51 protein-coding genes and 1 tRNA gene (1 of these 52 running past the window's edge) are annotated in these 57,035 nt (G+C 67.9%); 29 read left to right on the top strand and 23 right to left on the bottom strand.

The genetic code is table 11. From position 1 onward, the window contains the following. Positions 1-89: 89 nt before the first annotated feature. From OG474_RS40920 to OG474_RS40905, 4 genes are all read right to left on the bottom strand, one after another. A complete protein-coding gene (locus OG474_RS40920; RefSeq protein ID WP_405059042.1) occupies positions 90-1,259 on the bottom strand; it encodes a DUF4062 domain-containing protein in 1,170 nt (389 codons plus the stop codon). A gap of 60 nt (positions 1,260-1,319) precedes the next feature. Then, positions 1,320-2,246 carry a hypothetical protein gene (locus OG474_RS40915; protein WP_405059041.1) on the bottom strand — a complete coding sequence of 309 codons (927 nt, stop codon included), beginning with the start codon at positions 2,244-2,246 and terminating at the stop codon, positions 1,320-1,322. A gap of 48 nt (positions 2,247-2,294) precedes the next feature. Next, the gene (locus OG474_RS40910) at positions 2,295-3,236 is read right to left on the bottom strand and encodes a DUF4326 domain-containing protein (RefSeq protein ID WP_405059040.1); all 942 of its coding nucleotides are present in this window, start codon (positions 3,234-3,236) and stop codon (positions 2,295-2,297) included. 874 nt (positions 3,237-4,110) lie between these two features. Then, positions 4,111-4,196, bottom strand: a tRNA-Leu gene (locus OG474_RS40905). Positions 4,197-4,313: 117 nt separating this feature from the next. On the opposite strand from OG474_RS40905, the gene OG474_RS40900 reads away from it, so the two are divergent. The 3 genes from OG474_RS40900 to OG474_RS40890 are packed head-to-tail and all read left to right on the top strand — an operon-like array spanning position 4,314 to position 6,618. Further along, positions 4,314-4,814 carry a VOC family protein gene (locus OG474_RS40900; protein ID WP_405059039.1) on the top strand — a complete coding sequence of 167 codons (501 nt, stop codon included), beginning with the start codon at positions 4,314-4,316 and terminating at the stop codon, positions 4,812-4,814. A gap of 12 nt (positions 4,815-4,826) precedes the next feature. Further along, positions 4,827-6,140, top strand: coding sequence for a M20/M25/M40 family metallo-hydrolase (locus OG474_RS40895; RefSeq protein WP_405059038.1), 1,314 nt, complete (start codon positions 4,827-4,829; stop codon positions 6,138-6,140). Positions 6,141-6,198: 58 nt separating this feature from the next. Next, positions 6,199-6,618, top strand: coding sequence for a VOC family protein (locus OG474_RS40890; RefSeq protein WP_405059037.1), 420 nt, complete (start codon positions 6,199-6,201; stop codon positions 6,616-6,618). On the opposite strand, the gene OG474_RS40885 is transcribed toward OG474_RS40890, so the two are convergent. Then, positions 6,578-7,213 (bottom strand): lysoplasmalogenase, encoded by a 636-nt coding sequence (locus OG474_RS40885; RefSeq protein WP_405059036.1) that lies wholly within the window; start codon positions 7,211-7,213, stop codon positions 6,578-6,580. The genes OG474_RS40890 and OG474_RS40885 overlap by 41 nt on opposite strands. Positions 7,214-7,255: 42 nt before the next feature. Next, positions 7,256-8,116, bottom strand: a complete 861-nt coding sequence (locus tag OG474_RS40880) for a LysR family transcriptional regulator (protein ID WP_405059035.1) — start codon at positions 8,114-8,116, stop codon at positions 7,256-7,258. A gap of 73 nt (positions 8,117-8,189) precedes the next feature. Here OG474_RS40880 and OG474_RS40875 point away from each other — a divergent pair, with 73 nt between their 5' ends. Further along, entirely contained in the window at positions 8,190-9,389 is a 1,200-nt protein-coding gene (locus tag OG474_RS40875; RefSeq protein ID WP_405059034.1) for an MFS transporter, read from the top strand. On the opposite strand, the gene OG474_RS40870 is transcribed toward OG474_RS40875, so the two are convergent. Further along, positions 9,381-10,433: an enolase C-terminal domain-like protein gene (locus OG474_RS40870; protein WP_405059033.1), complete on the bottom strand. Its 1,053-nt coding sequence runs from the start codon at positions 10,431-10,433 to the stop codon at positions 9,381-9,383. The two genes, OG474_RS40875 and OG474_RS40870, sit on opposite strands and share 9 nt — an antisense overlap. Positions 10,434-10,491: 58 nt before the next feature. Between OG474_RS40870 and OG474_RS40865 the strand changes: the two genes are divergently transcribed. Next, on the top strand, positions 10,492-11,232 hold the full coding sequence (locus tag OG474_RS40865; protein WP_405059032.1) for a GNAT family N-acetyltransferase: 741 nt from the start codon (positions 10,492-10,494) through the stop codon (positions 11,230-11,232). Positions 11,233-11,250: 18 nt separating this feature from the next. Here the strand turns inward: OG474_RS40865 and OG474_RS40860 are convergent, their stop codons facing one another. Together OG474_RS40860 and OG474_RS40855 are read right to left on the bottom strand one after the other, a co-directional pair. Continuing rightward, the gene (locus tag OG474_RS40860) at positions 11,251-11,436 is read right to left on the bottom strand and encodes a DUF5703 family protein (RefSeq protein ID WP_405059031.1); all 186 of its coding nucleotides are present in this window, start codon (positions 11,434-11,436) and stop codon (positions 11,251-11,253) included. 33 nt (positions 11,437-11,469) lie between these two features. After that, positions 11,470-12,411 (bottom strand): aldo/keto reductase, encoded by a 942-nt coding sequence (locus tag OG474_RS40855; protein WP_405059030.1) that lies wholly within the window; start codon positions 12,409-12,411, stop codon positions 11,470-11,472. A gap of 51 nt (positions 12,412-12,462) precedes the next feature. Here OG474_RS40855 and OG474_RS40850 point away from each other — a divergent pair, with 51 nt between their 5' ends. Together OG474_RS40850 and OG474_RS40845 are read left to right on the top strand one after the other, a co-directional pair. Further along, positions 12,463-13,512, top strand: coding sequence for an LLM class F420-dependent oxidoreductase (locus tag OG474_RS40850; RefSeq protein ID WP_405059029.1), 1,050 nt, complete (start codon positions 12,463-12,465; stop codon positions 13,510-13,512). Continuing rightward, positions 13,512-14,339, top strand: a complete 828-nt coding sequence (locus tag OG474_RS40845) for an undecaprenyl-diphosphate phosphatase (RefSeq protein WP_405059028.1) — start codon at positions 13,512-13,514, stop codon at positions 14,337-14,339. Before OG474_RS40850 ends, OG474_RS40845 begins: the two co-directional genes overlap by 1 nt. Here the strand turns inward: OG474_RS40845 and corA are convergent. Then, positions 14,336-15,307 carry a magnesium/cobalt transporter CorA gene (gene corA / locus OG474_RS40840; protein ID WP_405059027.1) on the bottom strand — a complete coding sequence of 324 codons (972 nt, stop codon included), beginning with the start codon at positions 15,305-15,307 and terminating at the stop codon, positions 14,336-14,338. The genes OG474_RS40845 and corA overlap by 4 nt on opposite strands. A gap of 49 nt (positions 15,308-15,356) precedes the next feature. Between corA and OG474_RS40835 the strand changes: the two genes are divergently transcribed. Genes OG474_RS40835 through OG474_RS40825 form a run of 3 tightly spaced genes read left to right on the top strand, consistent with a single transcriptional unit; the run spans position 15,357 to position 17,420 of the window. Then, positions 15,357-16,043: a histidine phosphatase family protein gene (locus OG474_RS40835; protein ID WP_405059026.1), complete on the top strand. Its 687-nt coding sequence runs from the start codon at positions 15,357-15,359 to the stop codon at positions 16,041-16,043. 13 nt (positions 16,044-16,056) lie between these two features. Continuing rightward, positions 16,057-16,632, top strand: coding sequence for a DUF3090 family protein (locus tag OG474_RS40830; protein WP_405059025.1), 576 nt, complete (start codon positions 16,057-16,059; stop codon positions 16,630-16,632). Then, positions 16,629-17,420: an SCO1664 family protein gene (locus tag OG474_RS40825; protein ID WP_405059024.1), complete on the top strand. Its 792-nt coding sequence runs from the start codon at positions 16,629-16,631 to the stop codon at positions 17,418-17,420. Before OG474_RS40830 ends, OG474_RS40825 begins: the two co-directional genes overlap by 4 nt. Here OG474_RS40825 and OG474_RS40820 read toward each other — a convergent pair. Next, complete coding sequence (locus OG474_RS40820; protein ID WP_405059023.1) at positions 17,375-18,280, bottom strand: AraC family transcriptional regulator; 906 nt, start codon at positions 18,278-18,280, stop codon at positions 17,375-17,377. The two genes, OG474_RS40825 and OG474_RS40820, sit on opposite strands and share 46 nt — an antisense overlap. A gap of 85 nt (positions 18,281-18,365) precedes the next feature. Between OG474_RS40820 and OG474_RS40815 the strand changes: the two genes are divergently transcribed. Next, entirely contained in the window at positions 18,366-19,172 is an 807-nt protein-coding gene (locus OG474_RS40815; RefSeq protein ID WP_405059022.1) for an NAD(P)H-binding protein, read from the top strand. Between the two features lie 85 nt (positions 19,173-19,257). After that, a complete protein-coding gene (mshC, locus tag OG474_RS40810; RefSeq protein ID WP_405059021.1) occupies positions 19,258-20,478 on the top strand; it encodes a cysteine--1-D-myo-inosityl 2-amino-2-deoxy-alpha-D-glucopyranoside ligase in 1,221 nt (406 codons plus the stop codon). Between the two features lie 1,390 nt (positions 20,479-21,868). Here the strand turns inward: mshC and OG474_RS40805 are convergent. Continuing rightward, positions 21,869-22,525, bottom strand: coding sequence for a cation diffusion facilitator family transporter (locus OG474_RS40805; protein WP_405064668.1), 657 nt, complete (start codon positions 22,523-22,525; stop codon positions 21,869-21,871). Between the two features lie 56 nt (positions 22,526-22,581). Then, positions 22,582-22,971, bottom strand: coding sequence for an ArsR/SmtB family transcription factor (locus OG474_RS40800; RefSeq protein WP_405064667.1), 390 nt, complete (start codon positions 22,969-22,971; stop codon positions 22,582-22,584). Between the two features lie 64 nt (positions 22,972-23,035). Between OG474_RS40800 and OG474_RS40795 the strand changes: the two genes are divergently transcribed. From OG474_RS40795 to OG474_RS40785, 3 genes are all read left to right on the top strand, one after another. After that, a complete protein-coding gene (locus tag OG474_RS40795) occupies positions 23,036-23,371 on the top strand; it encodes a hypothetical protein (protein ID WP_405059020.1) in 336 nt (111 codons plus the stop codon). A 79-nt stretch (positions 23,372-23,450) separates the two neighbouring features. Then, on the top strand, positions 23,451-24,101 hold the full coding sequence (locus tag OG474_RS40790; RefSeq protein WP_405059019.1) for a DsbA family protein: 651 nt from the start codon (positions 23,451-23,453) through the stop codon (positions 24,099-24,101). Continuing rightward, entirely contained in the window at positions 24,085-24,636 is a 552-nt protein-coding gene (locus OG474_RS40785) for a vitamin K epoxide reductase family protein (protein ID WP_405059018.1), read from the top strand. Before OG474_RS40790 ends, OG474_RS40785 begins: the two co-directional genes overlap by 17 nt. A gap of 2 nt (positions 24,637-24,638) precedes the next feature. Here the strand turns inward: OG474_RS40785 and OG474_RS40780 are convergent, their stop codons facing one another. The 3 genes from OG474_RS40780 to OG474_RS40770 all read right to left on the bottom strand — a co-directional run bounded on the left by OG474_RS40780 (position 24,639) and on the right by OG474_RS40770 (position 27,279). Further along, positions 24,639-25,532: a hypothetical protein gene (locus OG474_RS40780; RefSeq protein ID WP_405059017.1), complete on the bottom strand. Its 894-nt coding sequence runs from the start codon at positions 25,530-25,532 to the stop codon at positions 24,639-24,641. 20 nt (positions 25,533-25,552) lie between these two features. Then, the gene (locus OG474_RS40775) at positions 25,553-26,341 is read right to left on the bottom strand and encodes a L,D-transpeptidase (RefSeq protein WP_405059016.1); all 789 of its coding nucleotides are present in this window, start codon (positions 26,339-26,341) and stop codon (positions 25,553-25,555) included. Between the two features lie 86 nt (positions 26,342-26,427). Then, a complete protein-coding gene (locus OG474_RS40770) occupies positions 26,428-27,279 on the bottom strand; it encodes a PAC2 family protein (protein WP_405059015.1) in 852 nt (283 codons plus the stop codon). 191 nt (positions 27,280-27,470) lie between these two features. On the opposite strand from OG474_RS40770, the gene OG474_RS40765 reads away from it, so the two are divergent. From OG474_RS40765 to OG474_RS40735, 7 genes are all read left to right on the top strand, one after another. Then, positions 27,471-28,118: an HAD family hydrolase gene (locus OG474_RS40765; protein WP_405059014.1), complete on the top strand. Its 648-nt coding sequence runs from the start codon at positions 27,471-27,473 to the stop codon at positions 28,116-28,118. 73 nt (positions 28,119-28,191) lie between these two features. After that, entirely contained in the window at positions 28,192-29,760 is a 1,569-nt protein-coding gene (locus OG474_RS40760) for an ABC transporter substrate-binding protein (protein ID WP_405059013.1), read from the top strand. Between the two features lie 290 nt (positions 29,761-30,050). Continuing rightward, on the top strand, positions 30,051-31,043 hold the full coding sequence (locus OG474_RS40755; RefSeq protein ID WP_405059012.1) for an ABC transporter permease: 993 nt from the start codon (positions 30,051-30,053) through the stop codon (positions 31,041-31,043). A 54-nt stretch (positions 31,044-31,097) separates the two neighbouring features. Continuing rightward, entirely contained in the window at positions 31,098-32,870 is a 1,773-nt protein-coding gene (locus tag OG474_RS40750; RefSeq protein ID WP_405059011.1) for an ABC transporter substrate-binding protein, read from the top strand. A gap of 100 nt (positions 32,871-32,970) precedes the next feature. Then, positions 32,971-33,984, top strand: a complete 1,014-nt coding sequence (locus OG474_RS40745) for an ABC transporter permease (RefSeq protein WP_405059010.1) — start codon at positions 32,971-32,973, stop codon at positions 33,982-33,984. After that, positions 33,981-35,042 carry an ABC transporter ATP-binding protein gene (locus OG474_RS40740; protein ID WP_405059009.1) on the top strand — a complete coding sequence of 354 codons (1,062 nt, stop codon included), beginning with the start codon at positions 33,981-33,983 and terminating at the stop codon, positions 35,040-35,042. The genes OG474_RS40745 and OG474_RS40740 overlap by 4 nt, the downstream gene beginning before the upstream one ends. Before the next feature lie 13 nt (positions 35,043-35,055). After that, positions 35,056-36,135 carry an ABC transporter ATP-binding protein gene (locus OG474_RS40735; RefSeq protein WP_405059008.1) on the top strand — a complete coding sequence of 360 codons (1,080 nt, stop codon included), beginning with the start codon at positions 35,056-35,058 and terminating at the stop codon, positions 36,133-36,135. Positions 36,136-36,182: 47 nt separating this feature from the next. On the opposite strand, the gene OG474_RS40730 is transcribed toward OG474_RS40735, so the two are convergent. Both OG474_RS40730 and OG474_RS40725 read right to left on the bottom strand, forming a co-directional pair. Further along, complete coding sequence (locus OG474_RS40730) at positions 36,183-38,573, bottom strand: tetratricopeptide repeat protein (protein ID WP_405059007.1); 2,391 nt, start codon at positions 38,571-38,573, stop codon at positions 36,183-36,185. Positions 38,574-38,617: 44 nt separating this feature from the next. Further along, the gene (locus OG474_RS40725) at positions 38,618-41,017 is read right to left on the bottom strand and encodes an NB-ARC domain-containing protein (protein ID WP_405059006.1); all 2,400 of its coding nucleotides are present in this window, start codon (positions 41,015-41,017) and stop codon (positions 38,618-38,620) included. A 99-nt stretch (positions 41,018-41,116) separates the two neighbouring features. On the opposite strand from OG474_RS40725, the gene OG474_RS40720 reads away from it, so the two are divergent. The 3 genes from OG474_RS40720 (at position 41,117) to OG474_RS40710 (ending at position 45,055) form a co-directional block, all read left to right on the top strand. Next, positions 41,117-42,235, top strand: a complete 1,119-nt coding sequence (locus tag OG474_RS40720; RefSeq protein ID WP_405059005.1) for a GDSL-type esterase/lipase family protein — start codon at positions 41,117-41,119, stop codon at positions 42,233-42,235. Positions 42,236-43,982: 1,747 nt separating this feature from the next. Further along, on the top strand, positions 43,983-44,606 hold the full coding sequence (locus OG474_RS40715; RefSeq protein ID WP_405059004.1) for a DJ-1/PfpI family protein: 624 nt from the start codon (positions 43,983-43,985) through the stop codon (positions 44,604-44,606). Beyond that, the gene (locus tag OG474_RS40710) at positions 44,606-45,055 is read left to right on the top strand and encodes a MarR family winged helix-turn-helix transcriptional regulator (protein ID WP_405059003.1); all 450 of its coding nucleotides are present in this window, start codon (positions 44,606-44,608) and stop codon (positions 45,053-45,055) included. Before OG474_RS40715 ends, OG474_RS40710 begins: the two co-directional genes overlap by 1 nt. A gap of 25 nt (positions 45,056-45,080) precedes the next feature. On the opposite strand, the gene OG474_RS40705 is transcribed toward OG474_RS40710, so the two are convergent. Together OG474_RS40705 and OG474_RS40700 are read right to left on the bottom strand one after the other, a co-directional pair. After that, entirely contained in the window at positions 45,081-45,389 is a 309-nt protein-coding gene (locus OG474_RS40705; RefSeq protein ID WP_405059002.1) for a DUF664 domain-containing protein, read from the bottom strand. A gap of 137 nt (positions 45,390-45,526) precedes the next feature. Next, the gene (locus OG474_RS40700; RefSeq protein ID WP_405059001.1) at positions 45,527-46,948 is read right to left on the bottom strand and encodes a PKD domain-containing protein; all 1,422 of its coding nucleotides are present in this window, start codon (positions 46,946-46,948) and stop codon (positions 45,527-45,529) included. Positions 46,949-47,146: 198 nt separating this feature from the next. Here OG474_RS40700 and OG474_RS40695 point away from each other — a divergent pair, with 198 nt between their 5' ends. After that, entirely contained in the window at positions 47,147-49,012 is a 1,866-nt protein-coding gene (locus OG474_RS40695) for a S8 family serine peptidase (RefSeq protein WP_405059000.1), read from the top strand. Between the two features lie 15 nt (positions 49,013-49,027). Here the strand turns inward: OG474_RS40695 and OG474_RS40690 are convergent, their stop codons facing one another. From OG474_RS40690 to OG474_RS40680, 3 genes are all read right to left on the bottom strand, one after another. After that, positions 49,028-51,814, bottom strand: a complete 2,787-nt coding sequence (locus OG474_RS40690; RefSeq protein WP_405058999.1) for an ATP-binding protein — start codon at positions 51,812-51,814, stop codon at positions 49,028-49,030. A gap of 82 nt (positions 51,815-51,896) precedes the next feature. Then, complete coding sequence (locus OG474_RS40685) at positions 51,897-52,676, bottom strand: SGNH/GDSL hydrolase family protein (protein ID WP_405058998.1); 780 nt, start codon at positions 52,674-52,676, stop codon at positions 51,897-51,899. After that, a complete protein-coding gene (locus tag OG474_RS40680) occupies positions 52,673-53,959 on the bottom strand; it encodes an alpha/beta hydrolase-fold protein (RefSeq protein WP_405058997.1) in 1,287 nt (428 codons plus the stop codon). Before OG474_RS40680 ends, OG474_RS40685 begins: the two co-directional genes overlap by 4 nt. Before the next feature lie 274 nt (positions 53,960-54,233). Here OG474_RS40680 and OG474_RS40675 point away from each other — a divergent pair, with 274 nt between their 5' ends. The 3 genes from OG474_RS40675 to glpK all read left to right on the top strand — a co-directional run. Then, the gene (locus OG474_RS40675; protein ID WP_405058996.1) at positions 54,234-54,671 is read left to right on the top strand and encodes an adenylyltransferase/cytidyltransferase family protein; all 438 of its coding nucleotides are present in this window, start codon (positions 54,234-54,236) and stop codon (positions 54,669-54,671) included. 236 nt (positions 54,672-54,907) lie between these two features. Further along, complete coding sequence (locus OG474_RS40670) at positions 54,908-55,741, top strand: MIP/aquaporin family protein (RefSeq protein ID WP_405058995.1); 834 nt, start codon at positions 54,908-54,910, stop codon at positions 55,739-55,741. 27 nt (positions 55,742-55,768) lie between these two features. Continuing rightward, positions 55,769-57,035 carry the 5' portion of a glycerol kinase GlpK gene (gene glpK, locus OG474_RS40665; protein WP_405058994.1) on the top strand. 251 nt of this gene lie beyond the right edge of the window, so the window shows 1,267 of its 1,518 coding nt (coding positions 1-1,267); the start codon lies at positions 55,769-55,771; the stop codon falls past the right edge of the window.

The raw sequence follows: 57,035 nt of genomic DNA, 5'->3' as shown, positions 1-57,035 counted from the left end.
GGGGAGGGTTCCGGTCGCCGTCGCATCTGGCGTCGGCCGTACGCTGTTTCGAGGGATTGCCGTTGCTGCAGAGATCGGCGGGCTCGTGGCTACCGATGGTTCTGTGGAGTACCGGAGATGGATCCACGGCGCCATTCGCCGTCGATGCGGCGTCGCTGGGGCTGGACGTTCACGTAGACCTTCGGTTCTTCCCACTCGATGGCAATGTGGCGAACGTCGCCCGATCGCGGTCCGACAGCCAGAGAGATCAACCGTTGGGCATGGCCGGTGCCGACGAGTCCTTCGGTGAGGACCAGGCGGACCACAGCCTCGGCGAACTCGTTCGGCAAGTCGAATGCCTGGCGCAGGTCGCTGGGGTCGATTCCGGTGGTCGCGAGCCCGCGGAGCATGCCCAGATCGCCTGGGATCGGTGTACCGAATAAGAGTTCTTGCAGACCGAGTTCGACGAGATCGTCCGGTCCGTACCCGCCCGTGCTGACTCGCATGGAGTCGCCCAGGCGAGACTCGGCTTTGGTCAGTTCGATGGTGATCTCGTCAGTGCCGCCGGCTCGGGTTGTGTGCTGGGCGCCGCTGAGTTCTGCGACGGCGACTCGGGTCCGCGATACGAAGGTAAGGCGCTCGCGATGGTAGGGCTGGTCACGTACGGACCGCACGAAGTGGGCGATCTCCTCGGAGACACGTGCTCGGATCGTGATGGTGCTGCCGGTGTCGGTGATCTCGTCAGCGCGGAATACGAAGCCGCCGAGTTTGATCCAAGGCGACAGCGCCTCTGCGGCGAGTGCCTCAAGGCGCCTGCCCACCCGCCGTACCAGGTCGTCGTCGTCGGTATAGCTCTCTGTAGTCACGAAGAAGCGGATCCGATCGATGAATCGCGAAAGTACGCCCTCGCGGTTCGGCGCGTTGGCCGCCACGTAAACGTTCACGCGCTTGCCGGTCTCCCGGGCGCGGCGATACTCGATCTCCGTCGCTGAATCGCCATCTGGTGGGTTCGGCCGGCCGTACACCTCGTTGAGAATGCCGACGTACACCGTCGAGGAGTCCAACTCGCTGAGGTAGGCCTCCTCGGCGTCCGCATCTCGGCCGAACTCCTCGAACCAGACGGCCTGAGCGCCTAAATTCTCGATCTGCTGCGCAACACCAGCTCTCGCCGCGATCGTGTCGGCCATCGCACTCGAGATGAAGATCCGCTGATTGGCGAGCCACTCCGTGACAAGCCCGCTGTCTGCGCGACGTGCAGCTGCTGTTGTGTCAACGATCACCTCAGTACCGTACGCGACTCCCGCCCGACTACTTACCTTCTTGCCTGCGCAGGAAGGCCTTTACGACGGTGCGCGGCAGGAGGTGCAGACCGTCGCGTACTCGCTGCCATCGCCTTTGGCAGCCTGGCTCGTCACGGCCTGAACGTCCAGGCGATCGGCATCGGATCCGCAGCGCGAGCATTGCCAGTTGTCGCGCTCGTAGATTCGTCTGCGTGCTTCCGCGCCAAGTTCGACCGGGTCGGGCAGGAGTGAGTCGAAGAGCGTCTCGGGTTCTCGGATGTTGTTAAGTACTGAGATGACAAGCCATGTGTTTCGCTGGTTGTTCATGTTGCCGACAAGCAAAGATGATGACGGCCCGAGGTGGAGCGCTTCACTGAGATTGTTGCGGAAGTAGGGCTCGTCGGTTTTTCGCTGAAGCTCGAAGCTTCCCCAGTCTCGGAGCATCAGATTGTGATTTCCGCACTCGTCGCGGAATCTGATTCGGGGCATCCAGCGGAAGCTCCGGGCTCCCGAGGCAGATTCGTTTTCGCCAGCATCGAAGAGGGTCATCTGGGGTGCTGATGCTGCAGAGCGGACGTTCTCCTCGAAGTCGAGCACCATCGAGTCCGGTTGCAGGATGGCCAGGCTCAATCGCTTTTTGTTGGCTTCCTGGATACTGCCGATCGTGTGCCGGGCCAACAGACTCGCTCGCGCGGATGCACCGACGTCTTTGGCGGCCTTCTCGAACCGATAGTTGATCCACTGATGGTGGTTCTGATCGCGATTCCCTGCGATGCGGAAGGACTCCTTGCGGCTGTCGGCCGGATTGCGTTCGAGCTGTACCCGGCTGACACCCCATCGGTGCGGAGCGTTCCGGCGGGCGAGCGGATAGATGCGGATCAAGCTACCAAGCTCCGCGCTGACTCCCGCGGAGCAAACGAAGACTCGTTGGTCACTGTTCGGCTCAGGGACCGTCGTGCCAAGCATGACGAAGTCTTCGAGGATCATGACGCTACCGGCTGCTCATCCGGTCGGCGTGCGGAGACCGCTCCAGCCTCATTGCTGCGCCGCCAATCGCCTCAATTCGTCGGCATGACACGCCTCGGGTGCACACCAGCAGCCGAGTGCCTTGCCGCGAAGCTCACCGATCCTGCTCAGAAGTGAAGGCTTGTTCGGCAGGTAGTGATCCGCATAGTTGCGGATAACCGTGCTCCGATCGCCGTCGTATGGAAGCTCGAACGGGTTTCCCCACTCCGTGCTGCGGTCCACAGCGAGGAAGGATCCGTTGGCCTTCGCCCAGTTGACGAGGTTGGCGTGGATTTCTCGCATGCTGACCACAACCGTCCCGCCGGCTTTCAGTTCGCCATACAGTTGTTGCTCTTCGAGTGTCCACGTCGACACGTCCAGGTGCCGTTTTACCTCCTCAGCACGCTCGACGATGCGCACGCGCATCCGGGCTCCTGACACGTTGCCGGTTTCGTCGATCTCCTCGAGAGCAGCACGCGCGGCTTGCCGCACCCGCTCGGGTTGTGTCGCGTCTTCGGCGATGAGCTTGACCTCACCCACCTTCTCGAGCGTCTTGTAGCGGCCTGCGCTTCCGCTGACGATCTCTGCAATGGCGCCGCGATCCTTGCTGGATACGGCAGAGCCACGACCTGGCGTCCTGACGTCGGCTACCGTCAACGACAGCAGGGCTTCATAGAGGGTGTGTTCCTCAGTCAGGGTGAACGCCTTGCGACAAGTGTTCTCGTCTCGCTCGGCTCGCAGCAGATCGGCCGCACCCACGAGGTCTTCGACGACATTCGCTTCGATTTGTGACCAGCCGAGTGATCTAGCAGCGGCTAGCCGTCGGCCACCTGCGATGAGTCGCAGTTCTCCGGTCAGGACGATTGGCTGGAGCTGCCCGATCTCGCTCATTGAGCTCGCAAGTGAGTCAACGTCACCGAGGTTGGTGCGATGGCGGTCGACAACCTTGATATCAGTAAGTGCAACCTTCATCGAAGCGCGATTCCTCTTCCGTATACGTTGGACCTACCCCGTGTCATCAAGTCATGGTGCAGCGAGATGGCTTGCCCCGCAACTCGGCAAATGGCCTACTAGCGCATATCAAGCGATTGTTTCCTGCCAACCAATCAGCCCGACTAAGCATCAGTTTTCGCGATGCTCGCTTGTGGTGCGGGACGGGTGTGCGCACCGTAGTTACGAGGGGTTCGCGCATCGGGTGATCGTGTGCGCTACACAACCTGATTGGTAATGGTCACGGCGAGCCAGGCTTGCCAATTCGGCGATTCCCGTCGTGAGGCGCCGTACGGATCGAACACACATGCAGACTCGCTTGCCAGTGTGTGGTGCTCGGCGACGTTCGGCTGCGCTACGTGTGAGCAGATACGGCGTATGACAGTCCAATGGCGCGGTTCAATGCGGCGACTGGTTGGGACTGACCCGTTTTGACGGACATCCGAGATCAGGAGCTTGTGCTCCGGAGGAGGCTCGCCGTCACGTCGGGTGTGATGATCAACACTCCATGTGTTGCGGTGATTGCCACCTGGAGGTCGGGTGTCCAGGCGAGAGCGCGCATGATTTTGCTGTCGGCGAGGCGGCCGCGGTTGTCGATGCTCGAGAGACCGTAGACGGCTGTCGAGGTGCGTCGGATCGCCAGTGCAGGCAGGGGAAGCGCGGTCCGGGTCGGGGCGCCGGCGGACTGCTTTGTTGCCGAATTGAGATCGCGGCGGGGCGGCACCAAGGGTGCCACGTGGGCGCTCATGAGAGGCGCCTCGGTGCCGGAACGTGAGAAAGCTCCGTGCTGCGCTGAAGCGCTTCACGGAGCCGACTTACTTGGTACTTCTGGTGTTGCGGGTATGCACCGCTGGTGTGTCCGAGGGGGGACTTGAACCCCCACGCCCCGTAAAGGGCACTAGCACCTCAAGCTAGCGCGTCTGCCTATTCCGCCACCCGGACAGGTGGTCTGCGCCTTAGTGGCGCCGACCGGAGAACAGTAGCAAACAACCTGGGTGGAATTCACATCGGGGCGGTGGGGGTGTCTGATGGGGGTAGTTCGAAGTTCAAGGAGAGGGTGTGGGTGCTGTGGCGACTGTTGATGTGGCAGGGATTGAGGCGGAGCGGGAGCGGTTGCGGGGGGAGTATCTGCAGAGCGATCGGGCTGCCAGTACGGCGCGGGGGCTGCATCATGTGGCGGTGTTGTGTGCGGATGTGGAGACGACCATCCGGTTCTATCAGGGGGTGCTGGGGTTTCCGTTGACGGAGATCGTGGGGAACCGGGACTACGAGGGGTCGAGTCACTTCTTCTTCGATATCGGGAACGGGAACCTGCTGGCGTTCTTCGACTTTCCGGGGCTGGAGCTGGGGGCGTACGCGGAGGTGCTGGGTGGGTTGCACCACATGGCGATCTCGATGGAGGCGGAGCGGTGGAGCGAGGTCAAGGCGAGGCTTGATGAGGCGGGCATCGAGTACCTGGAGGAGAGCGGTACGTCGATCTACTTCCGGGATCCGGACGGGACCCGGGTGGAGCTGATTTCGGATCCGCTGGGGGAGATGTATGGGTTGAGCGTGCTCTGAGAGGATGGCCGCATGACTAGTCCGTCGTACAGCGCTGATGCCGAAGTGGTCGAGCTGTGTAGTGAACTGATCCGGTTTGACACCACGAACTACGGCAACGGGAAGAGCAAGGGGGAGCGCGGGGCGGCGGAGTATGTCGCGGCGAAGCTCGACGAGGTCGGGATCGAGTCGACGATCTACGAGTCGGAGCCGGGGCGGGCGACGCTGGTCGCGCACTGGGAGGGCCAGGACCAGAGCGCCGATCCGTTGCTCGTGCACGGACACCTGGACGTCGTACCGGCTGATCCGAAGGACTGGAAGGTCGATCCGTTCGCGGGGGAGATCTTCGACGGGTGCGTGTGGGGGCGCGGCGCGGTCGACATGAAGGACTTCGACGCGATGGTGCTGTCGGTGGTGAGGGCGCGTCAGCGGGCAGGTGTGAAGCCGCGGCGGCCGGTGCGGCTGGTGTTCACGGCGGACGAAGAGGCCGGCGGCGTGTACGGCGCCCAGTGGCTGATCAACAACCATCCGGAGGCGGTCGCGGACTGCACCGAGGGGATCGGTGAGGTCGGCGGGTTCTCGGTGACGGTCAAGGACGATCTGCGGCTGTACCTGATCGAGACGGCCGAGAAGGGCATGGACTGGATGCGCCTGAAGGCCCGCGGTACGGCGGGTCACGGGTCGATGATCAACACCGACAACTCGGTCACGAACCTGGTCGAGGCGGTCACCCGGATCGGCGGGCACCAGTGGCCGTTGCGGATCACGCCGACGGTGCGGGAGTTCCTGAACACGCTGGAGGAGGTGCTCGGGGTCGAGCTCGATCCCGAGGACATGACCGAGACGCTCGCGAAGCTGGGCAGCTTCAGCCGGATGTTCGGTGCGACGATCCGGAACACGGCCAACCCGACGATGCTGAACGCCGGCTACAAGGTGAACGTGATTCCGGGTGAGGCCGAGGCGCACATCGACGGGCGGTTCCTGCCGGGGTTCGAGGACGAGTTCCACGCGACGATCGACGAGCTGCTCGGCGACAAGGTCACCCGCGAGACCGTGGTCACCGACATCGCGCTGGAGACCGAGTTCAGCGGTGATCTGGTCGAGGCGATGAAGGCGTGCCTCGCCGCCGAAGACCCGCAGAGCCGTACGGCGCCGCTGCTGATGTCGGGCGGTACGGACGCCAAGTCGTGGAGCCGGCTCGGCGTTCGCTGCTTCGGTTTCGTGCCGCTGCAACTGCCGCCGGACCTCGACTTCATGGGCATGTTCCACGGGATCGACGAGCGCGTCCCGACGACCTCGCTGGAGTTCGGTTCCCGGGTGCTCGACCAGTTCTTCGCCAAAGCCTGACCACACAGAGCCCGACAAGACACGGCCTGACAAAGAACAGACACAGGAAGGTACGCCGATGCCCGAGGTGCCGCGGTTCCACCTGGCCATGCCCGTCGACGATCTGGACGCGGCGCGCGAGTTCTACGGGAAGGTCCTCGGGCTCGAGCAGGGCCGGAGCTCCGACACCTGGATCGACTGGAACCTGCACGGCCACCAGTTCGTGACCCATGTCGCGCCGGAGCGGACCAAGCAGATTCACAATCCGGTCGACGGGCACGACGTACCGGTGCCGCATTTCGGGCTGGTGCTGGCCGTGGAGACGTTCCAGGAGCTGGCGGCGCGGCTGCGCGAGGCCGGTGTCGAGTTCGTGATCGAGCCTTATGTGCGGTTCGAGGGGCAGCCGGGCGAGCAGTGGACGATGTTCTTCCTGGACCCGGCGGGGAACGCGCTGGAGTTCAAGGCGTTCGCGGATGACGCTCAGGTGTTCGCGAAGTAGTTCCTGAGGTCAGGAAATACTGACCGGCCGCGTACGTCGACATCGTCAGGGCGCCGCGGCCGGGGAAGTCCCGGCCGGACATCCGGAGCGCGATCAGGCCGTCCGAGATCAGGAAGAGCAGACCGCCGAGGCCTGAACGCGGGTTGTGCCAACGGGAGACGACGGCCGTTGCGGTGAGCAACAAAGCGTACGCCGCGACGGGGATCTTCTGGTTGCCGAGACCGGGGGAGAGGGCCGCGATCAGCGCTCCCCACAGGGCGCCGTACACGGCGAGAACACGCCAGTCCCGCGTGCCGGAACGGCCCGTGAAGAACGCCAGGTAGCAGGCGTGGGCGGCGGCGAAGGCGGCCATGCCGGCGAGCTCGAAGCGGGTCTCCAGGAGTAGGTCGCCGGCGGCCGAGGCGAGGATTGCGGCCTGCAGCAAGGGATGTGCCTGTTGGCTGCGGGTCCAGGACAGCAGCAGCGGCATCAGCGCGACCTTGCTGCTCTGTCGCAGGACCTTGATGTCGGCGGCCACGGCGACGGTCTGAATGACCGCCGCGCTCCAGAACGCCGTCAGCCGTCGCCGGTCAGTGGCCAGCCGCCCCAGGTTCATGGGGCCGAGTCTGCCGCACAAATCGGCCGGGCGGGCCGTTGTTCACGACAAGTTCAACGTTGTCCGGAGCTGGGGCAGGTAGCGCATGAGCACCTTTGGTGGCGTTGGCGAGGTGACTACGGACAGGACTAGGCGATAGCGGAAGGGGGCTGGGACCAGCTGCTCGCCGGGTCGTAGTTCGGTGGCTAGGGCGCTGCGGGGGACGAGGGCCAGGTGGGAACGGCGGCGTGCCATCGCGACGGTGGTTCCGAGGGTGACGCCGCGGCGGGCGGCGGCGCCGAGGGCGACCAGGCGGGACTGGACCTCCTCACTGCCTCGGTCGTACGTCGAGAACGCTACGAGGCGGTCCTTGAGTGGTTGCTTGCCGTGGCCGGGGAGGTCGACGCCGGAAGGGACGAAAAGGACGAGGTCGTCGCGGCCGACCCGGCGGGCGATCGTGCCGCGGGGCAGGGTCATCTGCTCGGCGATGGCGATGAAGGCGGCGTCCATGGTGCCTTCGGCGACGCGTTCGACGAGGAAGTGGCCGTGGTCGACCTGCTGCTCGATGTCGGTGTCCGGGAGGTCGGCGTCGAGGACCGGGAAGAGGATCGGCGCCAGGCTGACGAAGGTACCGATCACGAGGCGGCGGCCGGAGGCGGCTGCGCGGGTGGCGTCGTACACGTCCTCGAGGTGGCCGAGGATGTGGTCGGCTCGGCGGGCGAGCTCGGCACCGGCCGGGGTCGGGCGGGCGCCGCGGGTGTCACGCTCGAAGAGTTTGGTGCCGCAGAGGCGCTCGATCCGGGCCAGGCGCTGGGAGGCGGAGGGCTGGGAGATGCGGAGCTCGCGGGCTGCAGTGCCGACCGCGCCCGTGCGCACGATCGCCTGGACCAACCGGAGATCCTCGACTGCGGGTAATGAGCTCATAGGGACAGGCTATGGCAAGGGTTCAGGTTGCACTGCCTACCTGGGGGAGCTGAAACGCCAAAGAATCAAGGACATGAGAGCTCGGAGCGAGGCGGCAGTGCTGTTGGCGAGTGGTGGGGTTTCCGACCTGGCGATGCGGTTCACGCAGGTTGCGCTGCCGTTGGTAATCCTGCAGCAGACCGGGTCGGTGGCCGCGACAGGCCTGGTGGGCGGCGCGGCCGGCGTACCGGTGTTGCTGTCTCCTTGGTGGGGTCGGCGGGCGCGGCAATGGGTGGATTCGGGGGCGCGGTTGGCGGTGGTCGCGGTGGTGACCGCCGTCGCGTTGGCGATGGTGCCGGCTGCGGCTGGTCTTGGGTTGCTCACGCCCGGGCTGCTCGTTGCCGGCGGGCTGCTGTTGGGGTGCGGTGATGCCTTGGGTACGCCGGGTAGGACGGCTCTGCTCGCGGATGTCGGGGATCGGTGGGCGCCGGGAAAGGCTGTCGTGCTGCTGACCTGGCAGGACGGTGTACGGCGGGTGGGCATGGTGGTGGGTCCGGTGCTGGGGGCCGTGGCGGTCGCTGCGGGGATCACGAACGCGCTGTTGTGGGTGGAGGCGGTTGCGGTCCTTATCGGTGGGCTGGTGTGTATCGGGATCCGCCGCGAGGGCGGTCGAGTTGGGGGAGTGGCGCCGTCGATCCGCGGGAGTTTGGTGGGGCGGCGTGCGGTGGCGCTCGGATGGGTGATTCGGGGGACGGGGTGCGTGACGTGGTTCGCGTTCACGCTGGGGTTGTCGGTGATCGGGGCCGAGCGGGGGCGGCCGGGTGTCTATCTCGCGGCTGGGACGAGCGGGTACGGCGTTGGCGCGTTGGCCGGAACGCTCGTCGCGGTGCACGTGATCAGGCGGGTGCCCGCCGTACCGCTCGCGGCTGTGGCGTGGGCGGTGGTGGGGTTGTGCTGGATCGGGATGGGGCTGTGGGTGAGCCCGGAGGGAGTCGCGATCCTCGGGTGCCTGTCGGGGATGGTGGTTGTCTGGGGCATCGCGGCCATCTCGGCGATGATCACGCGGTCCTCGGACGGAGCCGACCGGCGGGCGCTGCTGTCTGGACAGTCGGTGGTGGTGAACGCGAGCAGTTCGGCCGGCTTGCTCGTCGGCGGATCGATCATCGCGGCCGTCGGTGCGGAGAGCACGCTGATCGGCGCCGGCCTCCTGACGACCCTGGTCGCCGTCGCGGTGGGCTGGTCCGCAACCACCCGACAGCGCCACGCCGAGCGAGCGGCTGGGGTGTCAGGCTAGGTCGATGCCGAAGCCGGGGCGATCGGCCAGGGTCAACAAGCCGTCCGCCAGGGTGTAGCCGTTGTCGGTGGTGCCGAGGGTGTTGGCGGGGACGCCTTCGATGATGTCGACGTTGCCCAGGCCGGCTGCCAGATGGGCGGCGTACAGGGTCTTCAGGGGCAGACCCCAGGCGTGCGGAGAGGCCTTGACCGCGAGGTTGGGCATGGTGTGGCGCCAGGCGGTGAAGCCGTGGGAGACGACGTCCATCAACGCGACGTCGATGAGGCCGTTGCGGGCCAGGCCGAGGATGTGGTCGACGTTGGGTGAGTACTCGCCGTCGGCCACGAGCGGCCGGGTCGGCAAGCCGGCGAGGTGCTCGCGGAGGAAGGCGAGGTCCTCGGGGCGCTCGGCGAACATCTCCTCGAGCCAGTACAGGTCGCAGTCGCCGACCGCGGCGAGGAAGTCGATCAGGGTGTTGACCGAATAGCCGTCGTTGGCGTCGACCATGATCGCGGCGTCCGGGTAGAGCTCGCGGGTCAGCCGGGTGACGGCGATATCGCGGTCGAGCCCTTCCGCGGCGGGCATCCAGCGGTAGCCGCGGCCGACCTTCAGCTTGAAGTCGCGGAAGCCGAAAGCCTCGTCCTGCTTGAGATTCCGAGCGATCACGTCGAACCCGGAGTCCAGATCGTCGAAGTAGATCCCGCCGCTGTAGCACCGGACCTGCGGCGAGCCGGCCGCCCCGAGCATCACATACACCGGTACGTCGAGGATCCGCGCGGCCAGGTCATGCAGCGCGTAATCGAGGAACAACGCGTCGGGCGCGATCACACCAGCAGCCGGGTCGATCAGCTCGGCTACCGAGCGGCCGATCAGTGCGCCCGGGTCGCCGGGGCCGAGCGGCAGCCCCCAACCACGAGCGCCACGCGAGGTCTCCACCAGGTACGCCGTCTCGAGCGCGCCACTGCCCTTGTGGTCGCGCAGGGAGTTCCGCCCGACGTTGCGCAGGAAGCGGGCGCCGACCTGGACCAGGCTGATCGCGCTGATCACGTGCTGGGAGAGCGTCATCGAGGACCTCCAGAAATGGGGATGTCGAGCTCCGGACGGTGATGTCACACTGCGGAGCATGTCCGAGATCGTGATCACCACACTTGCCGAGCGCCCCGAAATCACCAGCGTGCTGGGAAACTTCTGGAAGGTCTGGCCGCGCTTCATGCTCGAGGACCTGATCGGCGACGCGCTGATCGGTCACGTGAGCCGCGAGTTCGCAGACCAGTGCCTGGTCGCGACCGAGGACGGCGAGCTGGTCGCGCACGCGCGCAGCCTCCCGTTCGCTTTCGGCATCGAAGGCCGCACCGAGCTGCCGTCGCGAGGCTGGGACCAGGTCCTGCAGTGGGGGATCGAGGACCACCGGCTCGGCCGTGAGACGAACGTGTCGAGCGCGCTCGAGGTGATGATCAAGCCGTCGCACCACGGGCGCGGCCTGTCGCACCGGATGGTCGCGGGCATGCGCGACGCCGTGAAGGCGAAGGGCCACACCGCCCTCTACGCGCCGGTCCGCCCGAACGGCAAGACCGACGCCCACCTCCCAATGACCCAGTACGCCGCTCAAACCCGCGACGACGGTCTCCCCGTCGACCCGTGGCTGCGGGTCCACGTCCGCGCCGGCGGCAAGATCATCAAGGTGGCGACCGCGTCGATGGTCGTCGCCGCCTCGCTCGCCGAGTGGCGCGAGTGGACCGGCCTGCCGTTCGACAGCACCGGCCCCGTCGTCGTACCGGGTGCTCTGGTGCCGGTCGAGGCCAGCCTGGAGCACGACCGCGCCGTCTACATCGAGCCGAACGTCTGGGTCCGGCACGACGTCTAGCGCGTCGACCGTCGGCCCTCAGAAGGTGCGCAGCACCTTGATGACGCGGCGGCGCAGCCAGACCCGGCGGGTGCCGTCGGGATACCGGCGGAGGCGGGCCAGCTCCCAGCCGCCGTACTCGGCGTACTCGGTGAGCAGGCGGCGCACCGCGCCACGCGACTCCGTCCGGGAGACTTCGAACTGCTGTAGCTCGTATTCGGCCATCCGCACCCTCCAGCTACTTCAACCGGTAGAACCTCACGAAACATCCTCCAGCGCCGCCACGATGGCCGGCGGCAGAGTCAGCTCCTCCACACCCAGCACCGACTTCAGCTGCATCGCCGTCCGGGCGCCGACGATCGCCGCCGACACGCCGGGCCGGTCCCGCACCCAGGTGAGCGCGACCTCGAGCGGAGTCCAGCCGAGCCCGTCCGCGGCGCGTGCCACCGCTTCAACGATGCCTGAACCACGGCCGTCGAGGTAGGGGTCGACGAATCTGGACAGATGCTGAGACGCCGCCCGGGAGTCCGCCGGGATGCCGGTGCGGTACTTGCCGGTCAACACACCGCGGCCAAGCGGGGACCACGCGAGCACGCCGATCCCCAGCCCGCCGGCCGCGCGGATCGCGTCCGCCTCGGCGTCGCGGGCGAGGAGTGAGTACTCCACCTGGTTCGACACCGGTACGGCGCGGCCGGGCCACGCCTGCTGCCAGGTCACCGCGCGAGCCGCCTTCCACCCGGCGTAGTTCGAGACGCCGACATACCGGACCTTGCCGGAGTTGACGGCGTAGTCGAGCGCGGACAGCGTCTCCTCGAGCGGCACGTCGTCGGACCAGGTGTGCAGCTGCCACAGGTCGATGTAGTCGACGCCCAGCCGCTTCAGCGAGGCGTCCAGGTCGCGCAGCAGCGAGCCCCGCGAGGTGTCGGTGATCCGCTCGCCACGCCGGACGCTGAACCCGGCCTTGGTGGCGATCACCACATCGTCACGCTCGACCACGTCGCCGAGCAGGGTGCCGATCAGTCGCTCGCTGTCACCGTCGCCGTACGCCGCGGCGGTGTCGATCAGGGTGCCACCGGCGGCCACGAAGGCGGCGAGTTGCTCGCGCGCCTCGTGCTCGTCGGTGTCGCGGCCCCAGGACATGGTGCCCAGGCCGAGCCGACTCACCGCCAGACCACTGTGACCGAGATAGCGCTGCTGCATGGGTCGAGCCTATTGCGGGCCACCGACAACGGCTGGATAGGCTCGCCAGTCATGCGACTCGGACTGAACATCGGCTTCGTCTTCGGTGACGAGCACCTGGACCATCTCAAGCTCGTCAAAGAGGCCGAGTCCCTCGGTTTCTCGGTCACCTGGGCAGCGGAGGCGTACGGCTCGGACGCCGCCACGCTGCTGACCTGGATCGCCGCCCAGACGACCACGATCGACGTCGGCGCGGCGGTCTTCCAGATCCCGGCCCGTACGCCGGCCATGACCGCCATGACCGCGGCCACGCTGGACCGGTTGTCCGGTGGCCGGTTCCGGCTCGGCCTCGGCGTGTCCGGGCCGCAGGTGTCCGAGGGATGGCACGGCGTCCGGTTCGACAAGCCGCTGGCCCGCACCCGCGAGTACGTTGCCATCGTCAACGCCGCCCTGCGGCGCGAGACGGTGGAGTTCCACGGTGAGCACTTCGAGTTGCCGCTGCCCGGTGGGCCGGGCAAGGCGCTGAAGCTGTCGAGCCGCCCGCTCCGCGACCACGTGCCGGTCTACCTGGCCGCGGTCGGCCCCAAGAACCTCGAGCTGGCCGGCGAGATCGCCGATGGCTGGCTCGGGATCCTCAACGACCCCGCTTATCTTGGAGAGCAGTTGAATCACATCAAGACGGGACGCGAGTCTCGTCAGCTGGGGCTGGACGGCTTCGACGTCGTCGCCTCGGTTCCCCTGATGACCGGTGACGACCTGGAGGCCGCCGCCGACCCGATCCGTGGGTACGCCGCGTTGTACATCGGTGGCATGGGCAGCCGGGAGAAGAACTTCTACAACGCCCTCGCGGTCCGGATGGGCTACGCCGACGAGGCCAAGGAGATCCAGGACCTGTACCTGGCCAAGCAGCACCGCGACGCGATGGCCGCCGTACCGCACGGGTTCATCGACGGGATCTCGCTGCTGGGCGGCAAGGAGCGGCTGGCCGAGAAGCTGACCGCCTACGCCGAGGCCGGTACGACGACTGTGGCGGTCACGCCGTTCGCGTCGACCGTGGAGCAGCGGCTGGCCGACATCCGCGTGCTCGCCGAGGCCCTCGAGCTCTCCGGAGTGGGTAGCTAGTGACGATCTGGGACTCGATCATCCTCGGCATCGTCGAGGGGCTCACCGAATTCCTGCCGGTCTCCAGCACCGGCCACCTGACCATCGCGTCGAAGGCCCTCGGCCTGCCGATCGACGACCCGAGCGTGACCGCGTTCACCGCGGTGATCCAGTTCGGCGCCATCGCGGCGGTCGTGGTCTACCTGTGGAAGGACATCGCCCGGTACGCCGTGGCGTGGTTCCGCGGACTCACTAAGCCCGAGTACCGCGGCGAGTTCGACCACCGGATGGGCTGGTACGTGATCATCGGCTCGCTGCCGATCTGCATCGTCGGATTCCTCGCCCGGGACCTGATCTCCGGACCGCTGCGCAGCATGTGGTGGGTGGCGGGATCACTGATCGGCTGGTCGTTCTTCATGGTCGCGGCCGAGCGCCTCGGGTCGAAGAAGCGCCCGCTGGAGAAGATCACCCTCACCGACGCCATCGTGATGGGTCTGCTGCAGTGCCTGGCGCTCATCCCGGGTGTCTCGCGGTCCGGTGCGACCATCACGGCCGGTCTGTTCCGCGGCCTGGACCGGGTCGCCTCGACCCGCGTCGCCTTCCTGCTCGGTATTCCGGCCCTGGTCGGGGCCGCGGTGTTCGAGTTGCCGGACGCACTCGGCGGCCACGTGGGCGCCGTACCGCTGCTGGTCGGGACGGTGGTCAGCTTCATCGTCGGTTATGCGTCGGTGGCGTGGCTGGTCCGGTTCGTGGCCAAGCACACGACGGAAGTCTTCGCCTTCTACCGGGTGCTGGTCGGCATCGTCATCCTGATCCTGCTCGCCACCAGCACGATCACGGCAACCTAGAGCCAACCGACCTTGCGGAAGAAGCCGTACATCGTTCCGCAGACGCTGCCCATCAGCAGCAGCACCGCGTAGTACCCGAAGTGCCAGCGCAGTTCGGGCATGTGATCGAAGTTCATGCCGTAGATGCCGGCCAGCATGGTCGGCACTGCGGCGATCATGACCCAGGCCGAGATCTTGCGCATGTCGTCGTTCTGCTGGACCGAGACGCGGGCCAGGTGCGCGTTCAGCGCTGAGGTGAGCAGGGTGTCGAGAGCGTCGGTCTGCTCCGACACGCGGGTGACGTGGTCGGTCACATCTCGGAAGAAGGCCGCAGCGTGCCGGTTGATCCCGGGGGCGCCGTGCGAGAACGCCTCCATCGGCTCGCGGAGCGGGAAGATCGCCCGGCGCATCTCGAGGACCTCGCGCTTGAGCTTGTAGATCCGCTCGGCGTCGCTGGTGCGCTCCGGCGAGAAGACCGAGGACTCGACCTCGTCGACGTCGATCTCGACCTGGTCGGCGACCTCTTCGTAGCCGTCCACCACCGAGTCGCAGACCGCCCACAGGACGGCGCCCGGGCCGTGGCCGAGCATCGAGGCCCGGTCCTCGAGCGCCTGCCGGGTGGTGGACAGTTCGGCACCGTCGCCGTGCCGCACGGTCACGACGTACTGGGGGCCGACGAAGACGCTGACCTGTCCGGTCTCCACCTGGTCGCCCTCGTCGACGTACCAGAGGGTGCGCAGTACGACGACCAGCGCGTCGCCGTACCGCTCGACCTTGGGACGTTCGTGGGCGCGGAGGGCGTCCTCGACGGCGAGTTCGTGCAGGCCGAACAGGGCCTGGACGCGGCGCATCTCGGCGTCGGAGGGGTCGTGCAGGCCGACCCAGCCGAAGGTGAGGTTGTCGGCGCCGATGGCTTGTGCGACGGTCTCGGGTTCCTTCGGCAGATCGAGCCGCTCGCCCTCGGCGTACACGCCGCAATCCACGATCACCGGACCATCATGGCACCGCGACTTGCCGGGACCGGATACCGTGCACGCTATGCCCACGGTGATTCTGGTTCGGCACGGCCGCAGTACCTCGAACACATCCGGCACTCTGGCCGGGCGGACGCCCGGTGTGAAGCTGGACGAGACCGGGGCCCAGCAGGCCGCAGCCGTCGCCGAGCGGCTCGCGGGACTGCCGCTGGCCGCGATCGTCACGTCCCCGCTGGAGCGCTGCCGGCAGACCGCGGCCGCCATCGCCAAGCAGCACCCTGGGCTGCGGCCCGCGACCGACCGGCGGCTGACCGAGTGCGGGTACGGCGATTGGACCGGGCAGAAGATCTCGACCCTGGCGAAGGACCCGCTGTGGGCGGTCGTCCAGGCGCACCCGTCGGCGGTGACCTTCCCGAACGGCGAATCGATGCGCTCCATGCAGCAGCGTGGGGTCGACGCGATCCGCGCGCAGAACGCGCTCCTGCCGGACGACGCGATCTGGGTGGCGGTCTCGCACGGCGACGTGATCAAGGCGATCGTGGCCGATGCCCTTGGCCAGCATCTGGACACCTTCCAGCGGATCGTCGTCGACACCGCTTCGACCACGATCATCACCTACACCAAGACCCGCCCCTTCCTGGTCAGGCTGAACGACACCGGCAGCGAGCTGGCGTCCCTGATCCCGAAGCCGCCGGCCAAGGGAAAAACGACCAAAAAGCAGTCCTCGGACGCCGTTGTAGGCGGACGGTAATAGGGTTCTGGGTATGGCACGCGTTGTTCATTCCTACGACGATCCTGAGCGGTTCGTCGCCGGCACCGTGGGGGAACCCGGTGCGAGAACGTTCTTCCTGCAGGCCCGGGCCGGTGTCCGGCTGACCTCGGTGGCCTGTGAGAAGGAACAGGTGATGGCGCTCGCGGAGCGGCTGGACGTGATGCTGGACGAGGTCGCGCGCCGCTTCGAGCGGGAGCCGCTGACGCCGCTGGGGCCGGATGACACCGACCCGCTGGAGCAGCCGATCGAGGAGGAGTTCCGGGCCGGCACCATGACGCTGGCCTGGGAGGCCGACGCGGAGCGGGTGGTGATCGAGGTGTTCTCGGTCGTCGCCACCGAGCAGGTCGAGCTCGAGGACGAGGATCCGGTCGCGGCCGTGCTCGAGTCCGAGGACGGCGAGGCGTTCGTGGTCCGGCTGACCGAGCAGCAGGCCCGGGCATTCGCCCGGCGCGCGGTGGCGCTGGTCGCGTCCGGCCGGCCGAACTGCCCGTTCTGCGGGCGCCCGATCGACCCCGAAGGCCACATCTGCCCCCGCGCCAACGGCTACCGCAGGCACCTCCCCGAATGACCGATCCAAATTTGCTTGCCCGTGGGGAGCTTTCCCTGCATGGCCGGCTGATGGCTGCGTCGAACGGGACCTATCAGGGTTCGGTCAGCTTGCGCGGGGAGACGGCGACTGTCGTCTACAAGCCGGTGCAGGGTGAGCGGCCGCTGTGGGACTTCCCGGACGGGACGCTGGCCGAGCGCGAATACGCGGCGTACGTCGTCTCGGAGGCGCTCGGCTGGTCGATCGTGCCGCCGACGCTGCTGCGGGACGGGCCGCTCGGCGAGGGCATGGTGCAGCTGTGGATCGACGAGGTCGAGCTCACCGCGGGCGAGACCGAGCTGGTCGACATCGTTCCGCAAGGCCGCGTGCCTTCCGGCTGGGTCGGCGTACTGGATGCGCTGGACGGACGGCACAACCCGGTGACGCTGGTGCATGCCGATACGCAGTCGCTGCAGCGGATGGCCGTGTTCGATGCCTTGGTCAACAATGCCGATCGCAAGGGCGGCCACGTCCTGAACCCGGGCGACGGCCGCGTGTTCGGCGTCGACCACGGACTGACCTTCAACGCCGACGACAAGCTGCGGACCGTGTTGTGGGGCTGGGCCGGTGACCCGATCGCGCCGGATCTCCTCGAGGATGTACGGCGGTTGGCGGACGGGCTGGCTGGTGGTCTCGGGCAGGAACTCGGCCGGCTGATCACCACGCTTGAGCTGACCGCGACCCGCGAGCGGTGCTCGACGCTGCTGAAGAGCGGTTCGTATCCCTACCCGAGCGAGGACTGGCCGGCGATTCCCTGGCCGGCCTTCTGAGCGGTGCTCGGGCTGATCCCTCGTTCACGCTTGAAGGCCGAGCTGAAGCTGAACGCGTCGGCGTACCCGACCTGTCTGGCGACCGCCGCGACGGTGGCGCCGGGCTCGGTCAGCCGGTCGACGGCCAGTGTCATCCGGAGCTCGGTCAGATAGGTCAGCGGCGCCTGCCCGGTGAGCTGGGTGAATCGCCGTACGAGCGTTGTCCGGGAGACGGCGGCGAGTTCGGCGAGGCTGGCCAGCGTCCAGGCAGTGGCGGGGGAGGAGTGCATCGCTTGCAGGACCGGACCGGCCACTTCGTCGCCCATCGCGGCGTACCAGGGTGGCGGGTTCGCTTCGAACCAGTCGCGCAGGCAGCAGACCATCAACCAGTCCAGCAGCCGGTCGAGCCCGACATGGCGGCCGAGCGCACCGGCGGCGATCCGCTCCTGCAGGTACTCGCGCAGCGGCGTGCAGTCGTGGTCCTCGGCGACGACGACCAGCGGCGGTAGCTCGTCGACCAGCCTGCGGGGGAGTTCCTGGCGGACGTGGTAAGCGCCGGCCATCAGGACTGTGCCGTGGTCGATCGGCCCGGGGGAGTCGACGCGACCGTCGCAGCGGACGTCGACGGTCGGGCCGGCGCGGCTCGGGTCGTCGGTGAACAGGAAGTGCTTCGGGCCGCGGACGATCGCGGTCTGACCTGGGAAGACCTGCTGTGGTTCGACGCCCTCGGCAACAATCCAGCCGGTGCCGAGGAGCGGGGCGCAGAACGTCATGGCCGCGCCGTCGACGAAACGCAGCGCGTACGGCGGGGCGAGTACCGGCGTACCGAGGACAGCGCCTTCGGCCCGCAGACCGCGCAGAAGGTCGTCGAGGGGATCCACCGCACCAGCCTAGGTGGGCCGCAGGCGCATGCGGGCGGTCCGATTGCCCATGTGGTCGGTGGCAATTGCCCGATTGACTCTGGGTATGACGATTCTGGTGTTGGGTGCGACAGGGAAGACGGGCCGTCGAGTGGTCGCACGGCTGCGTTCCGAGGGGATTGCGGTGCGGGCGGCGTCGCGGTCGGGGGAGACCCGGTTCGACTGGACGGATCGCGGTACGTGGGCGAACGCCGTACAGGATGTGGAAGCGGTGTATCTGGTGGCGCCGGATGATCCAGAGCCGATCGAGGCGTTTGTTCAGCAGGCCGTGGCAGCTGGTGTACGGCGGTTTGTCGCGCTCTCGGGGCGTGGGATGGACGCGGCCGTTGGGCGGTTCGGCGCGGGGATGGCCGAGGGGGAGCGGGTGGTTCGGGCTTCCGGGGCCGAGTGGACGATCCTGGGCGCGAACAATTTCGCGCAGAACTTCGACGAGGACCTCTGGCATGAGCCGGTGCTCGCGGGGCGGCTGGCGCTGCCGGCCGGTGAGCTGCGGGAGCCGTTCGTCGACATCGAGGATGTGGCGGAGGTCGCGGTGAAGGTGCTGACCTCGCCGGGGCATCACGGCCGGACCTACGAGCTGTCGGGGCCGGAGGCGCTCACGTTCGCGGAGGCGGTGGCGGTGATCGGCAAGGTCTCCGGACGATCGATCGAGTACGTCGCGCAGACGCCGGCCGAGTATCGCGCCGACCTGCTCGCTCTGGGCTGGCCGGCGGAGGTCGCGGACGAGTTGAACGCGTTGTTCGAGATCATGCTCGAGGGCCATCTGGCGACGCCGGCCGACGACATCGAACGGTTGCTCGGGCGGCCGGCGGGGAGTTTCACCGCGTACGCCGAGCGGGTCTGGGCAGGGTAACGGACCTGGGTGCGGCACGCGGACCTGACCGGGGAATGGAACCGTGTCGTGCCGGTCAATTCACGGCTGACATAAGCTCCAGACCATGCAGGCGTGGACTACTCCAGACATCCCGGTCGTGCCGGGCCCCGCCCGGCGGCTGCGCCTCCACGACACCGCCTCCGGCGGACCGGTCGAGGTGCAGCCGGTCGACGGCAGCACCGCGCGGATGTACGTGTGCGGCATCACGCCGTACGACGCGACCCATATGGGCCACGCGGCGACGTACGTCACGTTCGACCTGGTGAACCGGTTGTGGCGCGACGCCGGCTACGAGGTGCTGTACACGCAGAACATCACCGACGTCGACGACCCGCTGCTCGAGCGTGCCGCAGCGACCGGCGTCGAGTGGACCGAGCTGGCCCACAAGGAGATCCAGCTCTTCCGCGACGACATGACCGCGCTCCGGGTGATCCCGCCGCAGCACTACATCGGCGTCGTCGAGTCCATCGACCTGGTCGCGTCCGCCGTACAGGAGCTTCAGGAGGCCGGTGCGGTCTACTCGGTCGACGGCGACCTGTACTTCGCGGTGAAGGCCGACCCGGCGTTCGGGGGAGTGTCGAACTACGACCGCGAGACCATGACCGCCCTCTTCGCCGAGCGCGGCGGCGACCCGGACCGCGCCGGCAAGCGCGACCCCCTGGACAGCCTGCTGTGGCGCCACGAGCGCCCGGACGAGCCGTCGTGGGATTCGCCGGTCGGCCGAGGTCGTCCTGGCTGGCATGTTGAGTGTTCGGCGATCGCGCTGAAGCATCTCGGTATGTCGTTCGACGTGCAGGGCGGTGGATCGGACCTGATCTTCCCGCACCACGAGATGTCCGCCAGCGGCGCTCAGGTGGCCACCGGCCAGCACCCGTTTGCCCGTGCCTACGTCCACCAGGCGATGGTCGGCCTGGACGGCGAGAAGATGTCCAAATCCAAGGGCAACCTCGTCCTGGTCTCCAAGGAACGCCTCTCCGGCACCGACCCAATGGCGATTCGCCTGGCCCTCCTGGCACACCACTACCGCACCGACTGGTTCTGGACGGCCGAAGGCCTGACCGAGGCCCAGTCCCGCCTAGACCTCTGGCGAGGCGCCCTGGGCCGCGGTTCTGCCCCCGACGGCGCAGCCACAGTCGACGCCATCCGCGCAGCCCTCACCAACGACCTGGACACCGTCGCGGCCCTGTCCGCCGTAGACACCTGGTCCGAGTCCAACGGCGACGACCCCGCCGCGCCCGCCGTAGTAGCCCAGGCTCTCGACGCCCTCCTCGGCATCAAGCTCTAGCCCCTGCTGCTGATCGCGCCTTTGCGTGGATCTACTGCCGCTGAGAGGCAGCAGATCACCGCAAAGGCGAGTTGGCATGGTCGGCCGGTGCGGGCGTCGTGCGGTGGCTGAGCACTGGGGTTGGTCAGTAGCCCCTCCTTCCCGAATGTGCTCGTCCCGTCCCGCCGCTCGGATTCGGCCGGACGCGGTCGGCGGTGGCTGGTCGCCGCTGCGGCCGGATTCACTGAGACGGGTGGCTGAGCAGGTGCGTGGCTGAGGGGGATGGCGAGGCCGGTGACCACGGTTGCGGTTGTTTGAGCTTCTGGGCTATGGCTGCGGCCTCGAAGCGCACTAGTCGGGAACGTTTCGTCACCGGGCGCCGCTTTATTACCGATTAGCGGGGGTAGGTGCGGGTTCACGGATGATTGCTGCCGGTATTTGGCAGTAGGTCTCCGTGGATCTGTGGCTGGGCGGGGTGAGCGCGTGTTTGCGGAGACCTACTGCCGCTGGGTGGCAGCAGCTCCCCGTGGATCTGTGGCTGGTGGCGGTTAGTGCCTGTTTGCGGGGATCTACTGCCGTTGGGTGGCAGGAGGTCCCCGCAAAGATAGTCGGTGCCTCCGATTCGCGCCGCACCGGACAGGCCGGGCACGTGCGCGGTGGCTGTCGCCGCTGCGGCCGATTTCCTGAGACGGGTGGCGGGGCAGGTGCGTGGTTGAGGGGATGGCGAGGCGGGCGGGCGCGGCTTGCGGTTGTTTGAGCTTCCGGGCTTCGGTTGCGGTGCAGAAACGAGGGGATCTCCCCGCAAGTTGCTGGTTCTCCCCTCAATATTTGGGCAGAGAAGGGGCAATCTGGACGGATATCCATCGAAATTCCGCAGGCCGGCAGACGACCCGAACCGCCATGGTCAACCGCGGCGGCGGGTCAGCTGACAGGCCTCCTCGTCGTCGGCGGAAACCACAGCCCGGAAGCTCAAGCAACCGCAACCGTGGTCACGGACCGAACCATCCGGCCCAGCCACAGACCACCCCAGCCACCCGCCTCAGTCAAACCGGCCGCAGCGGCGACCAGCCACCGCCGACCGCGTCCGGCCGAATCCGAGCGGCCGGATGGGACGAGCACATTCGGGAAGGCGGGGTTCCTGCCCAGACGAAGTGCCCAGCCACCGCCTACGCCCCCCGAATCCGAGCGGTTGGACAACCGGCGAACCGCCACAACCCGTGGGCGTGAACAAGAACCGGTGGGCTTGAACAAGGAATTACCTGTTCACACCCCCCACCGGGTAGGCGGACCCCCGGGTTGTGGCGGGAGCGGAGAGGCATCGCGTGCCGGCGGCAGGCAGATGTTGCGGTGAATCTTGTACAAGAGGTCTTGAGTAATCGCTAGGGCAGCGCGACCGTCCGAGGGAAAGCGGTTAGGAGCAGCAGTTGTCGGTGCAGTGGGCTGAGGCGGCGGGGGAGCAGCAGCCTTTGCCTTGCCAGGCTTCTAGGCCTTCGCGGATGGCTACGGCGGCGATGACGAGGCCGGCGACGGGGTCGGCCCAGCCCCAGCCGAGGGTTGCGTTCAGGATCAGGCCGACGAGCAGGACCGCGGACAGGTAGGTGCAGAGCAGCGTCTGCGTGGAGTCCGCGACCACGGCATTCGAGCCCAGGGCCTTGCCGGTACGGCGTTGCGCCCAGGACAGGAAGGGCATCACGATCAGCGAGGCGACCGCGAGTCCGATCCCGACCGGGGACGTCTCGGGGTTCGCACCGGTGATCAACGTCCGGATGGACTCGAACGCGACGTACGCAGCCAGAGCGAAGAAGGAAAACGCGAGCAGCCGCAGCGCCTGCTTCTCGCGGGTCTCGGGGAGCCGGTGGCGGAACTGCCAGAGGATGATCAGCCCGCTGGAGACCTCGACGACCGAATCCAGCCCGAAGCCGACCAGCGCGACCGAACCCGCCACAACACCGGCGGTGATAGCGACGATCGCCTCGACGATGTTGTAGGTGACCGAAGCCCCAGCCAGCAACTGGGCGCGGCGGCCCAGTTTGCGGCGAAGCTCAGGGTCGGCAGTCCAGGTGGTCATCGGCTCAATGGACAGCGGCTCGGCGGACAGCGGCACGATGGACTGGGACTCGGAGCTCATGCGGTCGCCTCCGTCTGCTGGGCTGCGTGACCGTAGTTCGGGCAGAGCGCGACCGCGTCGCCGGTCAACCCGAGCAGGCGCTCAGCTGCGGACAGTAGGTCGAGTGTCGCCTCGGGATGCGTGAGGCTGAAGAGCGAAGCCCGGCCGACCGGCCGTGAGTCGACCAGGCCGCAGTCGCGCAGGCATGCCAGGTGCTTCGACACGGTGGACTGCGCCAGCCCGAGATGCTCCGTGAGGTCGACCACGCGATGCTCGCCCAGCGCAAGGTGCCGCACGATGGCGAGGCGCGACCCGTCACTGAAGCCGTTGAACAGACAAGCCGCCACCGACAAGGCCGCAGTCTCGTCCGGCCCCGATTGCAACTCAACGTCTACCGGTGTTGTCATCGCCATATGGCGATGTTAGCGGCAGCTGACGTGCTTTGGAAAGCTCGCTACTCTTGGGGCCGATATGAACGGATCCTTGCACCGGCTTCTCGCCCGCGGCCTGATGGTGGTCGCGGCGCTGCTTGCCGTGTGCGCGTTCCACAGCCCGTCGTCGGCGGTCGAGGGCTTGGTGACAGCGGACTCCGCGGTCATGGTCGACTCATCGAGTTGCCCAGTAGGCGACGACGACACGCACCTGTCCGTGCCGGGAGTCATGGGCGTTGCGTCAGTCGTTGGCGCGTTGGTGGCGTCTCCGTGCCGGACCGCCTCGGTGAATCCGTTGCACGCAAGCGAGTTGCCGTCCGCACTACCCCGGCAGACGACTCCGTCATTGATTCAGCTGCGCATCTCGCGCAGGTAGGCAAGCACCGCAACGACTCCACAGCACCGGTGCACTGCCGGTGTGTCTCTGCTTGCCCGCCTGAATCGAGGAGTACGTCATGAGTACCAACGCACGGATATCCATCGGCATCGCTGCCGTTTTCGCCCTGATCGCCGGCCTCGTGCTGGCCGTCTATGCCAACAAGAATTCCGCCGACACCGCCACATCGACCGCGCAATCCGAACAGCTGGTCCGTTCCGACAGCCACAAGCTCGGCTCTGCCGCAGATGGCAAGGCGACGTTCGTCGAGTTCCTGGACTTCGAGTGTGAGTCGTGCCGGGCGGCGTACCCGGTGGTCGAGCAGTTGCGGAAGGACTACGCCGGCAAGGTGACCTTCGTCGTGCGCTACTTCCCGCTGCCCGGTCACTTCAACGGCGAACGCGCGGCGCGTGCCGTCGAGGCCGCCGCCCGGCAGAACAAGTTCGAGCCGATGTACCAGAAGATGTACGAGACTCAGGCCGAGTGGGGCGAGCAGCGGGTGCCTGCCGACGACCGGTTCCGTGGTTTCGCGAAGGAGCTCGGCCTCGACGTGGCGGCCTGGGAGAAGGCCTACAACGATCCCGCCACCCTCGAGCGGATCAAGCGCGACATCGCTGATGGTGAAGCGCTCGGTGTGACCGGTACGCCGACGTTCTTCCTGAACGGCGCGAAGCTGGAGCCGAAGTCGGTCCAGGATCTGACGGCGAGTATCGATGCCGCGCTCCAGTAGGTTCCTGCCCTGGCTCCTGCTGGTGGGCGGGGCGATCGGCCTGACGGCGGCCGTCGTACTGACCGTCGAGAAGATCGCCATGCTGCGCGACGCGACCTACGTCCCGTCGTGCAGCATCAACCCGGTCCTGTCCTGCGGTTCGGTGATGACCAAGCCGCAGGCCGAGGCCTTCGGCTTCCCCAACCCGCTGCTCGGCATCGCGGGATTCGCGATCGTCATGACGGTCGGCGCGGCGCTGCTGGCCGGCGCGACCTTCCGGCGCTGGTTCTGGCTCGGGCTGCAGGCAGGTGTCACGTTCGGCGCCGTGTTCGTGCACTGGCTGATCTTCCAGAGCCTGTACCGAATCCAGGCGCTCTGCCCGTACTGCATGGCGGTCTGGGCCGTCACGATCCCGATCTTCTGGTACGTGACGCTGCACAACCTCAACCGCCCAAAGCTCAACCGCATTCACAGCGTGCCACTGACGATCTGGGCGGTCCTGCTGCTCACCCTGATCGGTGAGCAGTTCTGGCCGTACTGGCGAACCCTGCTGTGAGGTCAGCCGGTGACGGGGACGTGGGTCTTGATCGGGGTGGGCTTGGGCGCGGCGGGCGGGCCTTCGACCGGGGGAGTGGGCTTCGGGGTGGTCGGCTTCGGAGTCGGCTTGGCGGCCGCCGGCTTCGCGCAGGTGGCCGAGGCGAGGCGGATCACCTGCGCGCCGCCGCCCAGATCGATCTTCAGACCCGTGATGGTGAAGGAGCCGTCGGCGTTCTTGGTCTGCTCGTTGACGGTGAGCGCGATCAACGGGTTGGCCGGCGTACTGAAGGTCTGGGTGGTGCTCGGGATCTTGATCGTCTGGCCCAGCAGGGTCAGGGCGCCGATGTCGATGCCGCCCTTGGCGCCGGAGCACCAGACGGTGACGGCGTCGATGCCGAGCAGCGAGCTCGGCGGGGTGAGCAGGAGCTTGCAGAGGTCGCGCAGGTTCTTGACCGGCAGGTCCTTGGTGCTCAACGAAGGCAGCGGAAGTGGCAGGCCGAGATCCGGCAGCTTGATGTCCGGGAGCGGTAGGTCGTCGGCGCCGGTCGGCGGCAGCGCGTCGCACTGCTTCTTCAGGTCCGGCGGGATCGGGATCTGGCCGAGGATGTCGGCGCCGACCGAGACGTCGATCAGCTCGACCGAGGCCGAGTTGTTGCCGGCGTTGACGGTGCCGGCCCGGACCGCGAGCAGCGGGTTGTCGGGCAGTTCGAGCGCCGAGGACTTCTTCGGCTTGCCGTCGAGCGATTCGACGTACGGCGTCTTGCCGACCGGCACCTGGCCTTCGGCGCTGACGGCGTACGCCGACGAGGGCCGGGCGGCGGCGTTACCCACCGGGGCGCTGGCGACCAGGCTGAACGCCACGACCCCGGCCACGGCGGCCGCCGTGATGACAGTCGGTACGAGCTGTCGGCGCATCCTCGGACTCCTCACGTACGTCACTTGTTGTCGATCTGAACGAGCGTCCCGAGCGGGACCTGCTGAAGTTTGGCCAGGGCGGTCTTCGGTACCCGAACACACCCGGCGCTGATCGCGGCTCCGAACACGTCGGCACGCGGCCACCCGTGGATCGCGACCGTACCAGGTCCGCCACCGAACGTGTCGAGAGTGGGACTGTGCGCACCCAACGGCAGCACGACCGGCGACGCGGAGCGCTTGTGGTCGACGATCGAGCCGAGCAGGAAGGTGCGTCCGGCCGGCGTCGGGGTCTTCCGCGCGCCGACCCCGGCCTTCCAGCTGCCGAGGCTGCGGCCGTTCTCGAACAGCTCGATCGTCCGGGAAGCGGTGTGCACGCGGATCAGGTACGGCGAAGATGCGCGGTCGAGGTCGTCGTCGCGCATCCAGCCGGTCGAGCGGTTCGGCTTCGACGGCAGCAGCACGCGGACCCAGCCGTCGGTCTGTTCGACCACGGGCAGCCAGGTCGGCCCGAACTGCTTCGGCCCGATCTTGGCGAAGGCGTCACCGTCGGGGGAGGTGTACAGCGCGGACTCGGCCCGCGGGTGGACGACGATCCCCTTGGTCGCCGCATACGGCTCGGGGTCGAGCGGTGCGGTGGCGATCGTGGTCGCCGTACTGGAGGCTGCCAGCACAGTCAGGTCGACCGGCGGCGGCTCGTCGTCGCCCTTGCGGTTGCCGAGGAAGCCGACGACGGCGACGATCCCGAGCAGCAGGAGGACAGCGAGGGCAGGCATCGACGAACTGCCGTGCTCGCCCCGCGACCTGCGCATCTGTCCCGCTCCCCGTGACCGGCCTACTGTCCGGGCACGACAATAGGCTGATCGAGGGCCGTATGTAACCCGCCGGTAGCAAAAATCTACGGCGTGTCCGGATGGTTCTTGTTCCGGCGGCGGAGGTAGCGCTCGAACTCGGCGGCGATCGCGTCGCCCGAGGCCTCCGGCAGGTCGGCGGTGTCGCGCTGCTCTTCCAGCGACTGCACGTACTCCGCGACCTCGGGGTCCTCTTCGCTGAGCTCGTCCGCGCCGCGCTGCCAGGCGCGGGCCATCTCGGGCAGCTCGCCCTCGGGGATCTGCAGGTCGAGCAGGGCCTCGATCTTGCTGAGCAGCGCGAGTGACGCCTTCGGGCAGGGCGAGCCCGCGATGTAGTGCGGGATCGCTCCCCAGATCGACACTGCTGGCACGCCCAGCGCGCCGCAGAGGTCACCGAAGACGCCGGTGATCCCGGTCGGGCCCTCGTACGTCGACGGCTCGAGGCTCCAGGAGGCACTCAGCGCCTCGTCCGACGAGGTCGCCGAGACGGGGATCGGCCGGGTGTGCGGGGAGTCGGCGAGCAGTGCGCCGAGCACGACGACGATCTGGGCGTTGGACTCGTCGACGGCCTCGAGCAGCTCCTGGGCGAAGGCGCGCCAGCGCATGTTCGGCTCGATCCCGCGGATCAGCAGCACGTCGCGGTCGGTGTCCTCGGGCTGGGCGACGTAGACGCGGGTGGTCGGCCAGGTCAGCTGCCGATCGCCGTTCTCGTCGAACCCGACCTCGGGCCGGTTCACCTGGAAGTCGTAGTACTCCTCGGGGTCGATCTCGGTGACGAGCTCGGCGCCCCACTCCTCGATCAGGTGGTCGACCGCTCCGGTGGCCGCTTCGGCGGCGTCGTTCCAGCCCGCGAACGCCGCGATCACGACCGGGTCCCTCAGGTTCGCGAGATCAACCACTCGCAGGCCCCCTGTCGTCTGTAGCCGTCCGGCGAGGTTGCCGGAATCCGGACTGCCAGCCTACGTGCTCCGCTCACGCCGTGCCCCACCGTTCACGCGGAGCGGAAAGTGTCGCTGCACCCCCGGCGGAACGTGTCGGTGGGGCGCACGGGAAAATGGTTCCGGAACACCGACAACGTGGAGGGGGAGCCGTGCTGCAGGCCGTGCTCTGGGACATGGACGGAACACTGGTCGACTCGGAGAAGGTCTGGGCCGAGGTCCAGCACCGGGTGCTTCCCGAGCTGGGCGGGACCTGGACGGAGGAGGACAGCGTCGGACTCATCGGCAGCGATCTGCGCGACGCGGTCCAGGTCTGGCTGGCCGCGCTGCCGGCCGGTGTGATCACCGGCGAGGAGCTGGCCGAGCGGATCTTCGACGAGGTGGTCACGGAGCTGCGCCGCGAGGTCGAGTTCCAGCCGGGTGCGCTCGAGCTGCTGCAGGCGCTGCGCAAGGCCGACGTGCCGTGCGCGCTGGTGTCCGCGTCGTACCGGGTGATGATCGACGCGGTGCTGAGCCATCTGCCGGACGATCCGTTCGACGTGATCATCGCCGGCGACGAGGTGACCAACGGCAAGCCGCACCCGGAGCCCTACCTGACCGCCGCGGCCAAGCTCGGGGTCGATCCGGCGCAGTGCGCGGTGATCGAGGACTCCATGACCGGGACCGAGTCCGGTACGGCGGCCGGCGCGTACGTCGTCGCGGTACCGCACTGGGTGCCGATTCCGGAGGCGCCGCGCCGCCTCGTCGTCGGCTCATTGGAAGTCGTGACTCCGGAGTCGCTGCGGGAGTTGCTCCGCTGAGGCGCTACCGTCACCAGGTGCCCTCGGGGGCAGTTACTGGGGTAGTAGTTGGGCTGGGGAAGGTGACGTCAGAGTGAGCGAGTTGTGGCGGCGGGTCGCGGTGACCGCTGCAGTCGGTGGGCTTTGTGTCGGGCTGGCCGCGTGTGGCGAGCCGGACGACCATGCTCCGCACACGGGTGCGCCGACGCCGAAGGCGGTACTTCTGCGGGTGGCGACCACCGACATGATCGGCTCACTCGATCCGGCCGGCCCGTACGACGTCGCCTCGCGGACCGTGCTGGCGAATCTGTTCCAGACGTTGCTGACGATTCTGCCGGGCAAGCCCACGCCGGTGCCGGACGCGGCCGACTGTCAGTTCGACTCACCGACGACGTACACGTGCAGTTTGAAGGAAGGGCTGACCTTCCCGAACGGCCACCAGCTGACCTCGTCGGACGTGCGGTTCAGCTTCGAGCGGATGCTGAAGCTGAAGACGCCCGGTGGGCCGGCTCCGCTGTTCTCGTCGGTTTCGTCCGTGAGTACGCCGGACGAGCTGACCGCGGTGATCAATCTGAAGGGCCCGGATGCGCGGTTGCCGTATCTGCTGACCACGACCGGCGCGTCGATCGTGGACGAGGAGTCGTATCCGAGCAGCAAGCTCTTGGACACGACCGCGGTCGGCAGTGGGCCGTACCAGTTGACGGCGTACCGGCCGGGGGAGTCCGTCACGCTCGCGCGCTTCGCGGCGTACAAGGGTTCGCGCGCTGCGCAGAACGACGGCGTACAGATGAGTCTGGTCAAGGACCCGGTCGCGCTGAACAAGGCGATCATCAGCGGCAAGACCGATGTGGCGTACCGCGGGTTCACGATCGGGCAGCTCGACAAGCTCCGGGCCTCGAGCCAGGTGCAGGTGGTCGAGTCCGAGGACGCGGTGATCCAGTTCGTCGCGTTCCAGCTGAAGTCGGTGACGTCCCGGAAGCTCCCGGTACGGCGGGCGATCGCGCAGCTGATCGACCGCCCGGCGCTGGTGAAGCGGGCGTACGCCGAGCACGTCACGCCGCTGTACTCGATGGTGCCGCCGAGCTTCGGGGGCGCGACGGATGCGTACCGGTCGGAGTACAAGCAGCCGAACAAGGCCGCGGCGGCAGCGATCCTGAAGGCAGGCGGAGTGAAGGGCGTGGTCCCGCTGACGCTCGGCTGGACGCCGACGCAGTTCGGGCCCGGCTCGAAGGGTGAGGCGCTCGAGCTGAAGCGGCAGCTGGACGCGTCCGGGCTGTTCAAGGTGACCCTGCGGAGCGCGGAGTGGCCGGCGTACCAGCAGTTGGTCCGGTCCGGCGCCTTCGACATGTACCTCGCTGGGTGGGTCCCGGAGTACCCGGACGCGGACAACTACCTGGCGCCGTTCCTCGGGGTCAGCGACCCGTTCCCGAACGGGTACCGGCCGGCCGGCGCGCTGAAGCTGCTGCAGCAGGAAAGGTCCGAGCAGAACGGCATCAAGCGCGCGGCGCTGCTCGGTCAGCTACAGGACGTGTTCGCCCGCGAGGTGCCGGTGCTGCCGACCTGGCAGGGGCGACTCAGCGTGGCCGCCGGGACCGACGTACAGAACGTGTCCGGAGCGCTGGATCCGCTGGCTTTCATGCATCTTTCGGGCCTGCGTAAATAACACTGCGGCAGCAACACAAAACTCGCTCCGCGCGGTGTCATGTTCTGCTTCGCAGAAGTGACACAAAGATGCCATGACAGTAACGGTTTGCAAGGTGACCGCGACCCTCGGTAGGAGGGCGTGCTTTACTGCGGAAACGTCCACGATACGGGACGATTTCCTCGCGATCACGATCGGGCAACGCACCGCATTCGGCGTTTGACTCCAGACCGTAATGGCGGCAGGTTAAGGCCGCAGCCATACCGGATTTCGCTCCGGTTCAACCGAATGACGCAGGGGAGCCGCATCGCGTGAGCACGCCACTCGAGGTCGAACCGGGGTCCTCGTCGGCCCAGCCGGAGGCCGTCCTCGACGGAGTCAAGAAGATCGAGGGCCGCTCACTGTGGCAGATCTCCTGGATGCGGCTGAAGCGCGACAAGATCGCGATCGCCGGTGGAGTCGTCGTCTTCCTGCTCATCCTGGTCGCGGTCTTCGCGCCGCTGATCTGCAAGATCATCGGGGTCACCCCGAACGACTTCCACCAGGACCTGGTCGACGCCTCGTTGCAGACCCCGATCGGGAAGCTCGGCGGCATCAGCTCCGACCACCCGCTGGGGATCGAGCCGGTCAACGGCCGCGACATCTTCGCCCGGATCGTGTACGGCGCCCGGATCTCGCTGCTGATCGCCTTCCTGGCGACCCTGCTCTCGGTGGTCATCGGTGTCGTGATGGGTGTCGTGGCCGGCTACTTCGGTGGCTGGGTCGACACGCTGATCAGCCGCTTGATGGACATCTTCCTGGCCTTCCCGCTGGTCCTGTTCGCGCTGGCCCTGGTCGGCGCGGTCCCGGACTCGATCGCCGGGCTGTCCGGCGACTCGCTCCGGGTCGCCCTGATCGTCTTCATCATCGGCTTCTTCAGCTGGCCCTACATCGGCCGGATCATCCGCGGCCAGACGCTGTCGCTGCGCGAGCGTGAGTTCGTGGACGCGGCCCGCAGCCTGGGCGCCCGCCGCCCGTACATCCTGTTCACCGAGCTGCTGCCGAACCTGATCGCCCCGATCCTCGTCTACTCGACGCTGCTGATCCCGACGAACGTCCTGTTCGAGGCCGGCCTGTCGTACCTCGGCGTCGGCGTCCGGCCGCCGACGGCGAGCTGGGGCGACATGTTGTCGACGGCAACCACCTGGTACCAGGTGGACCCGATGTTCATGGTGCCGCCGGGCCTCGCGATCTTCCTGACCGTGCTCGCCTTCAACCTGTTCGGCGACGGCTTGCGCGACGCGCTCGACCCGCGGTCGCGGTAGAACTTCTCTCCAACCAGGGAGCCTGGGCTCTCACCGAAAAAAGGGGTGCACGAAGTGAAGAGATGGAATCGCAAGGCGACGGTCACCGCCGTCGCTGCGGCCGTCGCGCTGGGCCTGGTCGCCTGTGGGGGGCCCAAGGCAACGCCGGGAGGGTCCAGCAGCGGCACCGCCGCCGCACCGGACGCGGCGTTGAACAAGGTGTTCAACCCGAGCGACAAGAAGGGTGGCACGCTGCGGATGGCGGTCACCAGCAAGTGGGACTCCACCGACCCGGGTGACACCTACTACGGCATGTCCTGGAACATCATCCGGAACTACGTCCGTCCGCTGATGACCTTCAAGGCGGCTCCGGGCGCCGAGGGCGCCAAGCCCGTGCCCGACCTCGCCGAGGCCCCGGGTGTGTCGAGCGACGGCGCCAAGACGTGGACCTACAAGATCCGCAAGGGCGTCAAGTTCGAGGACGGCACCGAGGTCACGTCGAAGGACGTCAAGTACGCCGTCGCGCGTTCGCTGGACAAGGCGACGCTGCGCAGCGGCCCGACGTACTTCAACGACTTCCTGCTGGACGTGCCGAAGGGTTTCAGCGTCTACAAGGACAAGACGCTGGCCGGTGTCGCCAAGGCCATCGAGACCCCGGACGACAGCACCATCGTCTTCCACCTGAACAAGCCGTTCGCGAGCTTCGACTACTTCGCGCAGCTGCCCTCGACCGCTCCGGTCCCGCAGGCCAAGGACGACGGTACGAAGTACCAGGAGCACCCGGTCTCGACCGGCCCGTACAAGTTCGAGAGCTACAACGCGGACAAGGGCCTGACGCTGATCCGCAACGATCAGTACGACGCGAAGACGGACCCGGAGTCGGGCCGCAAGGCGCTGCCGGACAAGATCACCGTCGCGTTCAACGTCGACGGCGCCGACATCGACAACCGGCTGCTGGCCGGTGACCTCGACGTCGACGTCGCGGGGACCGGCGTGCTGCCGGCGACCCAGGCCAAGGTGCTGGCCGACCCGAAGCTCAAGGCGCACACCGACACCGTGCCGGCGCCGCGGCTGAACTTCACCGTGCTGAACAGCCAGGTCCCGCCGCTGGACAACATCCACTGCCGTAAGGCGGTGCTGTACGCGTCCGACCACGAGGGCTACCAGCGTGCGTACGGCGGCCCGACCGGCGGCGACATCGCCACCAACCTGATGCCGCCGATCATCCCGGGTGCGAAGAAGTTCGACGACTACGGCTTCGAGACCGACAAGAACGGCAACATCGAGAAGGCCAAGGACGAGCTGAAGCAGTGCGGCAAGCCGGACGGCTTCGCGACCAACGTCTCCTTCCGCGCCGACCGTGGCAAGGAGAAGGCCGTCGCCGAGATGCTGCAGCAGTCGCTGAAGCGGGTCGGCATCACCGTGAGCACGAAGCCCTACCCGACCGGTGACTACACCACGCTGTTCGCCGGCAAGCCGGACTTCGCCAAGTCCCACGGCCTCGGTCTGATCATCTACAGCTGGGGCGCGGACTGGTCCGATCCCTTCGGCTTCCTGTACCAGATCGTCGACAGCCGGTCCATCCGCGAGACCGGTGGTAACACCAACCTCGGCATCCGGATCCCCGAGGTCGACGCGCTGGTCGACAAGGCGCTGGCGACGACCGACGAGACCGCTCGTAACCAGATCTGGGTCGACGTCGACAAGAAGGTCATGGAGCAGGCCGGGGCGCTGCCGGGGGTCTGGGGCAAGGGCCTGCTGTACCGGCCGGACACGATCTCGAACGTGTTCACCAACGAGGGTCAGAACATGTACGACTACGCCGCGATCGGCGTAGCCCAGAAGTAGGTCGTGGTTCTGACCAACCAACCAATTCGCCAGCAGAGGTAGGTGAAGGCTGCCGGTGGCCGGTGATCAGCGATGATCGCCGGCCACCCTGCCGAGCACGGTGTTCGCATATCTGGTCCGCCGGGTGATCGGAGCAGTAATCCTGCTCTTCATCGTCACGGCCGTGACGTTCTCGATCTTCTTCCTGGTCCCCAGGCTCGGTGGCGCGTCCGCCGACGACATGGCCTCGCGCTACGTCGGCAAAAGCGCGGGCGCCGCGCAGATCCATGAGACCGCCGTGAAACTCGGCTTCACCGATCCGTTGTACGTGCAGTACGGGCGCTTCGTGAAGGGCCTGGCTGTCGGGGCGGACTACGACTACGGCGCCGGGATCGAGCACTGCCCCGCGCCGTGTTTCGGCTACTCGTTCCTGACGTCGCAACCGGTGTGGCCGGACCTGGTCTCGCGAATACCGGTCACCGCCTCGCTGGCGGGTGGTGCGGCGTTCATCTGGCTGGTGACCGGCGTCGGTACCGGGGTGGTGTCCGCGCTGAAACGCGGGTCCGTCCTGGACCGGTCCTTGATGTCGGTGGCGCTGGCGGGTGTCTCGCTGCCGATCTTCTTCACCGGTCTGCTGTCGCTGTCGATCTTCAGTTACGGTCTCGGCTGGACAGCGCAGGGCGGGACGAACCCGCTCGACGAGACCAACCCGATCTGGTGGGCCTACGACCTGATCCTTCCGTGGGTGACGCTGGCCTTCCTGTACGCCGCGTCGTACGCCCGGCTCACGCGGGCCGGCATGCTCGAGACGATGAACGAGGACTACGTCCGGACGGCCCGGGCCAAGGGCCTGACCGAGCGGACGGTCGTGATGAAGCACGGGCTGCGCTCGGCGCTGACCCCGATCCTGACCATCTTCGGTCTGGACCTCGGTCTGCTGATGGGCGGCGCGATCCTCACCGAGACGACGTTCTCGCTGCCGGGGATCGGCCAGTACGCCGTCATCGCGCTGCGCGCCAACGACCTGCCGAAGGTGCTCGGCGTGACCCTGATCGCGGCGTTCTTCATCGTGCTGGCGAACCTGATCGTTGACCTTCTCTACGCCGTCGTCGACCCGAGGGTGCGCATCTCGTGACCGAAATCCAAGACTCCGTCGTCCAGCGGGTCGAGCGCGGCGAGGCCTTCCTCGACGTGCGTGATCTGAGAGTGCACTTCCCGACCGACGACGGTGTCGTCAAGTCGGTCGACGGCATATCGTTCCAGCTCGAGCGGGGCAAGACCCTCGGCATCGTGGGCGAGTCCGGCTCGGGCAAGAGCGTGACCAGCCTGTCGATCATGGGCCTGCACGCCCGTGGCGGCGCCCGGATCAGCGGGCAGATCTTCCTCGACGGCCAGGACCTGGTCGCGTCGACGCCCGAAGAGGTCCGGCTGCTGCGCGGCAAGCGGATGGCGATGATCTTCCAGGACCCGCTGTCGGCGATGCACCCCTTCTACACGGTCGGCGCGCAGATCATCGAGGCGTACCGGGTGCACAACCAGGTGACCAAGAAGGTCGCGCGCAAGCACGCGATCGACATGCTCGACCGGGTCGGCATCCCGCAGCCCGACAAGCGCGTGGACGCCTACCCGCACCAGTTCTCCGGCGGCATGCGGCAGCGCGCGATGATCGCGATGGCGCTGTCCTGCGACCCGGACCTGCTGATCGCCGACGAGCCGACCACCGCGCTCGACGTGACCGTGCAGGCGCAGATCCTGGATCTGATCCGGGACCTGCAGCGTGAGTTCAACTCGGCCGTCATCATCATCACCCACGACCTGGGCGTGGTCGCCGAGCTCGCCGACGACATCCAGGTGATGTACGGCGGCCGCGCGATCGAGTACGGCACCGCGGAGGACATCTTCGACAACCCGCAGCACCCGTACACGTGGGGTCTGCTGGGGTCGATGCCGCGGATCGACCGGGAGCGCACCGAGCGGCTGATCCCGATCAAGGGCACGCCGCCGAGCCTGATCAACGTGCCGTCGGGCTGCGCCTTCAACCCGCGCTGCAACTACGCGCACCTGAACAACGGCGCCAGCGAGACCGAACGGCCCGAACTGCTCGACATCGGCGCCGGCCACAAGGTCGCCTGCCATCTCTCCCCGAAGGAGCGCCAGCACGCGTGGGAGACCGACATCAAGCCGAAGCTGTGAACGGGACGACATTGTGAGTATTGAAGAGATCGATTCCACCGCCGTCCCGGGCGTGGTCGAGCCGGCGCTGGGCGAAGAGCTGCTGTCGGTCGACGGCCTGGTCAAGCACTTCCCGATCCGGAAGGGCCTGCTGCAGCGCCAGACCGGCGCCGTACAGGCTGTCGACGGGCTGACGTTCAACGTGACGCGCGGCGAGACGCTGTCGCTCGTGGGGGAGTCCGGTTGTGGCAAGACCACGACCGGCCGGTTGCTGACCCGGCTGCTGGAGCCGACCGCGGGCAAGATCGTCTTCGAGGGGCGCGACATCAGCCACCTCAGCGAAGGCAAGATGCGTCCGCTGCGGCGCGACGTACAGATGATCTTCCAGGACCCGTACGGTTCGCTGAACCCGCGGCACACCGTCGGCAAGATCGTTGGGGCGCCGTACCGGCTGCAGAAGGTGCAGACCGAGCACGGCGTGAAGCGCGCGGTGCAGGAGCTGCTCGAGCTCGTGGGTCTGAGCCCGGAGCACTACAACCGCTATCCGCACGAGTTCTCCGGCGGTCAGCGGCAGCGCATCGGCATCGCCCGGACGCTCGCGCTCCGGCCGAAGCTGATCGTCGCGGACGAGCCGGTCTCGGCCCTGGACGTGTCGATCCAGGCGCAGGTCGTGAACCTGCTCGAGGACCTGCAGAAAGAGTTCGACCTGACCTACGTGATGATCGCTCACGACCTGTCGGTCGTGCGTCACGTGTCGGACCGGGTCGCGGTGATGTACCTGGGCAAGATCGTCGAGATCGCCGACCGCGTCAGCCTCTACGAGAAGCCGATGCACCCCTACACGGTCGCGCTGCTGTCGGCGGTTCCGGTGCCGGACACCAAGCGCAAGGGCAACGTGAAGCGCATCCGCCTCGAAGGCGATGTGCCGAGCCCGATCAACCCGCCGCCGGCCTGCCGCTTCCACACCCGCTGCTGGAAGGCTCAGGACATCTGCAAGACGCAGGAGCCGCCGCTGCTCCAGCTGGCACCCGGCCACCAGGCCGCGTGCCACTTCCCGGAGAACCAGCCGGGCGGGGAGTCGACCATCCCGGTCTCCACAGCGCAAGCCAAGTAGTAGTTCGTAGACCAGCGCCTGACAGAGCTGCCTGATAGAGGCTTCTGTCAGGCGCTGGGTGCGTTCTGGACCTTCTCCAGGAGGGCTTCGGCGTCCGCGGCCTTGCCCGGGTGGTGCTGGCGGTAGAAGCCGGCGGCGAACTCGAGGTTGGCGACCGCGTCGTCGCGGTCGCCGATCGCGCTGAGCAGCTCACCGAGGAGGACCCGGATCTGGGCCTCACGCCGGGGGTCGTTCACGTCGAGGGCGATCTCCAGGGCGGACTCGGCCTGTTCGATGCCTTGCTCGAACTCGTCCATCCGCAGGTAGGTCATGCCGAGAATCCAGTGCGCGTCGCAGACGTTCTTGTGCAGCCCGAGCTCCTGCAGCTCCGCCAGCGACTGCTTGAGGTCGGCGATGGCCGCCTCGGGCCGACCCGATCGAGCACGCGCCCAGGCTCCGTCGATTCTCATGTTCGCGGCGAACCCGCCGCCCCCGGCAGCGATTGACTGCTCGACTGCCGCCGCCGCGGCCTCCTCGGCCGCGTCCCAGTTGGCGAGCTCGGTGTGGATCTCGATCAGAGTTCCGTACGCCGCGCCCATCGCTCGGGCGTTGCCGAGCTGCTGGTTGATGGCGAGCGCCTGCTCGGCCATCGGGAGCGCCTCGGCGTACCGGCCCATCCGGACGAGGAGCCGGGCCGTGTTGTTGGCGGTCAGCGAGACGCCGCGGAGGTTGCCGATGCTCTCGAACGCTTCCCGGGCGATACCGAACCGGGTCGCGGATTCGTCGTACCGGGCGAGCTCGGCCAGCGCGATGGCTGCGTCCGCGTGCAGTTGGGCGAAGGTCCAGCGGTCGATCCGGCCGTCGACGACCTTGTCGATCGTCGGCAGCCAGTCCGTGAGGCTGCCGCGCTTGGTGAAGTAGCTGTAGAGGCCGACGACCACGCCGGCCACGGCCTCGTCCCGCGCACCTGACGAGGCTGTCTGCTCGATGAGTGCCAGGTAGTTGGCCAGCTCGGTGTCGAGCCAGCTGAGTGCTTGCTCGGCGGCCTCGAAGACGGGGAAGGCTGCCTTCGGCGGCAGGCTGGGCCAAGCGGTGCGGGCAGCCTTCGGGTCGGCGAGGTCGGCCGAGCGCCAGGCCGCCGCCAGGTAGAACGTCAGCAGGCGATCGAGCGCTGCTTCGCGGTCGGCCGCGGGCAGTTCCTGGGCGAGCTCTTGCGCGAACGTACGGACCAGGTCGTGGAAGTGATAGCGGCCCGGTGTCGCGGACTCGAGCAGGTGCAGGTCGGTCAGGTGCTCGAGCAGGTCCCCGGCTTTGCCCGGGGTGGTCGGTAGGAGAGCGGCGACAGACTCGGAAGTGAAGTCTGCGACGGCGCTCAGGCCGAGCAGGGTGAAGGCCTGAACCGCCTGGTGGTCGCGGCGGCGCGGGCTGGTCGTGAGGTGATCGATCGACAGCGAAAGGCTCGCCCGTACGTCGAGATCGTCGACCCCGAGCAGATCGAGCCTGCGGGTCTCGTCCTCCAACCGGCGGGCGAACTCGGCGGCCGAGGTCACGGGGTGGCGGAGGAGCCACGCTCCGGCGACTGACAGCGCGAGGGGGAGCCGCCCGCACAAGTCGGCGATGCGTTCCTCGGATCCGTCGAGCCGGATGCGGCCGGCAGCGTTCGCGAGGAGCTGCACGGCGTCGCTGACCGGCATCGGTTCGAGCTGGATGTGGAGCCGGGCGGGCAGGGTGGTCAACGTGTTGCGGCTGGTGATGACGACGGCCGAGCCGCTCGAGCTCGGGATGAGGTCGGTGACCTGGCTGACGTCTCGCGCGTTGTCGAGCAGCAGGAGCACGCGCCGGTTGGCCAGGCGGGTCCGCAGGGCCGCAGTCGCTTCGGTCTGGTCGGTCGGCACGGAGTCAGCCGGTACGCCGGTTGATCGGAGGAGGTGGCTGATCACCTGGACCGGGGTGAGCGGCGTACCGGAGCCGAACCCGCGGAGGTTCACCGACAGCACGCCGTCCGGGAAGCGGGCTCGGCAGGCTTCGGCGGCCTCGACCGCGAGGGCGGTCTTGCCCACGCCGGCCATGCCACGAACCGTCACGACCACGGCCGACCCGACCTGCGGGGCACCGACGCTGAGCGCCTCGCGGAGGCCGTCGAGATGCAGTCTCCGCCCGGTGAACAACGCCCGGCTGGTCGGCAGCTGATCGGCCACTATCCACAGCGCGCCGGGATCCGCCACGACGGCCGCCGCACCGCGCGTCGCGAGTCGTTTGAACAGCTCCCGCTCCGCGGAGCTGAGGGCAAGCGCACGACCCAGCTTGTCGACGGTCATCAGATGCGGGAACCGGCGCACGCCTCGCTCGAGCAGCCCGATCGCCTTCGTGCTGAGGTCAGCCTGCTCCGCCAACGCCTCCTGGCTCAGCCCACGAGACTGCCGGGCGCGCCGGAGTACCAGGGCGAACGTCTCCTCCACAACCCGATTGTGCCAGCAGACCCGCTCCGAGTAGACCGGAACCGTCAGACGGTGGCTCGGCTGCGGATCTTTTGCAGCAGTGCCTCGGCCGTCGCAGCCGCCGCAGGGAGGTGCTCCTGGTAGAAGGCAAGCGCGAACTCGACATTGGCGGCGCCCTCGTCGTACTCGCCGAGCTCGGCCAGCGCTTCGCCGAGACAGAGCCGGAGCTGCGCCTCGCGCCGTAGATCATCGGTGTCGAGGGCGATGTCGAGAGCCAGTTCCGCCTGCTCGACGGCCGGCTCGAATTGGTCCAGCAGGCGATAGCTGTCCGCCAGCACCCAGCGCGCGTCACACACGTAGCTGCGGGAACCGAGCTGCTCGAGGTCGGCGATCGATTGCAGCATGTCGTCGATCGCGCCGTCGGGGTGGCCGGAGCAGATCCTGGCCCACGCACTTTCGACGCGCAGGTTGGCGACACCGTGCAGATCGCCCGCGGCGGCATAGAGCTCCGTGCCGGCGGCGGCAGCGACCTGGACCGCGTCCCAATTGCCCAACTCGCTCTGTACGTCGGCCAGGGTGCCGTAGACGGCGGACAGTGCGCGCGGGTCGTCGAGCTGCTTGTGCACGACGAGGCCCTCTTCGATGAGCACGAGAGCCTCGGTGTACCGCTGCATCCGGACCAGGAGGCGAGCCTTGTTGTTCGTCGTGATCGCGACGGCGCGCAGATCGCCGATGGCTTCGAAGGCATCCCGGGCCAGGCCGAACCGGGCCACCGACTCCTCGTAGTGGGCGAGCTCGGCCTGCGCGATGGCCGCGTCCGCCTGGAGCTTCGCGAAGGTCCAGCCCTCGATTTGTCCGGAGGCCACCAGGTCGATGGCGGACAGCCAGTCGTTCAGGTGACCGCGCATGACGAAGTAGCTGTAGAGGCCGATCACCAGACCGGCGGTGGTCTCGTCACGTCCGCCGAGCCGGACTGCCTGGTTGATGATCGCCAGGTAGTTGGGTGACTCCGCGTCGATCCAGCGCAGGCCCTCCTCGGCTGTGGTGAAGGTGGGGAACGCCGGAGCGGCCGGGGTACCGGACCAGTCCGTCCGTGACGCCTGCGGTTCCGCCTTCTCGGCGGAGTGCCAGGCGACGGCCAGGTAGAAGCCGAGCAGCCGGTCGAATGCGGCCTCGCGGTCCAGCCGGGGGAGCTCCTGAGCGAGCTCGTGGGCGAAGGTCCGGACCAGGTCGTGGAAGTGATACCGGCCGGGCACCGGTGATTCGAGCAGGTGCAGGTCGGTGAGATGTTCGAGCAGGTCACCGGCTCTGGCCGGGGTCGTCTCCAGCAGGGCGGCGACGGACTCGGACGCGAAGTCGACGGATGTCGGCAGGCCGAGCAGTACGAAGGCTCGGGCCGCTTCTCGATCGCGGGTCGCCGGGCTGTTCGTGAGCTGGTCGACCGACAACGACAGGCTGACGCGGACGTCGAGATCGTCGACACCGAGCAGGTCCAGCCGGCGGCTTTCGTCGTCAAGTCGCCGGACGAGTTCGGCCGCTGACGTGCCGGGGTGACGCAGCAGCCAGGCTCCAGCGACCGAGAGGGCGAGCGGGAGGCTCCCACAGAGCTCTGCGATGCGTTCGGCGGACTCCCCGAGCCGGTCGGCACCTGCGGCGTTCGTGAGGAGCTGTACGGCGTCACCGGCGGGCATCGGTTCGAGCTGAACGTGGAGCCGGGCGGAGATCGTGGTGAGGGTGTTGCGACTGGTGATGACGACGGCTGAGCCGCTCGAGCTCGGAATGAGGTCGGTGACCTGGCTGACGTCCTGTGCGTTGTCGAGCAGCAGGAGCACCCGCCGGTTTGCCAGTCTGGTCCGCAGGGCCGCGGTCGCTTCGGTCTCGTCGGCCGGCAGGGACTCGGCCGGTACGCCGGTTGCTCGGAGCAGCTGGCTGATCACCTGGAGCGGGGTGAGCGGCGTACCGGATCCGAACCCGCGGAGGTTCACCGACAGGACACCGTCCGGGAAGTGTGCGCGGCAGGCCACGGCGGCCTCGATGGCGAGGGCGGTCTTGCCGACACCGGCCATGCCGCGGACGGTGATCACCACAGCCGAGCCTGCCGGCGCCGTGCCGTCCGTGAGCGCGTGCCGGAGGTCGTCGAGGTGTTGCGTGCGCCCCGTGAACGATGCCCGGCTAGCCGGCAGCTGATCTGCGATGACCCATACCGGGCCGGCGTCCGACGTGCTCGGCACCACGCTCGCTGCACCGCGGGCGGCGAGCCGCCGGAAGCGCCCACGCTCTTCGGTGCTGAAGCCGAGGGCGCGGTCCAGCTTGTCCACTGTCATCAGGTGTGGGAAGCGCCGGGCACCGCGTTCCAGCATGCCGACGGCCTTGGTGCTGAGGTCGGCCAGTTCGGCGAGGGCCTCCTGGCTCAGCCCGCGGGACTGGCGAGCTTGACGGAGTGCTGCGGCGAATGTCTCATCCACGGGCCGATTGTGCCAGCAGGGTTCGGTTGGGGTGCAAAGGATTGTGGGCTCGGGCGGGGTGGATGACGATCGGCGGACCCGCCCCGAGGAGGAATCGTCATGCGTGGAGTGCTGCGCGCCGTACCGGTCGCGCTGGTCAGTTCGGTGTTGGCGTTCGGATTGAGTTCGGCTGGTGATCCTGTCGCCGGGCCTGTTGCTGCGTCGGCGGCGGTGCCGTTGGTGCGGGCGGCCCCGACGAAGGTGATGGCGATCGGGGACTCGATCACGGCCGGCGCCGATGCCGCGCAGGGTGGGTACCGCACCGACCTGTGGCAGTTGCTGCGGGCCGACGGGCGGCCGGTGGACTTCGTCGGATCGATGAGCTCCGGGTCCGCGGCCTTGGCCGACAAGGACAACGAGGGGCACGGCGGCTGGACGATCGCGATGATCCAGGAGAACGTCGTCGGCTGGTTGACGACGTACCAGCCTGATGTCGTGACGTTGATGATCGGGACCAACGACATGCATGAGGACGCGACCTCGGGTGCGGCGCCGGGGCGGTTGTCGGCGTTGCTCGACACGATCGCGCAGACGTCGCCGAACACGCAGACGTTCGTGAGCAGCATTCCGCCGATCAACGACGAGCTCAAGGACGCCCACGTGAACGCGTTCAACGCGACGATCCCCGCCATGGTCGCGACGAAGTCCGCCACGGGGAAGAAGGTCACGTTCGTGGACACGAACCCGGCCTTCTCGAACCCGTTCGACATGGCGGATGCCCTGCATCCCAACTACGGCTCGCTGTCGAAGGCCGCGGGGATCTGGTACGGCGCTCTGACCGGGCAGCCGCTGCTGAGGCTGGAAGCCGAGCAGACGGCGAACGCGACCCTCACCCACGTGCAGACCGGGCGGATCACCTCGGCTTCGGGCGGCGGGAAGGCGCGGTACATCGACTTCGCCGACAGCGTGGTCGCCTTCACCTTCCAGGTGCCCGTCGGCGGGATGTACCGGATCCGGGCTCGTGGTGCGAACGGTATCGGGACGAACTGCAGCCACTTGGTCTCCGCCAACGGGGGAGCGCAGTCGCCGGTCGTGTATCCGTCGTACAGCTGGGACCTGCTCGCGGTGGCCGCGGTCGACGTTCCGCTGGTCGCCGGCCAGAACACCGTCCGGTTCAGCAAGGGCGACTGCTACACCGAACTCGACGCCATCGACGTAGGCCCGGTCCCAACCGCCTGACGAGTGACCGCAAGCCCGGTGAATTGAGGCGGTCCGGGCTGCTGTCAAACGGCTGACGTCCGAAGGATCGCAGTACGGTGTTGGCGGTTTTTTCGGACGTTGTGCTGCGGGGTTGGTCGGTACGGCGGGGGTGCGCTGGGATGCGGCCGGTGGGGTCGGTTCGTGGTTGTTCGCCGCTGCGGCCGGCTGGCAGGGGTGGGTGGTTGGGTCGCGGGGTCGTCGTCGGTGTTCGGTCGTGGTGGGTTGGGGGCTTTGTCTGGGCAGGAACCCCTCCTCCCCGAATGTGCTCGTCCCGTCCGTTCGCTCGGATTCGGCCGGGGGCGTCGGCGGTGGCTGGTCGCCGCTGCGGCCGGTTTTATTGAGACGGGTGGCTGAGGTGGTCTTTGGTTGAGGGGGATGGTGCGGTCGGTTGTGACGTGCACGTTGTCTGGGGCTGGCGGGCTACGGTTGCGGCCGGTTGCGAGGAGGCCTGGTAGGTGACCCGCCGCGGTGGTTCTTCACTGGACCGATGTCTGCTGGGCGGTCGCTGACCGGCGGCGATGTCGCCGTCGGAGGTGGGCGAATCGGGCCTTTGTGGAACCAAATGGGCGCCCAGCGACCGCCACGTTCCACAAAGGTGGCGATGGCCTCCGCGGATGCGGGTTTGCGGGGATCTACTGCCTCTCAGCGGCAGTAGATCCGCGCGAAGGTGCGCTGCGCCGGTCGGCGGGAGATCTACGGAATCCTGCTGTCATCCAGCGGCAGTAGGACTCCACAAAGAGGCGATGGCGGGCACCGGAACGGGGTTGGTGCGCGTTGGCGGGGTGGGTGTGCCCCGGTTCGCGCCGCACCGGACAGGCCGGGCACGTAGACGGTGGCTGGTCGCCGCGGCGGCCGATTTGCTGAAGTGCTAGGTGGGCGTGGTCTGTGGTTGAGGGGGATGGCGAGGCCGGCGACCACAGTTTCGGCCGCTTGAGCTTCCGGGCTTCGGTTGCGGTCCCGGAAAATGAGGGGATCTCCCCGCAAGTTGCTGGTTCTCCCCTCAAATTTTGGGCAGAGAAGGGTCAACTTGAACGGATATCCAGCCAAATTTCCGCAGGCCAGGCAGACAACTCGAACCGCAGTGGGCAACCGCGGCGGCGGTCAGCTGACAGGCCTCCTGATCGTTGGGAGCAACCACCGCGACGGGCCAGCTACCAAGCCTCCTGATCGTTGGGAGCAACCACCGCGACGGGCCAGCTAGCAAGCCTCCTGATCGTCGGGAGCAACCACAGCCCGTCAGCCACAGGCGACGGGGAACCTCGGTCACCGGCCTCGCCATCCGGCCCAGCCACAGACCACCCCAGCCACCCGTCTCAGTCAATCCGGCCGCAGCGGCGACCAGCCACCGCCTACCCAGCCCGGCCGAATCCGAGCGGTCGGATGGGACGAGCACATTCGGGACGGCGGGGTTCTTGCCCAGGCGAAGTCCTCAACCCTCGCGACCGATCACCCGTCGCGATCCCGCTCCCCCAAACCGGATCGGGGAAGAGCAGCCCCCAAATCGCAACAGGCTCCCCGCGGCAGGAGAACTCCGTGAACCGGGGAAATCCGCAGGCATCGCGGGTGATCGGATCAGCACGAGCTGTCTGCAATGAATCTTGCACAAGAGGTCTTGAGTAATTCTGCGGAGTCTTGGATCTGGTACGGAAGGCGTGCATAAGCAGCAGTCGCGGCGGCCGTGCTCCGGGCAATTGACAACAAGTTGTCAAAGTGACAAGATGTTGTCATGTCGATCACTGAGAACCGCACCGTTCATCTCGCCGTTTACGACTCCCTGGCTGATTGGGAGGTTGGGTTTGTTACTGCTCACATCAATAACGGGGCTTGGCATCAGGAGCCGGGGCGGTTCCGGATGCGGACTGTCAGTGCGGGGAGCGAGCCGGTGACGACGATGGGTGGACTGCGGGTGCTTCCGGACTCGGTGTTGGCTGAGCTGCGACCGGCGGACAGTGCCATGTTGATCCTGCCTGGCAACGAGCTGTGGCCGACTGAGGCTTATGCGCCGTACGTCGAGAAGGCGCGCGAGTTCCTCAACGCCGGCGTGCCGGTGGCGGCGATCTGTGGTGCGACGGGGGCGCTGGCGCTGGCCGGGGTGTTGGACGATCGCGAGCACACGAGTAATGCGGCGGAGTTCTTGGACGGCCTTGGCTACCAGGGCGGGCATCTGTACAAGGAGGAGCCGGCGGTGACGGATCGGGGTCTGATCACGGCCGGGGCGCAGGCGCCGGTTGAGTTCGCCCGGGCGATCTTTGCGGAGCTGGAGCTCTACAAGGCGCCGGTGCTCGACTCCTGGTACAAGCTGTACGGGGATCAGGACCCGGCGGGCTTCTACGAACTAATGTCTGTCTGATGAACGAACGCGATCAGGAACTGCTCAGCGCCGCCGCGTTGACGGCGTTCAAGCTGAACGGCCAGTTCCTGGAGCTGGCCGAGCATCTGGCTCGACCGGCTGGTGTGACCGCGACGTGGTGGCAGGTGCTCGGCGCGGTTCTCGGCTCGCCGCAGTCGGTTTCGGCGATTGCCCGGGAGATGGGCATCACTCGCCAAGCGGTTCAGCGTACGGCGGACGTTCTGGCCGGGCGCGGTCTCGCGGAGTACCAGGACAATCCGGCCCACCGCCGCGCCAAGCTGGTGGCTGTCACTCCAGAGGGGCGGGAGGCGATCCGCTCCATCAGCCCACACCACGCCGAGCACGCGACCGAACTCGCCGCCATCATGGGCGCAGATCAGCTAGCCGAAGCCGTCAGCGCGCTCGGAAAGCTCTCCGAAGCGCTGGACGCTCTCGACCTATCGGACTGACCCCCGCCCTTTGGGGGAGCTGGAGTCAGGCTTTCGGGGGTGTGTTGGTTGAGGTGGGGCGGTTCGCGAGGATTGTTTCGCGGATGATGTCGGCGTGCCCGCAGTGTCGTGCGTACTCCTCGATCAGGTGTTGCACCACTGATCGAACGTTGCGGCTGGTGAAGCGAGGCAGCAGGCAGAAGTCGTCGAGGTCGGCTGCGGCGACGAGCTGGACGGAGATGGCTACCTCGGCGCGGTGGCGATCGAGCCAGTGGTCGATGGTGTCGTCGGCTGCGAGGGTGAAGTCGGCGACTGTCCAGGCGTCGTCGCTGTCCGGCCAGTCTCCAGGAGTCACCCACGCCGCTTGGCCAGGTAGCCGTCCAGGGACTCGCGCTCGGTTGACGTCGGGATCTGTCGAGGCCGCATGTTCGCAGATCGTAGCTCTCCAGAAGGCCCCCGGAGGCAAGCCATCCGGGGACCCCCGGGACTACCTCACTGGGAGAAGCAGAAGCCTTGGGCTCCTACGCTCCAGCATTGGATTTGTTTGGTGGTGGTGTTGGTGAGGCCTGCTCGGTCGGTGACTTTCAGTTCGGCGGTGTAGGTCTTCTGGGTGTTGGGGTAGGTGTTGGAGGTGGTGGCGCCGTTGCCGGTTTTGCCGTCGCCGAAGGTCCAGGTGTACGACGCGATGTCGTTGTCGGGGTCGGTTGAGCCGGTGCCGTTGAAGCTGCAGGCGGCCCACTGGCATTGGACGGTGAAGGAAGCGCGCGGGGGTTGGCCGGTGGGCGGGGCGCCGGCTTGGATCTGCTTGGTGGTCGAGCCGGTTTTGCCGGCGTTGTCGGTGACGGTGAGCTTGACGGTGTAGGTGCCGGCGGTGGCGTAGGTGTGCGAGGGGGTGGCGCCGGTGCCGGTCTGGCTGTCGCCGAAGTCCCAGGCGTACGACGCGATCGAGCCGTCGGGGTCGGTCGAGGCGGAGCCGTCGAAGGAGCAGGACAGGGAGGTGGCCGAGCAGTTGGCGGTGAAGGAGGCGGTGGGGTCGCCGGGTTCGCCCGGGTCGCTGTACTTCTTGATGGTTTCGTTGGCCCAGTCGCCCATCACGCCGGTGAGTTTGCCCCAGGCGCCGTAGCTGCCGCAGCCGGTCTTGACCCAGGAGGCGACGCCGACGACGACGCCGTCGACGAGCATCGGGCCGCCGCTGTCGCCTTGGCAGATGCCGTCGTGGCCGTCGGCGTAGCCGCCGCAGATCATGTAGGCGTCGTTGAAGGAGCCGAACGAGCCGCAGGTGTTGCGGCCGTCGACGAGCGGGAGGTTCTCGACCTTCTTCAGGTGGCCGAACTCGTTCTCGCCGTCGCGGACCCGGCCGTAGCCGAGCAGCAGCGCCTTCTTGCCGGGGTCGTCGAGGGTGTCGTCGGCGGAGCTGGCGACACGCGGGTACTTGTAGCCGGCCGGGACCGGGATGTCGGTCTCGGTGACCACGATGCCGACGTCCCAGCCTTGCTGCCAGCCGTTCGGCGGCTGGTAATTGGGGTGCTGCAGGTACTCCTTGATGGCGAGTTTGGTGCCGCCGGCCTTGGTCAGGTCGTCCGAGCCGTAGAGCATCGACTTCGCGCCGTCGCCGTTCTTGCAGTGTGCGGCCGTGACGATCACCCGGCGCGCCACCACCGCCGACGTACAGGTCTGGCCCTGGGGGCGGGCGCCGCCTTCGCGGAGCATGGCGATGATGAACGGGTGGTCGGCGACGTTGGCCTGTTGCCCGCCGACGATCTGGGTGACCGGGCCGCCACTGGGTTCGGTCTGGTTCGGCGGGACGGCCCGGTACGACGGGTCGCCGGGCTCGGCGGCGTACGCGGGGCCGGAGGTGAATGCGACCGGCGTGAGTGCGATGACTGCGGTGAGGGCTGCGAGCAGTCGCCTCATGGTGCCTCCTCGGGATGGGCGGATGACCGCAGCATCGCGAGCCGCCGGGCGCCGAACAATCCGAGGACGGATCCGTAGGGCTACGGATCTATTGCGGACGGTGACTACCTACCCTGCTACGGATTGTTCTCCCCGCGGCCCGCCTCGACAGTTGCTGCAGGCCGCGCCGCCCTGCGGCCCATAGGAAAGGCGAACATCATGCGCAGAAAATCTCTTGGGATCGCCGTCGCGTCCCTGGCGCTCGTCGTTGCCGGCGCCGGCAACGTGCAGGCCGCTCCCACCGGCACCGTCCTCAACCTCGGCGCGCCCGACACGGTCCCCGGGCTGTACATCGTCGGCCTGCATGGCGGTACGTCGCTCGCGCCAGCTGCTCCAAATAAAGTCAGCAGAGCAACAGTCGGGGCCGAGGCCGACGTACTGGCCGACCGGTACGGCGGCACCATCCGCAACGTGTACTCGGCGGCCCTGCGGGGGTTCGCCGTGAAGATGTCCGAGGGGCAGGCGCGGCGGCTCGCGGCCGATCCCAAGGTCGAGTTCGTCCAGCAGTCGCTGTGGGTACACCGGGCCGATGCCAAGGCCAACGCCTTCGGTGCGAGCGTGGCGAACATCGCCCGCAGCCTCGCCGTACCGGCGGCTGGTGAGCAGCCGAACCCGCCGTCGTGGGGCTTGGACCGGATCGACGGGGTGAAGGACAGCGTCTACAAGTACCCGAACACCGGCACCGGCGTCACCGTCTACAACACCGACTCCGAGCTGAACACCGACCACGTCGCGTTCGAGGGCCGGGCGAAGTCCGGCTACGACTTCGTCGACGAGGACGGGAACGTCAACGAGTGCAAGAACCCGACCGACCAGGGCCACGGCACGCACACCTCCGGTACGTCGAGCAGCGAGACGTACGGCGTGGCCAAGGACGTGACCGTGATCGGTGTGAAGGTGCTCGGTTGTGACGGGAACGCCCCGGACGCGGACTCGATCCAGGGTGTCGACTGGGTGACGCAGAACGCGGTCAAGCCCGCCGTGGCGAACGCGAGCTGGACCTCGGGCGGCGCGAACGCCGACCCCGAAGGCGTCAACCGTGCGGTCAAGGCATCGATCGCTTCCGGTGTCGTCTGGGCGGTTGCTGCTGGCAACGACAACGGCGGCAGTGCCTGTACGCCGAGCCCTGCCAAGGTGCCGGAGGCAATCACCGTCGCGTCGACCGATTCCAACGACAGCCGGTCGAGCTTCTCCAACATCGGGTCCTGCGTGGACATCTTCGCGCCCGGCGGCAACATCACGTCGGCCAGCAACTCGAACAACAACGGCAGCAAGGGCATGTCCGGTACGTCGATGGCCGCGCCGCACGTGACCGGGGCTGCCGCGCTGTACCTGTCGGCGAACCCGAGTGCGACCCCGCAGCAGGTGCGGGACGCGCTGGTGAGCATGGCGCAAGAAGGCAAGGTGCAGAACCCGGGCGCCGGTTCGCCGAACAAGCTGCTCGACGTGAGCAAGATCGGCGGCGGCAACCCGCCGGCCGGAAACCCGACCGCGTCGTTCACGGCGAACTGCTCAACCTCGACGCCGGACTGCACGTTCGACGGTTCCGCGTCCACAGACCCGGACGGCTCGATCGCGTCGTACGCGTGGGAGTTCGGTGACAGCCAGACCGGTACGGGCGCTACGCCGTCGCACACCTACGGCAGCGCAGGCGCGTACACGGTCAAGCTGACGGTGACCGACAACGCCGGCAAGACGGGCTCGACCACCAAGCAGGTCCAGGCCGGTGCGCCGCCGGCCGGTCAGCCGCCGAAAGCGTCGTTCACGGTGCAGTGCCAGTGGGCGGTGTGCAGCTTTAACGGGTCCGGTTCGACCGATCCGGACAACGACATCGCGTCGTACGCGTGGAACTTCGGTGACGGCAAGACCGGCTCCGGGGTCAACGCGTCGAACACCTACGGCAACGCGCAGAAGACCTACACGGCCGAGTTGAAGGTGACCGACAGGGCGGGTCTGAGCAGCACTGTCAGCAAGCAGATCCAGTGCTGGAGCGTCGGGGCCCAGGGCTTCTGCTTCTCGCAGTAGTCAGCCAGTGGCCGGTCAGCGGCCGAGCTCGGCGCGGGAGACCGCGCCGAGCTTGCGCAGCACCTTCGCCACGTGCTGCTCGACGGTCCGGGGTGACAGGAACAGCACCTCGGCGATCTCGCGGTTGGTGAGGCCCTGCGAGACGAGCCGGGCGACGTCCTGCTCCCGCGGTGACAGCTCCAGCCCGTAGCCCCGGCGTCCGCGCCGCGAGCGAGCCGGCGTACCGCGTGAGCGCAGGTCGTGCCGACATCGCGCGGCATCACGAGTCGCGCCCAGTACGTCGTACCAGTCGGCCAGCGCGGGTAGGTCCTGGGTGTCGGCCCGTTCGGAGGCCTGGGCGGCGAGGTAGACCGCGTCCAGCGCGCGGTAGGCCGCTTCTGCCATCCGGTAGTGATTCTGTGAATCGTCGAGGTCCGCACTGACCTCGCCGCGGCAGGCCGCCAGCGCGGCATGGGCGAGTGGCGCATCCCGGTCGGCGATCCCGGCCGCGAACTCGTCGGTCAACGCGCCCGCCGCAGCGACGCGATCGGTCGCGAGCAGCGTGCTCACGGCGACCGGGACGAGGTCGGCCGCCCAGACCCAGACGCCTTTGCGCCGGACCAGTTGGAGTCCGCGGTCGACGATGGCCGAGGCCGCGGTGAGGTCGTCCTGCGCGAGCCACATCCGGGCCAGTCCGGCGAACCCGCCGATCGCGATCGGGGTGATCGCGTCCTGCGGGCTGTCGACACCGGTCCGGCCGAGGTGCTCGGCCGCGGCCGGCCATTCGCCGCGGGTGATCGCGAGCAGGCCGAGGATCAGTGAGAGTTCGCTTGCCACCGGCAACAAGTCGCGATACTCGCCGAGCAGCCGGGTGGCGCGTTCGGTGAGGCCGGACCATTTGCCGGTGTACCAGTCGAGCCGGACCTCGGTGGACCGCGCCGTACTGACGACGAACGGGCTGCCGGCGGCTGAGGCCAGCTGGACGCCGCTGGTCAGGAACTCGCGGGCCCGGGCGAAGTGGCCGATCGTCGTACAGGAGTCGCCCAGGTTGCAGCGGGTGCGGGCGAGCTGGCGGCGTTCGGCGGGGGACTCGACCACTGTGGGCAGGGCGGACAGGTCCTCGAGTACGCCGGGATCGCCGATCGCGAGGCGGGAGCCGAGCAGGTTCGCGAGCAGCGACATCCGGACCTCGAGGTTGTCGCAGCCGAGCAGATACTCCTCGACCCGGTCGAGCCAGGGCAGGTGTTCGGCGACCGGGGTGTCGCCGATGAACGTCGTGCCGAGCAGCGCGGCGCCGCGGGCGGCCTGGTCGGGGCGTTCCGCGAGCTCGCCGACCGCCTGGCTGATGGTTGTCCGGGCCTCGGAGATCCGGCCGCTCTGGCGGACCATCAGCCGGCCGAGCAGCAGCCGCACCTCACCACGAGCCGCGGTCGACAGCCGCTGGTCGCTGAGCACCCGGTCCAGGGTCGCGACCGGATCGTGCTGGTCGAGACCGGCGTACGCGACCGATCCGAGCTTGATCGCCAGCCGGTCGACCTCGCTGGTTGGCAGGTCGGCCTCGGCCAGCAGTTGCTGCAGCAGGCCGGTGGCGACGGCGGGGTCGCCGACTTCCGTGGCCCGGTCCGCGGCCTCTTCGCCGTACCGGAGCCAGTCGGTACGGCGGCCTGCCCGGCGACTGTGTTCGGCCAGCTGGACCAGCGGTGGTGGTTCGGTCCCGCGCAGGGCGTCGATGGCGCTGAGGTGGAGTTGGCGGCGGGCAGGTCCTTCGAGCGAGTCGTAGACGGCCTGCTGGGCGAGCAGGTGGCGGAAGCCGTACAGGTTCGGCCGGGTCTCGTGCAGTACGCCGGCGCGGGCGAGCTGGATGAGCGCGAGCTCGGCGTGTTCGGGGTCGATGGCCGCGACGACCGATAGCTGCTCGACCCCGGCCGGTACGCCGAGGACCGCGGCCGCGTGGACGACGCGGTGTGCGAGTTCTGGGAGTCCGGAGAGGCGGTCGGCGAAGGCGTCGCGCAGGAGGACGGGAACCTCGACCTCGTCGGGGAGCCGGTCGGCCGTGCCGTGCAGTGAGCGCAGCAGCTCCTCGACCACGAACGGGATCCCCGCGGTCCGCTCGTGCAGGCGGTCGGCGAACTCCTCGCTCACCGCCTCGTGCTCGAGGATGGACGCGGCCAGGACCCGGACCGCGTCGACGTCGAGCGGGCGGAGTTGGAGCAGGATGCCTGCCACATGATCAGGCGGCCGGTACGCCGTACCGAGGGGGAGATGCCCGGCCAGGTCCTCGCGGCGGTACGTGATCACGACTGAGAGGTTGGGTGGCGGGTCGGCCATCAGGAAGCGAAGCAGTTGGCGGGTACCGTCGTCGGCCCACTGGAGGTCTTCGACGACCAGCACGGTCGGCCCGATCGCGGCGAGGATCTCGCGGGTCGCGCGCAGGGTCCGGTGCCGCTCGGCGTGGGGGTCGCCGATGGGCTCGGGCTGCGGTGGCAGGAGGTCGGCCAGCTCAGGCAGGAGCGGTCGGAGCGCTCCGGCGACCGGGCTGATCGTGTGGAGTTTGGTGCCGGCCAGAGATCGCATTGCCTCGATGACCGCGCCGTACGGGAAGGGTTCGCGCAGCGGCTGGCAGTGACCGACGAGAACCTTGAGCCGGGCGAGCTCAGGGTGGGCGAGGAGTTCGTCGACCAGCCGGGTCTTCCCGATCCCGGCCTCGCCCTCGATCATCACGACCGTCGACCGCCGCGGCACGGTCGACACCAGCACGTCGAGCTCTTCGCTCCGCCCCACGAGGACGGGGGAGCTCGTGCGCAGGAGATGGCGATGAGGCATGGTCACTCCCTCAGGGCGGCGGGGGGTCACAATACATCGTTTGAGGGGACCCTAGTTCGTCACCGACCGTCGTGGAAGGACCTCACCCGGTGAGCTTGGGTTGCGACGGAGTGGCCTTGAGTAACAGATCGGCGATCAGGGTGTGGCCGGTGGCGTTCGGGTGGTCGCCGTCGGAGGCGAGCAGGTCGGTGACGTCGGGTGCGGTCGCGAACGGCGCGGCGAGGTCGACGTACGTCGCGTGTGCGGCCCGGGCCGCGTCGGCGATCACCTGGTTGGCCGCCGCGGTCAGGGCCTGGGTCGCGTCCACCCCCGGCAGCGGGTACTCGTCGCGGGCGACCTGGCCGTCCTTGAAGACGTTCCAGTAGCCGGTGACCAGGATGTCGGGGGTGCGGTGGGTGTCGAGCTCGGTGATGCGCTCGAGGATGTCGTGCAGATTCTGGGTCAGGCCGGCGATCTCGTCGGTCACACACTCCGTCGTGCAGCGGCCGTTGGTGACGTCGTCCTCGTGGCCGGCGAAGTCGTTGGCGCCGATGGTGAGCAGGACGTAGTCGGCGTCGGTCGCGGCCTGGGCCATCGGTGAGCTGGAACGGTCGAGCTCGTCGAGCAGGCCGCCGGAGTCCATCCCCCCGACACCGAAGTTGTGCACGGTGACGGGGGTGCCGGTGCGGGCGGCGAGGAGGTCGCCGTACATGGCGGGGAAGGCGTCGCAGTAACAGTGGTAGCCGGAGGTGACCGAGTCACCCAGCGCCAGCACGCTGAGGTTGCCGGCGGGCACCTCGACCGGGGCAGGTCTGGCGTCCGCCGCGACGGTCAGCGTGACCAGCGCGAGCGTGAGCGCGAGGAAGAGGAGTCGCCGCGTCACGCAGACCTGTGGTGGTGTCGGGGCGGTGGGGTGACCTGGCCTGCGAGCCAGGGGAAGGACCGAGCGAACGCCGGGCCGGCGAACTGCCAGGTGTGCGAACCGACGGAGACGTGGACCGTCGACGGGATACCCACCTTGGCCCCCGCCTTGGACAGCTGGTGCGCCACTCGCTGGTGTGTCTTCTCGGCGGTGCTGGTGAGGAACTGGCCGGTCACGCCCACGTACGGGCCGTGGGCCTGCATGACCTTCAGCGGCTCGTTGGCCTGTTCGGACGCCACGTCGCCACCGTACAACTGCTCCAAAGTCTCGTGCTCGTCCCCGCTGTTCGGCGCCAGGTCGCCGGACATGTCGACGAAGTGGTGGAACGTGTCCGGGTGCTCGACGACCAGGTCGATCGCGCACGTCCCGCCCATCGACCAGCCGATCACACCCCATTGCGCCGGGTCCTTGGAGGCGCCGAAGGTGTTCTCGACGTACGCCGGGACGTCGCGGGCCAGGTGGGTCGCGGACTTCCCCCGCGGGCCGTCGACGCACTCGGTGTCGTTGTCGAACGTCGCCGTCGCATCCACGAACACCAGTATGGGCGCGAAGCCGTGGTGCTGCTTGGCGTACGCGTCGGCCACGCCGACCGCGTTCCCGAGCCGCACCCAGTCCGTGGGGGCGCCGCGCTCACCGCCGACGACCTCCACCACGGGCAGCGCCGGGTGGTGTTTCGCGCTGCGGAACCAGACCGGCGGCAGGTAGACGAGCTCGGCGCGGTGCTCGAACCCGCTGTACGTCGCCGGGATGTCGACCGAGACGAGTTTGCCGGCCTTGGGCAGCGTGGGGCCGCCGGAATCGTGGGCCAGCCCGGTCATCGACACCTGACCGGGCAGCGGCGTGTTGTTCCAGGCATCCAGCGCCGAGTCGATCGTCGGGTAGTACCCGACGAACTGGTTGACCTGGTTCGCGCCGACGAGGGTCGCCATCCCGATCGCGAGCACCGCAGCCCCGCGGCGCCACCAGCCTGCGCTCTTCCAGCCCGCGATCAGCACGGCCAGCGCGGCGATCCCGACCCCGAGCCACAGCCAGACCCCGAACGGCAGCGGGTCGGTGATCCCGACCAACTGCGCTCCCGGGTACGACGCGAGCAGCGCTCCGACCGCGGAGATCCCGATCACGAGCGGCAGCATCCGCAGCCGCCAGCGCCGGTCGCGCCATCCGATCGCCAGGATCAGCAAACCGGCCGCAATGACCTCCAGCGCCACCGGAAACCACCCGGCGAGCAACGACACCCCATTCATCCCCAGCCGCCCTTTCAAGAGAACGTCCCCAATTGATGCCCACAGTCGAGACGCCGAGCGGGTCTCATAGGTTGGCTCCGCACATTGCAAACGCCTTACGGTCTGGTCATGACCGGTCGGCAGCTCGATCATCTTGTCTTCGCGACACCCGACCTGCTCCACCGGCGTCGAGCCCAGGCCGTACGACGGTCTGGTGGACGGCAAGGTGACCTGAGGCGGTCGGGCGAAAAGGTTGGCTGGACCAGACCTGTTGCGGGTCAGGTATCCTTCCGCAATGAGTCGGACGACCGCGATTGTCAGTGGCTACTTCAACCCGTTGCACATCGGGCACATCCGGATGATGCGCGCGGCGCGCGAGCTGGGCGACCAGCTTGTGGTCATTGTCAACAATGACGACCAGCAGATGCTGAAGAAGGGCCGCATCATCATTCCGGAGAACGACCGCGTGGAAGTGGTCGAGAACATCCGGTCGGTGGATGTGGTGCTGCTGTCGGTCGACACCGACGGGTCGGTGCAGAAGTCGCTGGCCGAGGTGCGGTCCCGGTTCCCCGACGACCGGATCCTGTTCGCCAACGGCGGTGACCGCCGCAACGCCGGCGAGATCTCCGAGGCCGACGTGTGTGCCGAGCTCGGCATCGAGATCGTGTTCGGGGTCGGCGGCGACGACAAGGCCGACGCGAGTTCCCGCATCATCGGCGCCCTCGGTATCTGAGCGCGCCCGACCTCAGTTTCTCCCCACCGCGCCCTGTGACTCGTTCACAGGGCGTTTTCCTTGTCCGGAGGTGGCTCTGGGTTTCCGGATCGTCACCGTGTGTCGCAGACCAGTTGCCGGGTGGTCCCGTTCGACAATGTCGAACGGCGGGCGTTGTGGTGGCCGCCGCATGCTCCTAGATTCCAGCCAGCCGTGGTCGTCACGGTTGTCTTGCAAGGGAAGGGAGGCAAGCCGGTATGGCTACGACCGAAGCGGTCAAAGCGAAAACCCTTCTGGGGGAGTGTTCTGCCGAGCTCGCGGGCACGTTCATCCTGATCCTGTTCGGCTGCGGTGTGGTGGCGCAGGTGGTGGCCGGAGGGATCGGCGACCACGACTCGATCGCGTGGGCGTGGGGACTCGGCGTGACGCTGGGCATCTACGTGGCGGGCCGGTTGACCGGCGCGCACCTGAACCCGGCCGTGACGATCGCCCTGGCGGCGTTCCGCGGGTTCAGCTGGAAGAAGGTGCTGCCGTACGCGGTGGCGCAGTTCCTCGGAGCGTTCCTGGCGGCGCTGGTGGTGCGGTGGAACTACACCGAGGCACTCAACAAGGTCGACCCGGGCCTGACCATCAAGACCCAGGGCGTGTTCTCGACGCTCCCGGGCAACGGCAGCATGGATCTCGGCGTCCACATGTGGGGCGGCTTCCGGGACCAGATCATCGGTACGGCGATCCTGATGATGGTCATCCTGGCCATCACCGATCTGCGCAACACGGCCCCGGCGGCCAACCTCGCTCCGTTCATCGTGGGCCTCCTGGTGGTGGCCATCGGGATGGCGTGGGGCACGAACGCCGGGTACGCGATCAACCCGGCCCGTGACTTCGGACCGCGGTTGGCGTCGTTCTTCACCGGGTACGGGGGAGCGTTCAAGGATCAGTTCGGGGACGTCTATTTCTGGGTGCCGATCGTGGCACCGATCATCGGCGCCCTGGTCGGCGCGTTCCTCTACGACCTGCTGGTCGGGCGGCACCTGCCGATCGCGGACGAGGACGAGGAGCCGGGCCGCGTGCCCGAGGAGAAAACGGTATGACCCACATTCGTGAGGAAGGGATCTTCCATGGCTGACTTCGTCGGTGCCGTCGATCAGGGCACCACGAGCACCCGCTTCATGATCTTCGACCACTCCGGCAACGAGGTGGGCAAGCACCAGCTCGAGCACGAGCAGATCCTGCCGCAGGCCGGCTGGGTGGAGCACAACCCGACCGAGATCTGGGAGCGCACCAGCTCGGTGATCCAGACCGCGCTGAACGCGAACGGCCTGCACGCCAGCGACCTGGCGGCGCTCGGCATCACCAACCAGCGCGAGACGGCCGTGGTCTGGAACCGCAAGACCGGCCGGCCCTACTACAACGCGATCGTCTGGCAGGACACCCGCACCGACCGGATCGCCTCCGCGCTCGAGCGTGAGGGCAAGGGCGACGTGATCCGGCAGAAGGCCGGGCTGCCGCCGGCGACGTACTTCTCGGCCGGCAAGGTGCAGTGGATCCTGGAGAACGTCGACGGCGTCCGCGCCGCTGCCGAGGCCGGGGACGCGGTCTTCGGCAACACCGACACCTGGCTGCTGTGGAACCTGACCGGCGGGGTCAACGGCGGTGTGCACATCACCGACGTCACCAACGCCAGCCGGACCATGCTGATGAACCTCGAGACGCTCGACTGGGACGACGAGCTGATCAGCTTCTTCAACATCCCGCGGCAGATGCTGCCCGAGATCCGGCCGTCGTCGGACCCGAACAAGTACGGCGAGACCCTGGTGAACGGCCCGCTCGGTGGCGTGGTCGCGTTGACCGGTGACCTCGGCGACCAGCAGGCCGCGACCGTCGGCCAGGTCTGCTTCAACCCGGGCGAGGCCAAGAACACCTACGGCACCGGCAACTTCATGCTGCTCAACACCGGTACCGAGCTGGTTCGCTCGAAGGCCGGTCTGCTCAGCACGATGTGCTACAAGTTCGGCGACGAGGCTCCGGTCTACGCGCTGGAGGGTTCGATCGCGGTGACCGGGTCGGCCGTGCAGTGGCTGCGCGACCAGCTCGGCATCATCTCCGGTGCGAGTGAGGTCGAGAACCTGGCCCGGACGGTCCCGGACAACGGTGGCGTGTACTTCGTGCCCGCGTTCTCCGGCCTGTTCGCGCCGTACTGGCGCTCGGACGCCCGCGGCGCGATCGTCGGGCTGTCGCGGTTCAACACCAACGCTCACCTGGCGCGCGCGACACTGGAAGCGATCTGCTACCAGAGCAAGGACGTGACGGACGCGATGGAGAAGGACTCCGGGGTGCGGCTGGACGTGCTGAAGGTCGACGGCGGTGTCACGGCCAACGAGCTGG

This window comes from Kribbella sp. NBC_01505 (assembly GCF_045040285.1).
Lineage (GTDB): Bacteria > Actinomycetota > Actinomycetes > Propionibacteriales > Kribbellaceae > Kribbella.
The sequence above is the reverse complement of the archived record's forward strand: the minus strand, read 5'-3'. Positions and strand labels throughout refer to the sequence as shown.

Excerpts from the sequence above, each read along its gene's own strand:
- OG474_RS40915 (WP_405059041.1), bottom strand. The coding sequence starts at position 2,246 with ATGATCCTCGAAGACTTCGTCATGCTTGGCACGACGGTCCCTGAGCCG.
- OG474_RS40910 (WP_405059040.1), bottom strand. The coding sequence starts at position 3,236 with ATGAAGGTTGCACTTACTGATATCAAGGTTGTCGACCGCCATCGCACC.
- OG474_RS40895 (WP_405059038.1), top strand. The coding sequence starts at position 4,827 with ATGACTAGTCCGTCGTACAGCGCTGATGCCGAAGTGGTCGAGCTGTGT.
- OG474_RS40890 (WP_405059037.1), top strand. The coding sequence starts at position 6,199 with ATGCCCGAGGTGCCGCGGTTCCACCTGGCCATGCCCGTCGACGATCTG.
- OG474_RS40885 (WP_405059036.1), bottom strand. The coding sequence starts at position 7,213 with ATGAACCTGGGGCGGCTGGCCACTGACCGGCGACGGCTGACGGCGTTC.
- OG474_RS40880 (WP_405059035.1), bottom strand. The coding sequence starts at position 8,116 with ATGAGCTCATTACCCGCAGTCGAGGATCTCCGGTTGGTCCAGGCGATC.
- OG474_RS40875 (WP_405059034.1), top strand. The coding sequence starts at position 8,190 with ATGAGAGCTCGGAGCGAGGCGGCAGTGCTGTTGGCGAGTGGTGGGGTT.
- OG474_RS40870 (WP_405059033.1), bottom strand. The coding sequence starts at position 10,433 with ATGACGCTCTCCCAGCACGTGATCAGCGCGATCAGCCTGGTCCAGGTC.
- OG474_RS40865 (WP_405059032.1), top strand. The coding sequence starts at position 10,492 with ATGTCCGAGATCGTGATCACCACACTTGCCGAGCGCCCCGAAATCACC.
- OG474_RS40860 (WP_405059031.1), bottom strand. The coding sequence starts at position 11,436 with ATGGCCGAATACGAGCTACAGCAGTTCGAAGTCTCCCGGACGGAGTCG.
- OG474_RS40855 (WP_405059030.1), bottom strand. The coding sequence starts at position 12,411 with ATGCAGCAGCGCTATCTCGGTCACAGTGGTCTGGCGGTGAGTCGGCTC.
- OG474_RS40850 (WP_405059029.1), top strand. The coding sequence starts at position 12,463 with ATGCGACTCGGACTGAACATCGGCTTCGTCTTCGGTGACGAGCACCTG.
- OG474_RS40835 (WP_405059026.1), top strand. The coding sequence starts at position 15,357 with ATGCCCACGGTGATTCTGGTTCGGCACGGCCGCAGTACCTCGAACACA.
- OG474_RS40830 (WP_405059025.1), top strand. The coding sequence starts at position 16,057 with ATGGCACGCGTTGTTCATTCCTACGACGATCCTGAGCGGTTCGTCGCC.
- OG474_RS40825 (WP_405059024.1), top strand. The coding sequence starts at position 16,629 with ATGACCGATCCAAATTTGCTTGCCCGTGGGGAGCTTTCCCTGCATGGC.
- OG474_RS40815 (WP_405059022.1), top strand. The coding sequence starts at position 18,366 with ATGACGATTCTGGTGTTGGGTGCGACAGGGAAGACGGGCCGTCGAGTG.
- mshC (WP_405059021.1), top strand. The coding sequence starts at position 19,258 with ATGCAGGCGTGGACTACTCCAGACATCCCGGTCGTGCCGGGCCCCGCC.
- OG474_RS40805 (WP_405064668.1), bottom strand. The coding sequence starts at position 22,525 with ATGACCACCTGGACTGCCGACCCTGAGCTTCGCCGCAAACTGGGCCGC.
- OG474_RS40800 (WP_405064667.1), bottom strand. The coding sequence starts at position 22,971 with ATGACAACACCGGTAGACGTTGAGTTGCAATCGGGGCCGGACGAGACT.
- OG474_RS40795 (WP_405059020.1), top strand. The coding sequence starts at position 23,036 with ATGAACGGATCCTTGCACCGGCTTCTCGCCCGCGGCCTGATGGTGGTC.
- OG474_RS40790 (WP_405059019.1), top strand. The coding sequence starts at position 23,451 with ATGAGTACCAACGCACGGATATCCATCGGCATCGCTGCCGTTTTCGCC.
- OG474_RS40785 (WP_405059018.1), top strand. The coding sequence starts at position 24,085 with ATGCCGCGCTCCAGTAGGTTCCTGCCCTGGCTCCTGCTGGTGGGCGGG.
- OG474_RS40780 (WP_405059017.1), bottom strand. The coding sequence starts at position 25,532 with ATGCGCCGACAGCTCGTACCGACTGTCATCACGGCGGCCGCCGTGGCC.
- OG474_RS40775 (WP_405059016.1), bottom strand. The coding sequence starts at position 26,341 with ATGCGCAGGTCGCGGGGCGAGCACGGCAGTTCGTCGATGCCTGCCCTC.
- OG474_RS40720 (WP_405059005.1), top strand. The coding sequence starts at position 41,117 with ATGCGTGGAGTGCTGCGCGCCGTACCGGTCGCGCTGGTCAGTTCGGTG.
- OG474_RS40715 (WP_405059004.1), top strand. The coding sequence starts at position 43,983 with ATGTCGATCACTGAGAACCGCACCGTTCATCTCGCCGTTTACGACTCC.
- OG474_RS40710 (WP_405059003.1), top strand. The coding sequence starts at position 44,606 with ATGAACGAACGCGATCAGGAACTGCTCAGCGCCGCCGCGTTGACGGCG.
- OG474_RS40700 (WP_405059001.1), bottom strand. The coding sequence starts at position 46,948 with ATGAGGCGACTGCTCGCAGCCCTCACCGCAGTCATCGCACTCACGCCG.
- OG474_RS40695 (WP_405059000.1), top strand. The coding sequence starts at position 47,147 with ATGCGCAGAAAATCTCTTGGGATCGCCGTCGCGTCCCTGGCGCTCGTC.
- OG474_RS40690 (WP_405058999.1), bottom strand. The coding sequence starts at position 51,814 with ATGCCTCATCGCCATCTCCTGCGCACGAGCTCCCCCGTCCTCGTGGGG.
- OG474_RS40680 (WP_405058997.1), bottom strand. The coding sequence starts at position 53,959 with ATGAATGGGGTGTCGTTGCTCGCCGGGTGGTTTCCGGTGGCGCTGGAG.
- OG474_RS40675 (WP_405058996.1), top strand. The coding sequence starts at position 54,234 with ATGAGTCGGACGACCGCGATTGTCAGTGGCTACTTCAACCCGTTGCAC.
- OG474_RS40670 (WP_405058995.1), top strand. The coding sequence starts at position 54,908 with ATGGCTACGACCGAAGCGGTCAAAGCGAAAACCCTTCTGGGGGAGTGT.